We start from the raw sequence: 57,671 nt of genomic DNA on the forward strand, positions 1-57,671 counted from the left end.
CCTTGTCCTGTAGATCCTTCTAAAATTCGATTTTTACAATTTTTCGTAAATCCTGGAACAAATGGAGGACAATATAATGGGACTTTAACTATCGATTGGATATCTTTTGGTGCTCCTCTAGAAGCAATTCCTCCAGCTTCTGCTTTTGATATTCGTTACAACCAAGTTTCTTATTTAAAAGGAAGAAATAAGACCATTAGTATCGCTGCTCAAAGTAGTTTCAGCAATCAAGCCTATACGGTTTTAGACAACTCTGATAATGTTGTTTTATCAGGCACAACAGGATCATCATCTTTATGGAGCGATTCAGGTGAACATATTGCCAATGTAGATATTACTTCAGTTGATGATGAAGGAACCTATCGTTTTCAATTAGATCAGGAACAAATTACATTTAAAGTTAGTCAAGACGGATACGCGGATCTTAGAGAAGAAGCTTTTAAATATTATTACTATAACCGTTCATCTACAGCTTTGGAAGCTACTCATGCCGGAGTTTACGCTAGACAAGCTGGAACGCCGGATACTCAAGTAAAAATACATTCATCCGCTGTTTCACCAGGTAGACCTGAAAATTTTGTTATCTCATCACCAAAAGGATGGTATGATGCAGGAGACTATAACAAGTATGTTGTAAACAGTGGAATAAGCACTTATACTTTACTAGCAGCTTTTGAACATTACAAAACAGAATGGGAAAATTTACAATATAACATTCCTGAGCAAGGAGGAAATCTTCCTGATATTTTAGATGAAGTATTATGGAACTTAGATTGGATGTTAACTATGCAGGACCCTCATGATGGAGGAGTTTACCATAAGTTAACTGCTAAGAATTTTTCTGGAAGAATTATGCCAGCTCAATATAACCTTGATAGATACGTCGTTCAAAAATCTACTGCTGCCGCTTTAAACTTTGCTGCAGTGACTGCAGTTGCCTCCAGAGTATTCTCGAGTTACGAAAGTGTACGTCCAGGATTTAGTGCTCAACTAGAACAAGCTGCTAAAGATGCATATGATTGGGCTCAAGCAAATCCAGCAGTCTATTATAGACAAGGATCCGGAACACCCGTATCCGATATTAATACTGGAGAATATGGGGATTCTAATGTAACAGACGAGTTTCAATGGGCTGCTGTAGAATTATTCATCACAACACGAGAAAACACATATAGAGACGATATCAATGTTAGTTCAATCGGAGGAGGAACTCCAAGCTGGCCATATAGCGATCCTCTTGCTCTAATTTCTATTGCACAATACACAACAAGCTTAGCAAGTTCTATAAATGTAACCGCAGCAAACAATACTTTATTAGAAACTGCAGATGAATTAAAAAACCGTGTTAATTCTTCTCCCATGAAGATCACCATGGACACAAATGATTACTCTTGGGGAAGTAATGGAGCTGTAGGTAATCAATTAATGTTATTGATTAGAGCGTATGAACTTTCTAAAGATGAATCTTACTTAGATGCTGCTTATACCGCTATGGATTACATTTTTGGAAGAAACGGAACCGGATACTCATATGTTACTGGTTTTGGAGACAGACAAGTATTCGAACCTCATCATAGAATATCTGATGCGGATGGTATCTCTGCTCCAGTACCTGGAATGATTGTAGGAGGACCGCAAAATGAAAATAATCCAGATACAGGAGATTGTTCTGGTTCTGGTGTTAGCTTCCCTACTAATTTTCCAGCATCAAAATATGTAGATCATTGGTGTTCTTATTCCACAAATGAAATTACTATTAACTGGAATGCTCCGTTAGTTTATGCGATGCATGCTTTGAACTTTTACCAAAATGAAAATGTTACATTATCCGTTGGAGAAAATGAAATAAATCAAAACACCATTAAAGTTTTTCCAAACCCAATAAGTGATGTTTTAAATATTCAATCATCATTAGCTAATACTATTTCTAAAGTAGAATTATATTCTATTCAAGGAAAGAAAATACTTTCTAAAGAAATAGATAACACCACAGCTAGTTTAAACATTAGCAACATCACCTCTGGATTATACTTAGTAAAGATCATTTCAGAAGGACAAAGCCATACCTCTAAAATAATTAAACAATAAAGTTATCTTAGATTTTCAAAAGGAATAAAAAAAACCACTACAATTGTAGTGGTTTTTTTATCGAAAAAGATTCTTATATCTAAAGCTCTAACGCTCGATTAATATCATTATCCATTAATAATTCCACTGGATTTTCTAAAGCTTCCTTAACAGCTACTAAAAACCCTACAGATTCCTTACCATCAATGATTCTATGATCATATGATAAAGCAACATACATGATTGGAGCTACTACAATTTGTCCATCTCTTACTATAGGTCTTTCTACTATATTATGCATTCCTAAAATAGCACTCTGAGGAGGATTGATAATTGGTGTAGATAACATACTTCCAAATACACCTCCATTAGTTATAGTAAAAGTTCCTCCTGTCATTTCATCAACAGTGATCTGACCATCTCTAGCTCTGATAGCCAATCTTTTAACCTCAGATTCAACACCTCTGAAACTTAAATTCTCGGCATTTCTAATTACAGGAACCATTAATCCCTTAGGGCCAGATACTGCAATACTGATATCTTGAAAATCAAAAGAAATCATTTCTTTACCATCAATCATGGAGTTTACAGCAGGATACATTTTAAGTGCTCTCACACAAGCAAGTGTAAAAAACGACATAAATCCAAGACTTACGCCATGCTTTGTTTTAAAAGTCTCTTTATATTGTTTTCTTAAATCAAAAATAGGTTGCATATCTACTTCGTTAAAAGTAGTTAGCATAGCTGTTTCATTTTTTACAGAAACTAATCTCTCCGCTACTTTTCGGCGAAGCATCGATAATTTTTTTCGAGACTCTCCTCTGCTTCCTAATCCTGGTGTTCCCATTGAAGGTTTAGCATCAATTGCATCCGCTTTGGTAATACGACCGTCACGACCAGTACCTTTTACTTGAGAAGCATCAATACCTTTTTCTGCTAGTACTTTTTTAGCAGCTGGAGAAGCAGTTCCCGTTGCGTAAGTAGCCGCTTTTTGTGGAGCGGGAGCCTCAGTTTTAACTGGAGCAGCAGGTTCTTCTTTTTTCTCTTCAGCTTTAGGTGCTTCAGAAGATGCAGATGCACCATCTGGTTTAGGAGCATCAGTATCTATTAAACATACTACTTCACCAACAGCTACAGCATCTCCCTCTTCAGCTTTTAGTGTTATAACACCACTTGCTTCTGCAGGAAGTTCTAATGTTGCTTTATCACTATCTACTTCGGCAATAGCTTGATCTTTTTCTACATAATCGCCATTTTCTACAAGCCATTGAGCAATTTCTACTTCTGTAATGGATTCTCCCGGAGAAGGGACTTTCATTTCTAAAGCCATAATTCTTAATTTATACTTTATATCGCGTGAGCGAAAAATTTTCGATTTTTAGTTTACTTTAACCTTTACTATTTCTTTTTCTTCTTTGATTGTCTTTTGTTTTATCAAATACGAAATCAATTACTTCTTGATGTCTTCTTTTAGATCTTGTTGCACTTCCCGCAGCTGGAGCTCCGTATGGTCTTCTGCTCGCAAATCTAAAGGAACTCGCTCCATCATAATGCATTAAAATATGACTCAATGCTCCCATATTACGCGGTTCTTCTTGAGCCCAAACAATATCATCTGCTTTATACTTTTTAATTATAGCATCCATTTCTTTAGTTGGAAGCGGGAATAACTGCTCTAATCTCACTAAAGCAACATCATTCCTTTCCTGCTTTTCTTTTGCATCTAAAAGGTCATAATAAAATTTACCCGTACAGAACACTAATGTTTTGGTATCTTTTGCTTTAGCTTCTGAATCATCAATAACTGTTTGGAAACTTCCGTTTGCCAATTCTTCAGCAGAAGAAACTACTTTAGGATGACGTAATAAACTTTTTGGAGTAAAAATAATTAAAGGTTTACGGTAATCCGCTTTCATTTGTCTTCTTAGCAAATGAAACATATTCGCTGGTGTAGTAACATCTGCAACAAACATATTATCTTTTGCACATAATTGTAGATAACGCTCCATTCTGGCAGAAGAATGTTCTGCTCCTTGACCCTCATACCCATGTGGCAACAACATCACAAGACCATTCTGAAGCTTCCATTTATCCTCCGCAGAAGAGATGTATTGATCAATCATAATCTGAGCGCCATTACTAAAATCTCCAAATTGCGCTTCCCATATGGTTAAGGATTTTGGACTTGCCATTGCATATCCATAATCGAATCCAACTACTCCATATTCAGAAAGTAAAGAGTTATAGATATAGAAATCTCCTTGATCTCCTTTTAAATTATTTAGCAATAATACTTCCTCTTCACTATCTTCCACTTTAATTACTGCATGACGATGAGAAAAAGTTCCTCTTTCCACATCTTGCCCACTCATTCGAACATCATATCCTTCTTTCAGCAATGACCCATAAGCTAATAGTTCCCCCATAGCCCAATCTAACTGATCTTTTTCAAAAAACATTTTATGTCTCTGATCAATCAATCTTTCTATTTTACGAAGAAATTTCTTATCAGATGGTAATTTCGTTATTACTTCAGCAATCTCAGTAAGACCTTCTTTAGAATAGGTAGTATCCACATCTTCCATCATCTCATCTTCTTGGACTCTTGTAAAACCAGCCCACTCATCTTGCATAAATGGAGTAATAATCGTCTTTTCTTGTTTACGTGAATCTTCTAATTCCTCTTCTAGAGATGCTTTATACTCTTTCTCTAATTGCGTAACATATTCTCTATTGATAATTCCTTCCGAAATCAATTTTTCGGCATAAATATCTCTTGGGTTTTTATGCTTAGCAATTGCTTTATAAAGTTTAGGTTGCGTAAAACGAGGTTCATCACCTTCATTATGACCATATTTACGATATCCTAATAAATCAATAAATACATCACGTCCAAAAGTCATTCTAAAATCTAATGCAAAATTAGTTGCATGTACTACTGCTTCAGCGTCATCAGAATTAACGTGAAGTACCGGAGATAAAGTAACCTTACCTACATCGGTACAATAGGTAGATGAACGTGCATCTAAATAATTGGTAGTAAATCCTATTTGGTTGTTCACCACAATATGAATAGTACCTCCAGTTTTATATCCATCTAATTGTGCCATTTGAACAATTTCATAAACCAAACCTTGTCCAGCAATAGCGGCATCTCCATGAACTACAATTGGTAATACCTGAGATATATTCTCTTTATAATGTCTGTCTTGTTTTGCTCTTGTTATTCCTTCTACTACAGCCCCTACTGTTTCCAAATGAGAAGGATTTGGCGCAATATTCATATTAATTGCTTTACCAGAATCAGTTTCTCTTTTAGAGGTCCAACCCAAATGATATTTTACATCTCCGTCAAAAATAGCTTCTTCGTAGTCCTTACCATCAAACTCACTAAAAATATCCTTCGGACTTTTTCCAAAAATATTAGTTAGTGTACTAAGACGACCTCTATGAGCCATCCCCATAACAAACTCTTTCACTCCCATATCGGCAGCTTTCTCAACCAAAGCGTCTAAAGCAGGAATCAGAGATTCTCCTCCTTCGAGTGAAAAACGTTTTTGACCAACATATTTGGTATGCAAAAAACTCTCGAAAGACACAGCTTGATTTAACTTTTTAAGGATATGTTTTTTCTGATCTCCAGTAAATTTAGTCCTGTTGGTATTGAAATTTACACGGCTTTGTATCCAAGCTCTTTCCTCTGGATTTCGAATATACATATACTCAATACCAATAGCATCACAATAAATTTGTTCTAAATGAACGATAATATTGCTCAGTGTATTAGGGCCAATTCCAATAATCTCACCAGCATTAAAAGTAGTATTAAGATCTGCTTGACTTAAACCAAAGTTTTCTAGTGCTAAAGTAGGTGTATATTTTCTACGTTCCCTAACCGGATTGGTTTTAGTAAAAAGATGTCCTCTTGTTCGGTAGCCATCAATCAATCTAATTACCTGAAATTCTTTTTGAACATTTTGAGGAACAGCAACCGTATCTCCAGATTCTTTTTCTACATAAATTGTTTCTCCGGAATCTTCGGCACTTTCCATACCAAAATCAAACCCTTGAAAAAATGCTCTCCAGCTTGGCTCAACGCTATCTGGGCTTTGCAAATATTGATCGTATAAATCTGCAAAAAATGCGGTATTAGCCGCATTCAAAAATGAATATTTATCCATATGTAGGTATTCAACCGTTTTTTTATTATAAAACATCACAAAAATACAACAATTACAATATATTGAGCATGGAATTATATATATTTATTGTAACATTTTTTTACAATTTTAACAATGAAAGTGATTCTTATTCAGAAAATGAAAATCTTCCTATTAGTTTTCTCAATTTTGTTTTCCTTACAACAAATGTATTCTCAAGATGAAAATTTTTGGTCTCATGTAAGATTTGGTGGTAATATAGGGATTGGTTTTACGAATGACACTTTTAATGCTATCATAGCCCCATCAGCCATTTATGACTTCAATAACCAGTTCAGTATGGGATTTGGGCTTAATTTTGGATATTCTAATTCAGAAAATTTCACTGCGACTAATTATGGAGCTAGCCTTATTACTTTGTACAATCCTTTTCCTTCTTTACAACTTTCTTCTGAGTTTGAACAAATGGGGGTAAGCAGAAGTATTGAAATTAATGGTGATGATTTTAATGATGATTATTGGTATCCTGCACTCTTTCTTGGGGCTGGATATAGAATTGGTTTTGTGAGTGTTGGACTTAGATATGACGTCTTATATGATGAGGATAAAAGTATCTATGCGAGTCCGTATGCTCCCTTTGTACGTGTATTTTTCTGAAAAAATCCCACAATCTAAAGCAAAAACACTGTTGTTTATCTAGAAAAACGACTTGTTGTCTAATAATAAGGGTTATAAGATTAAAACTGCGTTTCTTTTAGTAATTTTATAATTATTAAAATTATAAGACCCCAAAAACATCATGAAACATCTTACACTCACGCTATTATTCGCAATAGCACTCTCGTCTTGCTCTAGTAATAAACAAGTTACCACCAACAATTTTGATCCTTCTAATAATCCTTACTTTGTAAAAAAGGAAAAAAGTAAAGTAGCGACTGCTAATGAGGTAAACGATCCTAAAATTCAGAAGAAAATAAATAGTATTATCGAAAACCATCTTGGCATTTCAATTTCTTCCATCGCTATATCTCCAATTACTAAGAAAAACAATGGATATTATTGGAAATTTTTAAACGTTAGAAACGGTAGTAGTTTTACTGGATTCTCCGATTTAAAATTTAATGCAGTCAAAATAAAAAAGAACAACAAGAAAGCTAATACACAAGTCTCTGATTTTTAACACATTTTTTACCACATGTGAAAAATACAATTTGGCTTTCGATTAGAATAGCTTTCTAATTTCTTTTCGGCCTTTCGAAGCAAACGGTATTTATATTTAACATCTTCATTATCCTCCATGCATTCTCCTGGCTGAAAAGTTAATGAGTTAAAATATTCTTGATCCCATTCCGAGAGCTTTGCCCCATGTTTTCTTTCATAACAAACTGGAGCATTATTACTTTCGAAGAGCATTCTTTGCTCTGTAACTTCAGCTACTTTTTCAACACTGGTAGAAGATACTCCTTGACTGCTTTGCTTATAAAGAGTATTCATAAACATTTCTTCAGAAATCATAGTCTTAAGCTGTAATTTATCTTCTTGAATAAAATAATTTTCTAAAAAAGAATTATTTCCAAAACCTTGTTTGTATATATGCATGATGAGTTTCAAATTTCCCTGATCATAATAATATTCAATTCTTCCCGATATATCTTCAGCACATTTATAATATTTGGTTCTGTTATTTAATACAGTATCCTTTTGATGAATTCTTTCTAACAAGATTTCATATGAATTATTAATCTCATCAAAAGCTTCTTGACTACTACTTATAAAAGTGACAAATATTAACAAAATACTACCTAATAATCTCATGTCGATCTAATTTGCGTCCTACTTTTTTCAACAATTTAGTTCACAATATCTGTATTTCGTCGAAAAAACCAACTAATCATCTAATTTTCTTTTATAATCAAAGCTAAAACCATATATTTTATGCGGTTTTGAAGTATTTTTGAAAAGCACACAAACTCATTATGAAATCAAAATTACTCATTACTCTTTTAGGACATTTGCAATGAGTTGTTTAAGTTCTAAAAAACTTTAAACCAAACAAAACTAATGTAATCTCTGAAAATCTAGAACAAAAAGAATTTTCTGAAAAACATTATTACTAACTAATTAAATATTAGGATCAACAGTATTATTCAAGATTATCTTGGAATACTTCTTCTATTTCTCGATTTGCTAGAAAAGAAGCAAAAAGGGTATGAGCGGGAGTTTATGAATGTAAAAAACTGGAGAGAATTATTTAACCAACTCAGATTTTGATTTTAATTGTGTTAAGATCATCAACAACAAAAGAAGTTAGTAAAATTAGACAATTTTGCTAACCCTGACACGTAGTGTTTTTTTGCCTCAACTAAGCGAAGGTCTGATTTAAAAAAATCAGACCTTTTATTTAAACACTTCTATTCATTAATTGCTTTCCAAATACTCGAAGAATATTCTTTTTATCTTCAGATATAGATAAATCTTCCAGAACTTCAAAAGCCATTTTAGTATACTTTTCTATTTCCAACCTTGTTTGATCTTTAGCACCAGTATCTTCAAATATTCCTTTTACCGTTTGTACCTTATCCGAAGGATCCTCCGGATGTAATGTGAATAATCCTTCCAGCTGTTTTTTCAGGTTTTCATCAGCATATTCGATAGCTTTGAGATATAAAAATGTCTTCTTATTTTCGATAATATCGCCTCCTACTTGCTTCCCAAAAGTCGCAGGATCTCCAAAAGCATCTAAATAATCATCTTGTAATTGAAAAGCAATCCCTAATAATCTTCCAAAATCATAAATTGCAGATTTGCAAACATCAGATGCATCAGCAATGATAGCCCCCATTTTCATGGCAGCAGCAACTAAAACTGCTGTCTTATATTCGATCATTTTCAAATATTCTGGAATAGTTACATCATCGCGTGTTTCAAAATCAATATCATACTGCTGCCCTTCGCAAACCTCCATTGCAGTTTTTGTGAACAGTTTCGCTAATTGCCTAAACGTTTCTCCTTCGTAATTTTCAAAAAGCTGATAAGCATTAATCAACATAGCATCTCCTGAAAGAATCCCTGTATTGATATCCCACTTTTCATGAACCGTTTCTTTTCCTCTTCTCAGCGGCGCATCGTCCATAATATCATCATGCACTAATGAAAAATTATGAAAAACCTCAACAGCCAACGCAGCGTCCAAAGCCTTTTCATAGGAACTTCCGAATATTTCTGATGTCATTAGCACTAAAACGGGTCTTAACCTTTTACCTCCTAATGTTAAAATATATGAAATAGGTTGATAAAGGTTTTTGGGTTCTTTTTCTAAAGTATTCTTGGATAAATATTCTAAAAAATATTTCTGATAATCTGAAATGGTATGCACTATTGAATTTTTGTGCTAAGGTATGATAAAAATTAAAAAAACAGTTCCTATCCATCAAATTGAATATGCATAGAATGTGTCCTAATTTTTTGAAACTAAAAGTTTTCGGACATCTAAAAACTCAACCAAAAATAGCTTTGTCATTACTAATATAAACTATTTACACATGAAAAAAATCACTTTTAAAACTTTAGCCTTTTTACTCACCATCATTTTATTTTACGCTTGTGAGAAACCAACATCAGAGTCCAATGAGATCTTAGAACAACAATCAAATGAAGATATACTTCCAAAATCCAGAGTAATTGCTCACATTCAAAAAGATGGATTGGACGTTACATTCTTTGAAATTGGTGATGAAAACGATAATGAATACGAAATATTCCGACTTAGTAAATTGTATGATTACAACCTTTTAAAAAATGAAGAGTGGATGATAGAAATGGAAAATCAATCTCCTTTTCAATTATTTCTAAAACTTACGGAAGATCATATTGCTATTCCTGAACCTCTAGCTAAAGCTGCTGGTTATGATGCCTTCATAGCTTCTGGAAGAAGTATGGACTCTTCATTTGAAAAGATAGAAATTTTAGATAAAAACTATGAAGAGATATTTCAGAAAAGTAGTAGTTGCTACAATGAATCTGAGAATACTTTTAGAAATCTACGCTGTCAAGTTCCATTAAATTCTAATCCGGATTATATCGAATTTTGTGATTCTCAAACTTGGACAGACCATACAAGACAATCAGTATTTGGAGGCAATTGGAGAAAGCTGAATGAAGCGTTTACTTGGACCAATGTGATCTGCGGACGAACAACCGTAAAATTTTATCGTTATATTAATTCATGGCAATTACGAAAAGAAGTAGTTCTTGATAACGGTATATGGAGTTCAGATTACTGGACTGTACACATTGTTGATCCAAGCTGGCCTCCTTTTAGTCCAGAAAAAAGATACGGAAGAAGGTTACGAGTAGAACGTGATCAATCATCAACTGGAAGTTTTAGAGCGTATACAAGATTCCGAAAAAAACCATATAACTAGCATTTAGCGCTAAAATATGATCAAAAGGCTGTCCAAATTGGACAGCCTTTTTCGTTTTACTAAAAAAATAGTAAGTATTAACAATTCAACCATCTAAAATGACGGTTCACAATTTAGCTGTGTTAAAAAATTGTAAAACTTAGGAAACTTTTAATGTTTTTAAAGTTTCCTCTTGTACATTTGCACGGTAATTAAGTAACCCCATATGAAGGAAAAAATAATAGAAAAAGCAAACGACATGTTCTTAAACCTTGGTTTTAAGAGCGTTACAATGGATGATCTTGCTTCGGAAATGGGAATCTCAAAGAAAACAATCTATGCTCATTTTCAGAATAAAACCAAGTTAGTTGAGGCCACAACTGATCATTTATTCTGTACTGTTAGCGATGGAATCGATGCTATTTTAGAAGAAAATAAAGAACCAATTGAAGAGTTATATGCCATTAAAGCTTTTGTAATGCATCATCTAAAAGGTGAAAAGACATCTCCTCAATATCAACTTCAAAAATATTATCCAAAAATTCACAGTAGTCTTAAAGTTAGACAATTTGAGACTATGCAGGAATGTGTCATCGAAAATTTGGAAAGAGGTATACAAAAAGGTGTATTTAGAGAAAACATTGATGTAGAAACTATTTCTAGATTATACTTTATGGGAATGACAGGAATAAAAGATCAAGAAATGTTTCCTATCCATACATTTCCTGTTGCTAAGTTAATGACCGATTACTTAGAATATCATGTGCGTGGTATCGCCACAGAAAAAGGGTTAAAAATTTTAAACAATCTATTAAAACAACAATAAATTATGAGAAACAACCTTTGGTCCTTATGTTTCTTTAGCTTATTCATAACATTTTCTTTTGCGCAGGAAACTCCTGCTTCATCCCAATATTCTTTTACCTTAGATGAAGCTATTGAATTTGCATTGGAAAACAGTTATCAATCCATCAATGCTAGACGTGATGTAGCTAAAGCGCTAAAACAGAAATGGGAAACAACCGCAACCGGTTTACCGCAAATAAACGCTGCTATTGATTATCAAAATCAATTAAAGCAACCGGTTTCTTTATTACCAGCTTCGGCTTTTGATAACAGAGAAAGTACCATTAATACTGTAGAAGAATTCTTTGATTTAACCGCTAATGGTTCGCCAGATCCTCTAGAAGGTTTTATACCCGTAGTTTTTGGAACCAAACAACAGCTTACCGCGAGTGCAACCTTATCTCAATTGCTTTTCGACGGATCTTACCTTGTTGGTTTAGAAGCCGCTAAAAGTTTTTTACAATTTAGTAATGATTCGCAAGAAAAAACGCAGCTTACTGTTAAAGAGAGTGTAATTAACGCGTATGGAAGTGTGCTGGTATCTAATGAGAGTGTAAAAATTCTTCAAAATAACAAGGCTGCATTAGAAAAGAATTATGAAGAACGAAAGAAAATTTTTGAAAACGGATTAGCTGAAGAAGAAGATGTAGAACAACTTCAGATCACGTTACTGCAAATTACCAATCAACTAAACAATGCAGAAAGATTAGCAAAAATAGCATTACAAATGTTTAATCTTACCATTGGAGTTGATGTGGATTCAAACACGGTTTTGTCTGATAATTTAGATAATTTAACCACTAAAAACATTGATAATTCTGTTGGTTTGAAGCCGTTTGTAATAGAAAACAACATAGATTATCGATTAGGGTATTTATTAACTGAACAAAGAAGGTTAGAACTTAAATTAGAAAAAAGTAGAGCGTTGCCAACTTTATCGGCTTTTGTGAATTATGGCACACAAGCTAACAGTGATTCTTTCACATTTTTAGAAAATGATCAACGATGGTTTCAATCTTCTATACTGGGAGTTAGTCTAAATATTCCTATTTTTAGTTCTTTAGGTCGAAGTGCCAAAACACAGCGAGCAAGAATCGCTTTTGAACAGGCAAACACATCCTTTATTGAGCAACAGCAACAAATTCAGCTTCAGTATAATTCTACATTAAGTGATTACCAGCTTTCGTTAGAAACTTATGAAACATCAAAACAAAACCTTTCGCTAGCCGAAAGAATAGAAAATAAAAATCAAATTAAATATACAGAAGGATTGGCTTCGAGTTTCGAACTGAGACAAGCACAATTACAATTATATAGTGTACAGCAAGAAGTACTACAAGCTATGCTTACCATTATAAATAACAAAGCCAAACTAGAAACAATACTTAATACACCAAATAACTAGACATACTCATGAAAAAATTAGTATTCATATTCTCCATGTTACTTATTCTTGCTTCTTGCGGACAAAAAGATGGCAAGTCTATTGAAAAAGTAATTGAAAAAGGAGATCTAACCGCAATCAGAGCAAAAAGAAGTGAAATAGTAGCAGAACAACAAGCTATTGCTGATAAGCTAAAGCAATTGGATGAAGCTATCGCCTCTTTGGATAGTATTAAAAAATTACCTTTAGTAACTACAATTACGGCAAAAGATACTTTGTTTAATCATTATCTAGAACTGCAAGGAAGCGTAGAAACCAAAAAGAATATCGTTTTATATCCAGAAACAGCAGGAACATTAGTTAGAGTATTAGTTAAGGAAGGCCAAAAAGTTTCTAAAGGTCAGGTTCTAGCAAGAATAGATGACGGAGGTTTGAGTCAACAAGTAGCACAAATGGAGGTGCAAGCAGAATTGGCTAAAACAACTTATGAGCGTCAGAAAAAACTATGGGAACAAAAAATTGGTTCAGAAATTCAGTACTTACAATCTAAAACGAGTTATGAGTCTGCAAAAAACGGTGTAGAACAAATGAAGCGCCAACTGGCAAGAGCAACCGTAACTGCACCATTCTCTGGAATTGTAGATGATGTAATTACTGAACAAGGAAGTGTTGTTGCGCCTGGACAATCAMAATTGATACGTATTGTAAACCTAGACGATATGTATATAGAAGTAGAAGTTCCTGAAAGCTATATTTCGAGTATTGTTAAAGGAAAAGAAACTAAAGTATATTTTCCTGTACTGGGAAAAACAATTGATACCAAAATTCGTCAGGTAGGAAACTATATCAATCCTAATAATCGATCTTTTACGGTTGAAGTCGCAGTTCCAAATAAAGATGGAATTATCAAACCTAATCTGACAGCTAAAGTTCAAATCAACGATTATACCAGTGAAAAAGCAATCCTTATTCCACAAAGTATTATTTCAGAAAATGCCGAAGGAGATCAATATGCATATGTAACTTCTGGAAAAAATGGTACTAACATAGCAGAAGCAAAACGTACAATTGTAAAAACTGGGAAAACCCAAGGAGATTATATTGAAATTTTAGAAGGAATCACTAATGGAGATGATATCATTAGTGAAGGAGCAAGAAGTGTGAAAGACGGCCAGAAAGTAGAAATTATAAACTAACATCTTATGGAAGTGAATAAGAAAAAAGTAGATAAAGAATTTAGATTAGCGTCCTGGGCAATAGACAGCCCAACAACCATCTATGTGATGATGGCGATTTTCTTCGTTCTTGGTTTATCGGCATATTTCTCTATGCCAAGAGAGAATTTTCCTGAAATTAATGAAACTAAGATATACATCAGTGTTCCATACCCAGGAAATACCTCAGAAGATATAGAGCGATTAATTATTGATCCTCTTGAAGATAAGTTGAAAAACCTGGGAGGTGTAGTAGAAATTGTATCTACATCTCAAGAAGATTATGGAATCATTACTGTAGAATTTGAAGAAAAATTCACCGTTGCAGAAGCTAAACAAAAAGTAAAAGATGAAGTAGATTCTGAAAAATCTAATGAAGATTGGCCTACTTTTAACGGAGCTAAAGTAGAACCGAATGTTTTTGATCTAAGTATCTCAGAAGAAACTCCAATTATGAATATCAACATCACTGGAGATTATCCAGTTGATAAGTTAAAACAGTTTGGAGAATATCTCGAAGATGAGATTGAAGATCTAAAAGAAATCAAAGGAGTAGATATCCGAGGAGCACAGGAAAAAGAAGTAGAAGTAGCGGTAGACATCTATAAAATGATGGCTGCCAAAGTAAGCTTTGACGATGTACTAAATACCATAAGAAATGGTAACATCACCATGTCTGCTGGAAATATGATTACTAGCGGACAACGAAGAACCATTAGAATTCTTGGAGAGATTGATCGCCCATCAGAGTTAGATAATTTTGTGGTAAAATCTCAAGATGGTGCTGTTTACCTTAGAGATATTGCAAAAGTTACTTTTAAAGAGGAAGATAAAACTACCTATGCGCGAGAATTTGGTGATAACGTGGTGATGTTGGAGGTTAAAAAACGTTCTGGAAAGAACATGGTAGAAGCTGCCGATCAGATTAGAGTTATTGTAGCAGACGCGCAGGAAAATGTATTCCCAACTGACCTAAACATCAGCATTGCTAATGATCAGTCTACCAAAACCATCAATCAAGTAGATGATTTGGTAAATAATATCATTTTCGGGATTATCCTGGTTGTGGGTGTATTGATGTTTTTCTTAGGATTTAGAAATGCCTTATTCGTTGGTTTCGCGATACCAATGTCTATGTTTATTTCTTTTATGATTCTATCATTATTAGGATACACAATGAATACAATGATCCTTTTTGCCTTAATCATGGGATTAGGAATGCTTGTAGATAATGGTATCGTGGTAGTAGAAAATGTATATCGTTTGATGGAAGAAGAAGGGATGTCGCGTATTGAAGCTGCTAAAAAAGGAATTGGAGAAATAGCATTTCCTATCATTGTTTCAACGTTGACTACCGTTGCGGCTTTCGTACCGCTTGGAATGTGGCCAGGTGTAATGGGGCAGTTTATGATTTATTTCCCAATAACGCTATCTGTAGTATTAGGATCATCTCTTTTTGTAGCAATATTTTTTAACTCTATGCTTGTTTCCAAATTTATGGATATTGGCGAAAGAGAATTGACCGTAAAACAACTAATTCGCTTAAGCTTGATTCTTGGTGGATTTGGAATATTCATTATGATCGTTGGCGGACCTGCAAGAGGTTTAGGTACGCTAATGATCTTTACAGCTATGATGTTCTGGATTTATAAGTATCTTTTAAAAAGAATGGCTACGTTTTTCCAAACTCGGATTTTGACTTGGTTAGAAAACACCTACCAACGTTTTCTTTCGTTTGCCCTAAGAGGATGGAGAACTTATGCCTTTGTCATTGGAACATTTTTGTTACTATTTGTAGTATTCGGAGCATTTGGTGCTTCAGTTGGAAGTCAACGAACAAAAGTAGAATTCTTCCCAGATAATACGCCAAATCAAATCATTGTCTATATCGAATATCCTCAAGGAACAGATATTGAAAAAACGAATAAAATCACCAAAGAAATCGAGAATCGCGTATATGCGATTATAAATGATCAAGAATATATTGAAGGTGAAGATCATAACTTTTTGGTAGAAGCTGCGGTATCACAAGTTGGTGAAGGAGCTGGGAATCCTCAAACGGATGGTGGTAGCAGTGCGGAAATGCCACATCGTGGAAAGATTATTGCTGCCATGAGAGAATTTAAATTCAGAAAAGGAAAAGATTCTGAAGAACTACGATTCAAAGTGCAAAAAGCATTAAAAGGAATTTATCCTGGTGTTGCTATTTCTGTAGAAAAAGATGCTGTTGGTCCTCCTGCTGGATATCCTATCAATATTGAAATCGAAGGAAATGATTATGATGAGTTGATCAACGTTGCAGAACGCATGAGAAACTTCATCAATGAAAAGAATATTCCTGGTATCGAAGAATTAAAGATTGATGTAAATAAAGGAAAGCCAGCTATGCAGGTGGTAGTTGATCGTCAAAAAGCTGGTGAGTTAGGAGTTGCTGCAGGACAAGTTGGAAATCAATTACGTCGTTCTATTTTTGGCGAAAAGGCTGGTGTTTACAAAAAAGAAGGAGAAGATTATGATATCTATGTTCGTTTTGATAAAAATGATCGCTATAACACCAGTGCATTATTTAATCAAAATATTACATTTAGAGATCAAGCAACAGGTAGATTAAAAGAGATTCCTGTTTCTGCAGTTGCTTCCAAAAAGAACACCTCTTCGTTTAGTGCGATCAAGCATCGTGATACGAAAAGAGTTGTTACTGTATATTCTGGATTACAACCTGGTTATACCGATGCCGGTGCTATTGTAGCACAAATAGAAACTGAGATGGCTAGTTTTACAGGTAAACCAAACAGTGTTAAAATCAACTATACGGGTCAGATTGAAGAGCAAAACAAGCAGATGCAGTTTTTAATGGGAGCCTTTTTTGCTGGATTAGGACTTATCATGTTAATTCTTATTTTCCAATTTAGTTCTATATCCAAACCTACCATTATTATGATTGCTATCTTTTTAAGTTTTATTGGAGTATTTGGAGGGATTCTAATAACAGGAGCAGCGTTTGTAATTATGATGACCATGATGGGAATCATTTCACTTGCAGGAATTGTAGTTAATAATGGAGTAGTACTGCTTGACTATACACAATTATTAATCGATCGTAAAAAGGTAGAATTAAATATTCCTGAAAAGGAACACCTGGCTAATGATGAGGTAATGAAGCTGATTGTAAAAGGAGGAAGAGCACGTTTAAGACCTGTAATCCTTACTGCAATTACTACGGTATTAGGTTTGATACCTTTAGCTGTAGGATTTAATATTGATTTCTTCTCCTTATTCGCCAATTTTGATCCTAAGATTTATATTGGAGGTGATAATGTAATTTTCTGGGGACCTCTCGCTTGGGCAGTTATTTATGGACTGATCATAGCGACCTTCCTTACTCTAATCATTGTACCTTGTTTATTCTTTATAGTTCATAAGGTAAAGGTTTGGTTCAGTGGAAAAAGAAGTCCAAAACCTATAATCGCTGATGAGGAAGAATTAGAAAGTGAAGAAGGCAGTGAAATACCAATACCGTCAGCAACCTAATTTATAACTTAATTGTACAAAAAACGCCGCAAATTTGCGGCGTTTTGTTATTTAACAAGTACTGTATAATTAAATTAAGACTAGAAACTAAAAGTTAGTCCTCCTTGAATAAAAGTTCCGTTGAATCCAAACTGATTTACTTCCCAAGGATATCTAAATCTTCCTCCTAAGTCTGTACCGAAATCTCCAAATGTTTCGATTTCATCTGGAAATACATTCAGAATATTATTTCCTGTTACTTTAGCTGTTACCCAACTTGCAAATTCATATGAAATAGATAAGTCTGTAAGAACTTTACCTGCAAAAGTCTGATCAAAATCAGGATTTGTAGGGTGTTGCCAAGTAACTTCTCCGAAATATGTATTATTTAATACAAAACTAAATTTAGATATATTATACGTGAATCCTAAAACACCTTTTAGATTAGGTCTTGCTGTAGTAATTCTTGATTGTTCTTCTCGATTAAAAATGTCCGTATATCCAGCGTTCAATATTTTATCCGGAACACTAATAGTACCATCAATATCTGTTTCATTCCAGTTAAATGCTGCATTCACATCTAAAGTACCTTTCCCTAATGACAAACCTCTATAATTAGCCACTAAATCCACCCCTTGTGTTTTGGTATCTACTGCATTTACAAAAAAGGTAACATTACCAATCGAATTATCTATCAAAACCTGTTCTACAGCATTCACGGTAGTATCATCACCATCAAAACCAAGAGGGTTTGTTAATAATACTCGATCTTCCACTTTAATATTATAGTAATCCACAGCAACCGAAAACTTAGGAGAAAACCTATATGTGATACCTCCAGCAATGTTAAAAGATTCTTCTGCATCTAATTGAGGAACTCCTAATCCATTGACAGGATCAATAATTACAGGATCTACATTATTAAAAGTTCCTTGCTGACCAATACTCCCATCAGCCAACTGAAGTGTTTGAATATTACTTAGATAGATCTGATGTAAAGAAGGAGCTCTAAAACCAGTATTTACAGAAGCTCTTATCGCTCCCTTTTTATCGTTTAATAAATATCTAGCAGCAACTTTCCAGGATACATTTTCTCCAAAATCACTATAATCTTCATAACGCCCTGCTGCACTGATTAAAAACGCATCAGTAATATCCCAATCAATTCCACCATATACTCCAATATTAGATCTGGTTTCATTTAAAGCATTTTCAGGTCGTAATCCAGGAAAAGATTGTACTCCACCATCAATATAAGAAGCAACTTCACCTGCTCTAGTAATGAATCTTTCCTGTCTAACTTCTGATCCTAAAGTAACACTTACGTCTCCAAAACTTTTAGCTATATCTAAATTTCCTATTTGATTACTAAAACTATATCCTCCAGGATTAAAACTAGTAGGGCTATTTGCTCCTAATGAAGGGTTTAATGAGTTGTTCACCTCATATCCAACTGCATTTCTTCCAAAAGTATAGCTGATATCAAAGTTCCATCCGCCAAACATTTGCCATTTATTACCTAAAGTAAAAGAGTTGTCTCTAATGTCTGTTTCAAAAGTTGGTTGAAAACCTTGATATTCTGTTCCTACAGGATGTAATAAGTTAAAAGGATCTGGAACCCAATATGGAGTTCTATAGAGTGCAAAACTTTTTCCATCTCTTTTTTGAAAACTTCCAAATGCATAAAATTCTGCAGTATTATCAGCATAAGGGAAACCAGCATTAACTGCTAATCCTAATCTATCATATTCTGGTTGCCCAACAATCATTCCTAAATCAGGGTTTGCTTGTATCCAAGGATCTGTTCCATCAATTAGGGTCTGATCTCCAAAGATATTACCAAAAAGCAGGTCATTTCCTGGCTCTCCTGCTCTATTGGTATAATCCTGATGATAAAAATCAGCAGTAAGGTTTATATAACCACCAAAATCAGGGTTGATCGTCGTATTTAAACTTCCGCTATAAGTAAAACCATCTCCTTCGGTTGTAACACCTGTACCCAAATTAACTGTAGTTTTTGACGGACTTTCCTTAAGAATAATATTGATTACACCTGCAATGGCGTCAGATCCATATTGGGCAGCTGCTCCATCTCTTAACACCTCTACTCTTTCTATCGCTGCGGCCGGAATACTTTTCATATCTACTCCTACTTCTCCTCGACCAGGTGTTTCATTCACATATACTAACGCACTTTGATTTTTTCTCTTCCCATTTACCAAAACCAACGTTCTACTAGGTCCTAAGTTTCTCAATTCAGAAGGATCAAAATGAGCTGTAGCATCCGATATTGTTTGTTGGGTAGAATTGTAAGATGGAACTCTAAATGCAATCATTTTATCTACTTCTGGTTGAGCGCTAATTGCCAATTCCTCAGAACTTATATTATCAATTGCCACTGGAGATTCAATAACTGTTCTTGGCTTCGCTCTATTTCCTACGATTACGATTTCATCTAAAACAGCACCTTCCTCTAAAGTAATTGTAACTGGTGCACTGGACGTCACACTTACTTCTTTAGCACCAAATCCAACAGCAGAAACGATTAAAGTAACAGGAAGTGATTTCACTTCCATTGAAAAATTTCCATCAAAATCAGAGGTAGTACCATTGGAGGTACCTTTTTCAAGAATATTGACAAACGGAACCACATCTCCATTTGTACTATTCGTGATAGTACCCGAAATTATTTCCTGTGCAAAAAATGTCAAAGGAAAGAAAAACAAGAATAGCAAAAGCCCCTTGCTAATTTGTGTTTGTTTTTTCATAATGATTTGTTTATAAGTTTTGTTAAAGCTATTAAAACATTCTTATAAAAAAAAGCCAAAACTAACATATGTTAGCTTAAAACTATTCTGATTATCAAATATTTATGCGTAATATCCGTAAAAAAAGTACACTAAAAACGTAATCGCAATAATCACTAAAAACATTTAAAATACTATTTTTCATTTTCCGAAAAACTAGATATAATTAATCTTAAACTTCTTATTTTTGCAGCCTTAACAAATAGCTATGTACAGAAGTCATTCTTGCGGTGAATTACGCACCTCAGACATTAATAAAGAAGTTACCTTATCAGGTTGGGTTCAAAAGACTAGAGACAAAGGATTCATGATATGGGTAGATCTCAGAGATCGATTTGGCATTACGCAACTGATTTTCGATGAACAACGTACATCTTCTGATGTCATGGAAAACGCTAGAACTCTTGGACGAGAATTTGTAATTCAAGTAAAGGGAACTGTTATCGAACGAGAGTCTAAGAATCCTAATATGGTTACTGGTGATATTGAGATTTTAGTAAATGACTTACAAATTTTGAATGACGCATTAGTTCCTCCTTTTACTATTGAAGATGAAACTGATGGTGGTGAGGACATTCGAATGAAATATCGATATTTGGATATCAGACGTAACCCTGTTAAAAACAGCTTATTGTTTCGACACCAAGTAGCAATGAAAGTGCGTAACTATCTTTCTGAAGAAGGTTTTGTTGAAGTAGAAACACCATATCTTATTAAATCTACTCCCGAAGGAGCAAGAGATTTTGTAGTACCTTCTCGAATGAACGAAGGCCAATTTTATGCATTACCACAGTCGCCTCAAACATTTAAGCAATTGCTAATGGTAGGTGGAATGGATAAGTATTTTCAGATTGTAAAGTGTTTCAGAGATGAAGATTTGAGAGCAGATCGACAACCTGAATTTACTCAAATAGACTGCGAAATGGCATTTGTAGAACAAGAAGACATTCTAAACATTTTTGAAGGTCTTACTCGCCATTTAATTAAAGATATTAAAGGTCAAGATATTAGTGAATTTCCAAGAATGACTTATGATGAAGCGATTCGTACTTATGGAAATGACAAACCTGACATCCGTTTTGGAATGAAGTTCGGAGAGCTTAATGAAGTCACTCAACACAAAGAATTTAAAGTATTCAATGATGCGGAATTAGTTGTTGGTATTGCTGTTCCTGGAGGAGCTTCTTACACTAGAAAAGAAATAGACAAGCTAATTGATTGGGTAAAACGTCCGCAAGTAGGTGCTTTAGGAATGGTATATGTAAAATGCAATGAAGATGGTAGTTTTAAATCATCTGTAGATAAGTTTTATGACCAAGAAGACCTTACCAAATGGGCAGAAATTACAGGTGCAAAAGCTGGAGACTTAATTTGTATACTTTCTGGGCAAACCAACAAAGTAAGAGGTCAATTGAGCGCACTAAGAATGGAACTTGCAGAAAGATTGGGATTGAGAAATCCTGAAGAGTTTGCTCCACTATGGGTAATAGATTTTCCATTATTAGAATGGGATGAAGAAACTGAACGCTATCATGCAATGCATCACCCTTTTACTTCACCAAAACCAGAGGACATTCCTCTTTTAGACACGAAACCTGGAGATGTGAGAGCAAATGCATATGACTTAGTATTAAATGGAAATGAAATTGGTGGTGGTTCCATCCGTATTCATAATAAAGAAACTCAAGCGCTTATGTTTGACCATTTAGGATTCACACCAGAAGAAGCAAAAGCTCAGTTTGGATTCTTGATGGATGCATTTCAATATGGAGCTCCACCACATGGAGGAATCGCATTTGGATTTGACAGATTAGTGGCCATACTTGGAGGTCAGGAAACTATTAGAGATTTTATTGCCTTCCCAAAAAACAACAGTGGTAGAGATGTAATGATAGATGCGCCTGCAAATATTGATCAAGAACAATTAAAAGAATTACACATCAAACTCGATATGTAATCCTTATCAAGGTATAGAGAAAAGATCCCGCTCCAAGCGGGATTTTTTGTTACCTTTAATCTAACCAAGATATAACCTATACAATGCCAACCAAAAAAAAGACACTTTTACATAGGTTTTTGATCTGGAGATATCGTCATATTTCTACTAAAAACTTTGTGCTAATTTTGAGCATATTAGTAGGGTTTTGTGCTGGTTTAATTTCCCTTTTACTTAAAAACATCACGCATCTAATACAAGTCGTTTTGGAAAGTGATATTATTTCCTGGCAAACATCTTTTTATTTTATCATACCGATTATTGGACTTCTTATTGTATATATTCTAACCAAGTTCTTATTCAAAAAAGATGTAAAATCTGCCATTCCATTAATTCTATATGCGCTCTCTAAAAAAGACGGTAAAATAAAGCCCTTAAATGGATATCTCCCACTACTTTTAGCTCCTATAACCGTTGGTTTTGGAGGATCAGTAGGATTGCTTGGTCCAGCTGTAGGATCAGGATCTACATTGAGTTCTAGTATTAGCCGTGTATTTAAATTGGATACCAAAACTCGGTTTTTACTAATTGGTTGTGCTGCTGCTGGTGCCATATCTGCAGTTTTTAAATCTCCGCTAGCAGGTTTAGTTTTTGCTGTAGAAATATTTAGTCTGGACTTAACATTAACCTCGTTACTCCCTTTGTTATTTGCATCAGTATCCTCTATAATAACATCCTATTTTTTTCTTGGAGATGAAGTACTATTTAGATTTGAAGTACTGGAAAAATTCGATATTTATGATACTCCTTTCTACATCATTCTTGGAGTTGGTACTGCTATCGCTTCGATCTATTTTACCAAAATGTATTTTAGCATACTTTCTTTTTTTGATCGTTTTCCAAAAAAAATTCACCGTTTACTTATAGGTGGAATTGCTATAGGAGTTATGTTATATTTTATCCCTCCACTCTATGGTGAAGGATTAGGTTTTATCAACGATCTTCTCAGTGGTAATCATCTAGCTGCTATAGGAAATACTCCTTTTGACAACATGACAAACAACATATGGATGATTATCGCTTTACTAACTGGAATTACCATTTTTAAAGCGATCGCTATGACTGCAACCTTTGGAGCTGGAGGATCAGGAGGTATTATTATCCCTACACTGGTTATGGGAAGTGCATTAGGGAATGTGGTCTCTAAAATTATTAATAATATTGGCATGGGGTTTCAGGTTTCTGAAGCAAATTTCACATTATTAGGCATGGCGGGATTAATTGCGGGTGTATTACATGCTCCCTTAACTTCTATATTTTTAATCGCTGAAATCACAACAAGCTATGAGTTGTTTGTACCATTAATGATTACGACATCAATATCATTTATTATTTCCAAAAATAGTATTGAGCATAATATTTATACCCGATCTCTTGCCGAACGAGGATTATTACTTACTCATGACAAAGATCAGACGGTTTTAACATTGATGAAATTGGATGATTGCATTGAGACTAATTTTATTTCAGTTCATCCTCACTACACCTTAAAACAATTGCTTAGTGAAGCGGTAGCTAAGTCCAATAGAAATTTATTCCCTGTAATTGATGAATCCAATACTTTATTAGGGATTGTAACTCTTGATAATATTAGAGATATTATGTTTGATGTTTCTTTATATCATAAAACTACCGTAGAGATGTTAATGATACAAGTGGAAACAGCTATTATGTATGAAAATGATGATGCAAAAAAGGCAATGCGAAAGTTTCAAGATACAGGTGCTTGGAATCTTCCTGTGATTAAAGAAGGGAAATACTATGGGTTTATCTCCAAATCAAAATTATTGACTGCTTACAGAAGAAAATTAATCCATTTCACTAGATAAAAAAACCCGTTGAGATGGATTTCTCAACAGGTTTTTACACACTTAACAATTCAAACTACTTTTTTATTAATTGAACCACTTGAGTTCTATCATTAAATTCTATTTTCATTAAATACATTCCATTCATCAAATGAGGTGTATTAATACTGAAACTATTGTCTTGAATGTCTATCTTTTTATTTTCTAAAACTTTCTTACCTGAAAGATCATACATTTCTATATTGATATCATTGACAGAAAGATTTGTTACAGGAAATGTTACTTGCAACGAATTTGTAAAAGGGTTGGGCCAAGCTTTTGCAAAATTTGTATCAGCGAGATTAATCTCATCTAAACTTAAAGTTCGAGATGTAGGTTCCCCTATCAATACCAATCCAAATGAAGCTCCAAAGGTGACAGTACCATTAGTGACAATAGCTAAACTACCAGAAAAATAATCTTGTAATTCTGTACCATCAGGCCACATTCCGAAAACATCCAATGCTCCCACAAAATCATTATCATTACCAGTATATACTAATGCTTTATCATCAATGCCACTCTGATCATATTCTCTTTTAAATGTATATGGTGCATCTTGAAGTTTAGTATGCTTTCCTGCTCCTACCGAAACATGTTCTCTTCTAAATTTTCCAATTTTTTGATAATGAAGTAATGTTAAGGATGCAATAGAATTTGGGTTATTCAAATCGTCAAAGTTCATATTTGATCTAAGAGTAGCATCTCCCGTAGCTCCTCCTCCAGGAGTAAGTGTTCTAGCTGTTTCATCTCCATAATAAATCTGCGCTGGTCCAGGAGTAAGTAATAACTTAGTTCCTGCTTCAAATGTTTTTTGACGATTTCTATCAAAAACTTCTTCTGTATCATGGTTCGTTAAAAAGTTCATAGCACTTTTTCCTTGTCCCAATTGATTTTGCAAAAGATTATCATATCGACTAAAAATACTCTCTAATCCTTCATCTGCATTAAATCGAAATTCGAAGTTTATTAAGTTAGCAAATCCATTATTGTAATAATCTACATTAAATCCATCTCCTGTAAAGGTTCTTCCCATGCTAGGAGCATTGTAGTTAAACACTTCTCCTGTCATCCAAAAATCTAAATCATCTATTTTTTTTGTTGGATTATTTGTTTTCCATTCTCTTAACGCTATTATGCCTTCTTCTTCTAATTCTTTCCATACAGCTTCTTCAACATGTTTTACTGTATCTACTCTAAATCCATCAACTCCATACTTTCTTATGTAGTCCGTTAACCACTTGATGATATAATTTCTCGGTGATCTGGATTTACCAGTTCTTGTAAAAAAGTCATTCAGTTCATTTTCTTCCTGATCTCTTCTTCCTTCTTGATTCCATTTTTCTAGTAGCCAATTTGGGAGGCTTACATTATCATTAGAATCTGTTCTAATATCTGGCAAATTATCCACCAACTCACATGGTATTGTACCTCCTGGCCCTTGAAAATTACAAGTGGGATCTCTTCGTACCCATTCATCTGGCCAGGATTGACCTTGATCTCTACTGGAATCCGGACCAACATGATTTAGTACCACATCCATTAATACTCGTATTCCATGTTCATGTGCAGTATCTACAAAAGATCCAAAAAGTTCGTTAGTTCCTAAATTAGCATCGATATTTGTCCAATCTTTTGCCCAATATCCATGAAAACCATATCCAGCTCCAGGAACAGAGCCATAAATATTTTCAATTGGTGGAGTAATCCATATCGCGTTTACTCCTAAATCGTCAAAATATCCTTCTTCTATTTTATTAATTAATCCTTGTAAATCTCCTCCTTCAAAGTTTCGTAATGGTGGTCCATCTTGAGGTCTACCATAAGAAATATCATTAGATGTATCTCCATTTTCAAAACGATCCGTAAGAACAAAATATACTGTGGCATTTTCCCAAACGAAAGGTAAACTTCTTTCAGATTGTGTGTAACCTAATTTTGATAAACAAAGAATTAAGATTACAGCAATTAGTAACTTCTTTCTCATTGTGTGAATTTTTTAGTTTTTGTTTGTGTTTGATATACGTATAAGTTTAATTTGTCAAGGATATCTCGTATCACTAGCTAGTACAAAACCTTGATTATAAGCAAACGCATCTTTTATCAATCTATTAAATGCTGATTTTACGAAAACCTTTGAGTGTTAATAAATTGTATTAAATTCATCAAAAAATCAATTCTATTATGAAATATGTAATTAGAATATTATTTGTAGCAGTTGTTATTTTAGTAGCTGTAGGCTATTACTATAAGAATTCTGGAGATCATCTTACAGGAGATAAATGGGTTGGAATTGGAATACTTGGTGCTTCTTTTATATTAATGCCTTTATTTATCTATCATAGGTGGAAAGATAAAAAGGTAAAAGACTATATGTTAACAGAAGAAAACATTCAGAAAATGAAAAATTTCACCAAAGAAGAAAAAACTGACAAAAACTAAAATTATGCAAATATTTACATTTTGATAACAACTGGTGTTGTATTAAAAGCTACCTTTAGGATTCATAATATTATCTTATTACAATGGAAGGAACAGTAAAATTTTTCAATGAATCCAAAGGTTACGGGTTTATTACCAACGACGAAACAGGAAAGGACATCTTCGTGCATGCTACGGGATTAAACGGCGAAGCTCTTAATGAAGGAGACAAAGTAGAGTATCAAGAACAAGAAGGAAGAAAAGGAATTATTGCGGCACAGGTTCGTGTAATTCACGATTAAGATAAATTCGTTAAGTTTCAAAAGGCGCTGTTTTAGCGCCTTTTTCATTCTTCAATATTGTATTTTTCCTTAAATACTATACTTTCCGCAATTAGAAACTCTAGTAGTTTTAATCCATCTCGTGTACTTAAAATAGCATTGATATTCGTTTCTTGGTCCAAAAAGTCCATAAAATTGTACAACTCCGTTTCAGGTATTTTCAACTCTTTTATAAAAAACTCTTCTCTATAATATTGCGTTAACTTTATTTCAATATTTCCTTTTTTACTACTTTTTTTAAATATCCCAGATATAGCCTGAATCAAACCGGCTAAATCTACAGAAATTCCCGCTTGGTTATTACCTGACGGCAACACTGTATTTTCTACTGGTGATTGTTCATCATTTGGTCTAGAAACTCCCATTTGCTTCAATTGCTCAGCATTCCAAAAAGGCAGATTTTTCTCATAAGTAGGAATCTCTTCAATATCTTTATAAACATCTCCTGTTAAAGAATACTGAGATATATGAACCTCATCCAAGGTATTAATTTCAGACTCCAAAAACACTCTATAACTCTTTGATTTTAATTGTTCTTTTGTGATTGTAAGTTTTTTCGTTTTGAACTGAACAGAAGAAAAAATAATAACATCTCCTATATTAGCTGGAATTTCAAAATATCCTGATTTATTATTAACGACACCTATTTCTTTAGTAAGGTTTACAATATTCACAGCTTCTAGCTCTAATTCGTTTACAACAATTTGGCCTCTAAACCAAGAAGTTTGTTGTCCGAAACCTGAAAAAGTGAAGAATAAAAAGAGGATTAAAGCATTTATTTTCATCAGAAATAAAGAAGCAAATCGATACATATTATTTTCTTTGACGATTCTTATCATTAAATACTTTACTCTGATGGATGAGATATTCCAGAATTCTTAATTCATCACCAGTTTTTAACACCTTCTTTGTTTCCTCTTTCTCATTTACATAATCTAAGAAATCATACAATTCAGTTTCAGGTATTTTTAGTTCTTCAACTATAAATTCTCCCTGATAAAAATCTGCTACTTGTGGAATTCTAACATTCTTAGATTTGCGCGTATCTTTTTTCTTAAACAAGCTTGCAACCATTCTACCTGCAGCTATGAAATTGAAGGCAGTTGCATTTTTTCGATGATCAACTGTTGTATTTCTAACCGTTTTTGCTCCTTTCTCGTGTACAAAAGGAGTTTCATCCAACCTTTTGGCGTTAAACATGGGTAGATTATCTTCAAACGTTTCTATTTTCTTAATATCTTCTTTTGCCTCTCCAGAAAGGTCATATTGAGAAACTTTTACCTCATCCAATTCATTAACCTTAGTTTCTAGTTGTATTGCTAAATTTGCTTTTTTCAGATCCTTTTTAGTTACGATATGCGCTTTCTGATAATGTTGAATAGAGGAAAAAATGATAGTATCCCCCTCGGTAGCTCTTATCTGAAAATAACCTACTTCATCATTAATAGTTCCTACTCCTTTAGTAAGATTAATAATATTTATTGCTTGTGCTTGTAGCGTATCTGTAACGATTTTTCCTCTTAAAACATCATTTTCTTGAGAAAAACCAGAAAGACTTAGTAAAGAAATGGTAACATATAGTCCTTTTTTCATTTTGATTGATTCTATCAAAAAGACGAAAAACTATGACTACAGTTGCAATACTAATAGGCCCTAGAAAAGTATTGAGGAACTATCTGTTCTTTTTATTTGTAGTTTTGGAATGATTTTTAAAAATGCCAAAGCCGTAATAAAAGCATCTCCGGAGGCTGTATGCCGATCACTTTTGGATATCTTCATATCATCACACAACTCATCAAGAGTGTAGTGGTTATATTTTCTTTCTCTGCTATAGATGATATGTTTTGTTTTTCCAAATAAGATACCTGTATCCAAAAATCTATTCTTTAAATTTCCTAAACCATTTCTCTGCAACGCGCTATTGATCATTCTCCTATCAAAATCCGCATGATGTGCAATCAACACAGCATTCCCAATATATTTTAGAAATAGTTCAATTGCTTCTCCTTCTGAAACTCTGGTAAAGTCATGATTTTTCCGAATTCCATGGATCTCTACGGTTTCAGAATTAAAAACATCTTGTTCCAGATATAATTCTAATTGATCAGATACATCTATTGCCATATCTTTAATAGCAATTGCTCCGATCGAAAGAACCCTATCATTTTTATAATCAAAACCTGTTGTTTCTGTATCAAAAGCTATAAATCTAACCGATTCAATTGCTTTTTTCCTTTGTTTGTTCTCAAAGCAATTGATATACTCTTTCCAAAAATCAGGAAGGTCATTTTTATTGTTATTTGAAAACCAAAAATTCATTTACATGAATGTTTTAAGTTGAAAGCGTATTCTTAGTACTTCTTGTATATCTCGAATAGGTTTAAAACATCTTTTGAGTTTTAACTTATCATTTTTACTAAGTGTATTTAATTGAATAAATCTTCCCGAGTCCTTATGCAATATTCCTTGTCTTGCTCTAAATTTCAGCAACACTCTGAAAGCTTTGGCACAACTTTCAAAAAGTTCTTTATTATTTGGTTCTAATGAGGCCAGCTTCTCATACCTAAGTAATGTATTATTTATTCCTTTTAAATTATGATATAATGCCAAAATTCTTGCGCCATCGATTAATACCATCATGGCTCTGGTTTTGATATCAAAAGTATCTTTATGCTCTCCATTTTGTTCGACTAAAAACTGTTTAAAAAAGCCTAATGGTGATGGTTTTTGCAATGCACTAACTCCTAATAGCCCCAAAAATCGTTTACTTTTATTTACACCATCAAAAACTACATCAGACAATTGATTCGACATGTCTGCATCCCCATAAACCGATTGAAAATCAAAAAATATAGATGATAATAAAGTACTTTCTTCTGATGGAGTTGTCATCCAGGTTCTGAACTGTTCTTCCCATTTGGAAAGCGACATACACCATCTTGGGTTACTTGCCATCATTTCGGCAGGACAGTATTCAAAACCAATCGCATGCAAATTCTTGGTTACTATTCTTGCCAGTTCCAAAAAGTAAGTCTGCGTTTCGTCATACATAGCTTCCTCTACATCTTCGAATACAATTGCATTATCCTGATCTGTCATCAACAATTGTTCTCGTCTACCTTGACTTCCTAATACCAAAAAATTAAAAGCAACAGTAGGTTGCGAAGGCATTTCTTCTAAAGACAATTCAATAGTTCGAATGACCAATGCGTCATTTATCTCCGAAATTAGATTCAAAATATGCATTGTAGGTATATCTTGTTCTAGATATGTAGTTAGTAATCGTTCTACTTGCTTTCTGATATACCGTAATCGTTGGATTTTTTTTACTCTTTTAATTTCCTTTATTAGAATTGAAGGATTGTTTCCAAACGACACTAATAAATCATGATTCGAGAAAACACCGACTGTTTTGGAATTACGGGTACCATCTTTTGTAATACATAGATGGCTAATATTATTTTTAATTAAGGCTATTTGTGCTTCTGCAACTGTTATTTTTTTAGCATATGTTTTTACAGGAGCGGTCATTACTTCTGTCACTACTGCTGTAGCAGAAAACAAACCTGTAGCAACTTTAGCTCTAAGATCGCTATCTGTAAGAATTCCTATTGGAAATTTTTGCTCATCCACAACGATTATAGCATCTGCTTTTCTAGCATTCATCTCCATAGCTATATCTTTAACAATAGCATCAGCAGTGCAGGTAAGTGGTTTTTTCCTATATGAAATAGTTCGCAATGTAGACAGATCCTTTGCCGTATCAATAGAGATTGTATTATCTATCCTTTTTCCTTTTTCCGTTTCGGTATAATAGTTTCTCGCGTGCGTAGCAAAAGTTTCTAATAAAAATGTATTTACTTCTTTATTTTCATCAATAAAGGGCTTAAAAACTGAAGAAGGAATAGCATATACGATAGACTCTTGACTCGCCAAAGCCGCCATGCGATAATTCTTTTTAATAATCATAATTCGCAATCCAAAAAGATCTCCAGCATCACATATATCCACTAGATTTTGACTGTTTTCTGAATTCCTATATAAACCTACAGCTCCTTCTCGAACAATATAAAATTCATCATGACATTTTTCATCTTGTTCGAACACATATGCTCCCTTTTCTAAATACAATACTCTAATTTGACCGGCAACCTTTAATAGTTCTTCTTTTGAAAGCATACTAAAAGGCGGAAACTGTTTTAAAAAATCTTGGATCCGTTCTGCGATTGTATTCTTCATGTAGCTATTTTAATATCAGTTCAAATTCCGTTTCTGAACAAAAAAGCGTTTTAGAATCTCACCACATTCTTCTTCCAATACACCACCTACCATTTTTGTTTTAGGATGTAATTTGGTTCCCATAGTAATAAATCCCCGTTGCTCATCTCTAGCGCCATATACTAACTTTCCTATTTGACTCCAATATAATGCACCTGCACACATTTGACAAGGCTCTAGTGTTACGTATAAGGTACACTCTTTAAGATATTTTCCTCCTAAAAAATTTGCAGCAGCTGTGATGGCTTGCATTTCTGCATGTGCCGTAACATCATTTAATAATTCTGTAAGATTGTGTGCTCTAGCAATAATCCTATCAGCGACAACTACAATCGCTCCAATAGGTACTTCTCCTTTTTCATAGGCCGCTTCAGCTTCCTGAAGCGCTTTTCTCATAAAATGTGAATCGTCATAAGGATCAAACATAACATATAGCTTAAAGTATCTAACAAATATAATTGTTCTTATTTCATTGTAGTTGATATTCTACCAAACTATTATATTTAATTACAAAATGAGATACTACAGCTCATCTCAAAATAGTACTTTTGCTTCATGAAAGAAACACTCCTTTCACATATTAAATACCCAAAAGATCTTAGAAAACTTTCTACCGATCAACTACCAGTATTGGCCAAAGAATTACGAGAATTTGTGATCAATATTGTTGCCACAAAAGAAGGTCATTTAGGTGCTAGTTTGGGCGTTATAGAACTTACCATAGCATTGCATTATATTTTTGACACGCCAAACGATTTATTAATTTGGGATGTAGGCCATCAAGCCTATCCACATAAGATTCTTACAGGACGAAAAGATCTGTTTCACACCAATCGTCAATTAAACGGTATAAGTGGATTTCCTAAACGAAGTGAAAGTGAATACGACACTTTTGGTGTTGGGCATTCCTCTACCTCCATTTCTGCTATTTTAGGAATGGCAATCGCTTCTAAACTAAAAGGAAATGTAACAAAACAACATATTGCAGTCATTGGAGATGCTTCTATAGCTAGCGGTATGGCTTTCGAAGGTTTAAATCATGCAGGAGTTACCGACACTAATATGCTTATTATTCTTAATGATAATTCTATAGGAATTGATCCTAGTGTTGGAGCTTTAAAAGAATATTTAACTAAAGCTAGAGTTGGTTATAAACCTAAAACGGACAATATTATTGAAGCGCTTAATTTCTCTTATTTTGGTCCTATTGATGGTCATGATTTACCTAGTTTATTAAGAACCCTTGAAAAACTAAAAAACATAACTGGTCCTAAACTTTTACATATCATTACCACAAAAGGTAAAGGATTAAAACAAGCAGAAGAAAATCAGGTAAAATACCACGCTCCAGGTAAATTTGATGCTACTACTGGAGAACTAGTACCAAAGAACAACACACAAGAACCTCCTAAATTCCAAGATGTATTCGGTTATACCATATTAGAACTTGCAAGAGAAAACAAAGATATTATAGGTATTACTCCAGCTATGCCAACAGGGAGTTCTTTAAAATATATGATGGAAGAAATGCCGGATAGAGCATTTGATGTAGGTATTGCAGAGCAACATGCTGTTACGTTGGCAGCAGGAATGGCAACTCAAGGATTAGTTCCATTTTGCACCATATATTCTACCTTCTTACAACGCGCTTATGATCAACTTATTCATGATGTGGCTTTACAGAACTTACCAGTGATTTTCTGTATTGATAGGGCTGGATTGGTTGGAGCTGATGGTGCAACTCATCATGGGGTATTTGATATTGCTTATCTAAATTGTATTCCAAATATGATCGTAGCGGCTCCAAAAGATGAAATTGAGTTTCGAAATCTTCTGTTTACTGCTTCTTTGAAGTTAAATAATCCAATAGCGATTAGATATCCAAGAGGTAGAGGTACTATTTTAGATTGGAAACTAAAGATGACTAAAGTACCTATTGGGAAAGGGGAGTGTATTTTGAATAGCAATTCTGATATTGCGATTTTATCAACTGGTACGATTGCAAATAATGTAACGAATGCTATAGAAATGCTTACAGAAAAAGTGAGTCATTATCATTTTTGTTTTATAAAACCATTGGATTTAGATTTAATATTAGAACTATTACAAAAACACAAAACGATTATAACTATTGAGGATGGTGTCATAAATGGTGGATTTGGAAGTTCAATTATAAGTGTTGCCAATCAACATAATTTTAACAATAACATATTAAACTTAGGAGTTCCCGATAATTTTATACATCATGGAACTACGAAAGAATTACAAGAAATATGCGGTATTTCTTCTGAAAAAATAAAAGAAGTTATTTTAAGAAATCAATAGCTTAAAACTTTACTATTCAAACATTCTAAGATTAAACGTACTGAAATAACATAATAAAAAAAGGGCTATTGTTATGAACAATAGCCCTTTTTAATAATTATTGTATTATAAATTATTCTACTATAATCTTAGTAGTCTTTATTGCTGATCCATTTTCAGCTTCAATTCTCAATAAGTAAATTCCAGTATCTAAATTGGTAGTTATTCTATGAGTGGTATTTAATTGTTTACTTTCTTTGTATACAACTCTTCCATTCATATCAAACACTGAAATTGTAGAAACTCCAAGGCTTTGAGCCACTTGAATGTCGAACGTACCTTTAGAAGGGTTTGGATAAATTTCGAATACACCTCCGTTGAAATCATCCACACCTAAAACATTACTACAATCTAATTCTGATGTTGGAGGAAGGTCAAAAGCTTCTGTTTGATCTGTTCTACTACTCGAGAATCCTTGATCCGCGCTATATCCTACTCCTCTAGCAGCAAATACATTCCAAATAATACATTTATTAGCTGTACTATTCGGTAATAAATCTGCAGCCGCTAGTATACCATCCCTTCCATCTACAAAACCAGGATTACACGCTTGTAATTTTAATCCATCAATGACTAATTGCATAGCTAAATTATTACCGCCGGTACCATTGTATAAGTCTGGATCATATCCATCTCTTTCAATAAATGCCCAAGTCATATCCCATAAAATAGCTGCCCATACAGACCCTACTCCATGAGGAACAGAAAATCTAGTAGCATCGCTTATACTTGCATAGGTAACAGGGTTAGTCGTTGTATTTGTACTGTATGGAAATGGTCTGATTCCTCCTCCTGTTGTTGGTTGTCCTATCGCATATGTTCCAATTCCTCTAGCATCTTCTCCTGTATCTCCAGGTTCGATTGTCATCATTAAAGCGAACCAATCTGACCAACCTTCACCCATTTGCTCAGCACCTGATAAACAACCAGAGTTAGATGCTCCACCTGTTAAACGAGTGGAAATTCCGTGTCCATACTCATGAACTACTATTCCATTATCAAAAGATCCATCGGCTCCTACTATCCAATCTTCTCTTAATTCAGAAGCTAATGTAGCATTCACTGATCCTGACGCCATTTGTGTTATAAGCGCTTCTCCATCGGCTTGATTGATACTAAAAGCAGGTATGTTAATAAAAACACTTCCATCTCCACCCATAGTAACATCACCAGCCACATTATTTACAACAATTACCGCTGTAGCTCCAGCTCTTTGAGCCTCAATAACTTTGACACTAAAATTACACTCTCCTCTTCTAACAACGGCAATATTTCCATTCATTTCCGCTGTATTTGTAATAAGACTACAAGCATCACTAGAATCAGGTGTAGCATTATCATCTACTGCCAATATTAAATCACCTGTAATTCCAGCTGGTAAAAAAGGTGGTTCTATTGAACCATCCCTAAAAGCATTGTTAACGACATTATATGTCCCTGCAAGTGATGTATTATTCACAGTAAATACGAATCTATTTTCAGGATTCCATAAAAACATAGACATCCTTGGATTTGCTCCATCTGGAGGCGTTCCAAAAGTAGCATTATTTGTTCCTGAACCATCTTGACCATCTGCAAAAACCTCATCTCCATCAACTCCTCCTTTACCGTAATTATTGAACTGAAAATTCCCAGATGCTTCATCAAAGCCATACTGATACCATACATCATGTATAACATTACTTACGTAAAATAAGTTTGTTAAAGAAGCATTTTGATAATCTGCAATTCGGGTAGCAGGATCATATGGAAAATCAAATATTAAGTTTGCTCCTCCATCAGGCTGATTACCTGGTAGATTATCTCCATCTAAATCTTCAGCTGCTAAAACGTTATTCCCTTGTGTAGTTGTAAATTCAGCACCAGCTACTCCATCGGTATCATGCCAACCGAAAGGTGATGCAACTGCGTTTACTGGATTGGTTACAATTGTTCTATTTCCATGATTCGGGCTTTCGATACTTGGTACCGCAAAAACGTTATAACTTCCATCCATTAGAAATGGCTTTGCCAAGGATTTTGACTTAAACCCAAAATCACTTATTTTTTTATGATTGTGATCAGAATGTTTATTATTAGATAAACTGTGGTCAAAAGTACAACTCGTCATCCAGTTATTTTCACTGGTTAATTCTCCAGTAGTAGCATCCACTCTAACACTATACCAGTTATTACCATCCAATGCATGTATACTTAAATCCCAAGCTAACACTAATTTGTCATCTATATATTCATAAACTAATTCAACAGGAATTTCATCAAATGAAATATTCGATCTCGAAACTATAAACTTATTTTGGCTTAACTCATCAACTATACTAACATTACTAATATTTGGTAATTGTAAAGCTGCTGCCGCTTTAATAACCGCAGTTCTAGGATTTAAATCAGCATTTGAGGTGATTACTTTAGATTCTAAATTGTTAATGAGTTTTCCAGAATAATGAACAACTTTACCGTTTCTAATCGCAAAATTACCAACAACGTTTTTGATAGCAATCCCTCTGTATTGTTGATTCACATATACATTGGCTACATTCATGCTATTAGAAAAGGATTCTGATTGTACCTTAAGATCACTAACATCATCCCTGTTCATACCGGATGAAATTAAATAATCTTTAACGATATCAACATTACTCTGATCTTGAGCAATACCAATATTTATTCCTAACAAAAAGATGAGGAATTTAAAATAGTTTTTATTCATAACAAAAGCAATTAAATTTTCGTGACTACAAAAACTAAGGCAAAACCATAAGCTCATACCTTAATTATGTTAAAATTTTAGTGCGCTAAAATATACAATTAACATCCGATCTACTAGCTGAAATAATATTTTTTTCAGTAAAACGCTCAAAAATCCATAAAAATTAACATATGTTCAATGAAAATATTTGTTTTTTAAGATTTTTGCACCTTTTCTACAAATCTCAAAAAAAGCAAAAAAAGGTAGCTCTAAATGTTAAAACTAGGAAAAATTGAACTTCGCAATTAATGAATTCTAAAAATATTCAAATGGAAATCATTTGCCCTCATTTTCAAAAATCATTCTTATTGCATTTGATATGCATAAATCGATTATTGAATATCTTAACCTATACTAATTTCTATAGTAACAAAACCTAAAATAGAAAAAGGGTTAAGTTAAACTTGCAATCCTCTAATTTTTTGAAATTTCAATAATGCATTGCCGTCTGTAAGACTTGCTACATAATTACTTATACTAATTAATCGGGTATATACATCATCATTAGTATAATCAAAATTGTTTCCTTCAGCTTTTAATATTAATTTATCGTAATTGGAGGCCTCTTGATTATTATAATTAGTTGTTGCCGTACAATAACGATCTAATAATGTGGCTAAAATCTCATATCCAGCTATTTCTTTTTCCACCACTTCTGTGCTTTGGTATATTTTAGCAACACTAATTTTGATAATATCATTTATTTGAGCTTGATATTTACTTTTATCAATGAGCGCTATATCAAAATTACCGGATAAAATTTCTTCCTCATTCTCAATAAAAGTAGTTGCCGCTTCTTGAATTAATGTATTAATAGCTAATGCTCTAAGATAACTCAAACGATCTGCTGTCGTTGTTAAGCTATTATACTTTGATGTATTGATGGTATCTTTTACAAGCTTTATGAGATATTCTAATGCATACTCTTCTTGTATTAGTCCTAAGTTAATCCCATCTTCAAAATCAATGATTGTATAGCAGATATCATCTGCCGCTTCTACCAGAAATGTAAGTGGATGACGACTATAGGTAATTTCATTTCCTATTTGCTGTGGAAGCAAACCAACTTCTTCAGCAACTTCTTTAAAAAAAGCACTTTCATTCTGAAAATATCCAAACTTCTTATGCGCAATATGAGAGGTAGGTTTTTTAGGTAACGACTGCTTTGGATATTTCATAAAAGCACCTAAGGTAGCATACGATAATCGCAATCCTCCTTCGATACCTTGTCTAGACTCGGTTAGAATCTTAAATCCATTAGCATTTCCTTCAAAATCAATTAGATCTTGATATTGTTTTGGTGTTAGAAATTCTTTATACTTCTTGCCTTTACCTGTAGCAAAATATTCTCCTATTGCTTTTTCTCCAGAATGACCAAAAGGTGGATTCCCGATATCATGAGACAAAGCAGCAGCAGCCACAATAGCTCCAAAATCATTAAATTGATATCCATGAATTGTAGAAAGATGTGGATGCTTTTCAAGAACCTTTTTTCCAACAACGCGGCCTAGAGAACGCCCAACTACAGATACCTCTAAACTATGAGTGAGTCTCGTATGTACAAAACTTGTTTTGGATAGTGGAATTACCTGTGTCTTATCTTGCAAACTTCTAAAAGCCGAAGAGAATATAATTCTATCATAGTCTACTTCAAATCCTAATCTGGTTTCGTCTTGTTCTTTTCGTAATCTTTTATTCGTATCTCCTTGTCTTTTTAAAGACAGAAGCTGTTCCCAGTTCATCATACTGTCAAAATTCTAGCAATGCGCTATCAAAATAATAATAGTCCAAATATAACACTATGAAATTATGTATAAAATGAATTATCATTCCAATCCATAAAGTATTATATCTATGCCTCAAATAACCTAGTAATAGTCCAAATGGGAAGATCCACAATATTGATATTACCGAAAAATGAACAATAGCAAAAATAAATGCAGTAAGAATTATAGTTACTCGCGTATTCGTAATTTTCTTTAATTGGTTATACAAAAAACCTCTAAAGCCTAATTCTTCAAAAACTGGAGGAAAAATTGCTACAAAAAGAATCGCCCAAAACATAGGATTAGGATAATCTACATACGTAAAATAGTAACTATAACTTTCTTCAAACACTTTCGTATTAATAAATTCAACTAGATAATATACTATAAAAGCAGAAGCAAAGGGTATTGCAAGATATCCTAAAAGATAGAGCGGTTTGATCTTAGGAAATTGATATAATTTCATAATATTCTTGAAATCAAAGAAGGTAAAACCAACAATTATTAACGCAAAAATACTTTCAGTAGCAATTTCTTGAATTAATGAGGTATCTTCTTGAAACAAAAAATAATTCATTATTAAAAACACCAACATGGCGATGTAAAATGCGATCACCAGATTAAGATGCTCCCTGCTCTTTTTCTTTGAAACTTTCTTTTTAATGGAAACTCCGCAATTAGGGCAGTAATTCACTGCATTTTCTAAAGATGCTCCACAATTTTGACAATTCATATTCATAATTATTGTCCTTTAGTACTTTGTGATGCAGAATACATTCCTTTTATCAAAAAGCTTAGAATGATTATTTTTAGAAGAATTCCTTTGAACAAACTAGAAGGTTCATCGATCACATTAACTACAATTACCATCAAATACAGCAATAATGCCGATAAAATTGCAGCAAATGGCTTTTTCTGAGACCAATAAGCCAAAATAAGATAAATAATAGCTAAGATAGAACTTGCAATAAGCACAGCGATATCATTCAGACTAAAAAACAAAAACAATCCTGAAACAAAGAAAATTCCGGCCATCCAATACAAAGTATTCCTTGCAGAATTAATCCTTTGATTATTTTCTTTTGCTTGACTTTTTTTCATCACTCTTTGAGCATGAAACTGAGCCTTTTCACTTTCATCTCCATTTTCAGGAAAGCCACAATACGTACAAAACTTTGCATCGTTTAGCATTTCCTGATTACATTGAGAACAATGTTGTAGTTCTACATTAATTTCTTCCATAAAGTAGGTTGTATTAGACAAGGGATTTTAAAGATACTAAAAAAGTCCTTTTTTAAGATATAATTAACATTTTAAAAACCTTTACATATCTAAGTGCCTAAAACATCCTATTTGTTACTATAGATTGTGTTTTTTTCTGTTTTGAAAGCATAAAAAAGGGAAGCTTTTTGCTTCCCTTTCTTGCCCTATATAAATGGTCTTAATAATTTAAGACCCACACATTAAACAGTCATCTCCTTCAGCTTCTTTAGATTGCGCTATTAACGCTCTCAATTCTTCAGGAGTTAAGGAAGTTCCTTCTGCAGAAACTTGCACTTGTTCAGCTTGCGGTTGTGTTTTTGGAGCAGCTTGTGCTTCCATTACTTGTGCCGCAGCTACTGCTACTTTTTCAGCTTGTGGCTGTTCTTTCTTTTCAGTTTTCAGTGTAAACTTAATTGCATCTACAGCAGACTTCGTTCTTAAGTAGTACATTCCTGTTTTTAATCCGCTTTTCCAAGCATAGAAATGCATAGACGTAAGTTTTGCCATCGTTGCACCTTCCATAAATAAGTTCAGTGACTGAGATTGATCAATAAAGTATCCTCTATGACGAGACATATCAATAATATCTTTCATACTCAATTCCCAAACTGTTTTATACAACTCTTTAAGATCTTGAGGGATGATATCTATATTCTGAATAGATCCATTAGCTCTCATAATTGCATCCTTAAGATCATCGCTCCATAGATTCAGCTTTACAAGGTCTTCTAAAAGATGTTTATTTACTACGATAAACTCTCCAGAAAGTACTCGTCTTGTATAGATATTACTGGTGTATGGTTCGAATGCTTCATTATTTCCTAAAATCTGAGAAGTAGATGCTGTAGGCATCGGAGCTACTAACAATGAGTTACGAACTCCATGTTCTAATACTTCCTTACGAAGTGCTGCCCAATCCCAACGACCACTTAATTCTTCGTCTTTAATTCCCCATAAATTATGCTGGAATTCTCCTTTAGAAATTGGAGAACCTTCATATGTTTGATAAGGTCCGTCTGCTGTAGCTTCTTCCATAGAAGCCGTTACTGCAGCAAAATATAAAGTCTCGAAAATCTCTTGATTCAGTTTTTTAGCCTCATCACTAGTAAATGGCATGCGTAACTGAATAAAGGTATCCGCTAACCCTTGCACTCCCAATCCAATCGGACGATGACGCATATTAGAATTTTCTGCTTCTTTTACTGGATAGTAATTTCTATCAATTACTTTATTTAAGTTTTTAGTAACACGTTTTGTAATTCTAAAAAGTTCCTCATGATCGAATGCTCCATTTTTAACGAACATCGGTAAAGCAATAGAAGCTAAATTACATACTGCTACTTCATCTGGACTTGTATATTCTAAAATCTCAGTACATAAATTAGACGAACGAATTGTTCCTAAATTTTGTTGATTTGATTTTCTATTTGCCGCATCTTTATAGAGCATATAAGGAGTTCCTGTTTCAATCTGTGATTCTAGAATTTTCTCCCAAAGTTCGCGTGCTTTAATAGTTCTGCGTCCTTTTCCTTCAGCTTCATAACGCATATATGTTTCTTCGAACTCCTCACTATGCATATCGAATAGACCAGGACATTCATTAGGACACATTAATGTCCACTCAGCATCTTCCTGTACACGCTTCATAAATAAATCAGGAATCCACATTGCATAGAATAAATCTCTAGCACGCATTTCCTCTTTACCGTGATTCTTTTTCAGATCCAAGAAGTCAAAAATATCAGCATGCCATGGTTCTACGTAGATAGCAAAAGAACCTTTTCTTTTTCCTCCACCTTGATCCACATAACGTGCTGTATCATTAAACACACGTAGCATAGGAACAATACCATTTGACGTACCATTAGTACCAGCAATATAAGATCCTGTCGCTCTTACATTATGAATAGATAATCCAATTCCTCCTGCAGATTGAGAAATCTTTGCTGTTTGTTTTAAGGTATCATAAATACCATCAATACTATCTTCTTTTGTTGCTAATAAGAAGCAAGAAGACATTTGAGGTTTTGGTGTACCTGAATTAAATAACGTAGGTGTAGCGTGTGTAAAATACTTTTTAGACATTAATTCATACGTTTCAATAGCTGCATCTAAATCATTTAGATGAATCCCTATTGAAACTCTCATTAACATATGCTGCGGACGTTCTGCAATCTTACCATTTAACTTCAGTAAGTAAGAACGTTCTAATGTTTTAAAACCAAAATAATCGTATCCAAAATCTCTGTTGTAAATAATCGTAGAGTCTAATTTTTCTTTATTAGCCATGATCACTTCATACACCTCATCAGAGATTAATGGAGCTTCTTTCTCTGTTCTTGGGTTTACATATTCATATAAATCCTTCACTACTTCAGAGAATGTCTTTTTCGTGTTTTTATGTAAATTAGAGACTGATATACGCGCTGCAAGTTTTGCATAGTCAGGATGCGCAATGGTCATAGTAGCCGCAATTTCAGCTGCAAGATTATCTAGCTCACTTGTAGTTACTCCATCATATAATCCTTCAATAACCCTCATGGCAACTTTTACTGGATCAACTAGTGCGTTTAATCCATAACACAGCTTTCTTACCCTTGCGGTAATTTTGTCAAACATAATTGGCTCCTTGTGACCGTCTCTTTTTACTACATACATACGTTTTTGGTTTTTATAAAATTCTTCTTTTGAAGAACTGCGATATTAATTTGTGTTTATATTCCTCTCCTTTACTCTATGAAAGTCCATAATTATTAATGATTTCCCCCGAAATCAGATACTAAAAAGAAACCTCTGCATTTAAATAATCAGAGTATTTTTATAAGTAAAATATAATAATGTGACTTCCGCCTTTTTTGTTTTATTGGGTAAGCTTTTAGAAAGCTTTATCAAACTGAGCTAATCTTGATTCAATAGCTACGCTACTTTAATTAGCTCAGAATGAATATATGATCATTTTGAAATAATTTTTAAAGATTAAAAATCAGCATCAAAACTTATTTTATTATCCTCGGTATCTTTATTAAGAACTCCTGCTTTTTGGTATTCCGAAACTCTCTTTTCAAAGAAATTAGTTTTTCCCTGTAAAGAGATCATATCCATAAAATCGAATGGATTAGCAGTACCATACTCTTTCTCACACTGTAACTCTAACAATAATCTGTCGGTAACAAATTCTAAGTATTGTGTCATCAGGTTTGCATTCATTCCTATCAAACTTACAGGAAGAGATTCTGTGATAAACTCTCTTTCTATAGTAAGGGCATCTACGATAATTTCACGAATTCTTTCTTTTGGCACTTTATTAATTAGGTGATTATTATGAAGATGCACCGCAAAATCACAATGTACTCCTTCATCTCTTGAAATCAATTCATTTGAAAAAGTAAGACCTGGCATTAAACCACGTTTCTTTAACCAAAATATAGAACAAAACGCTCCTGAAAAGAAAATTCCTTCTACTGCTGCAAAAGCTATCAATCGTTCTGCAAAAGAATCCGACTCGATCCATTTCAACGCCCAATCTGCTTTTTTCTTAATCGCAGGAAAGTTCTCTATTGCTTTGAATAAAATATCTTTCTCTTTTTCATCCTTTACATACGTATCAATTAACAAAGAGTATGTTTCAGAATGAATATTCTCCATCATAATTTGAAATCCATAGAAGAATTTTGCTTCACTATATTGAACTTCATTTACGAAATTTTCTGCTAGATTTTCATTAACGATACCATCTGAAGCAGCAAAAAATGCCAAAATGTGCTTAATAAAGTATCTTTCATCATTTGTTAATTTAGTACTCCAATCTGTAATATCTTGATGCAAGTCTATTTCTTCTGCAGTCCAGAAACTAGCTTCAGATTTTTTATACCAATCCCAAATATCATGATGTTTGATAGGGAAAATAACAAATCTGTCTTTATTTTCTTGTAAAATCGGCTCTACTGCATTCATCTTTTTTTTCTTTAAGCTAGTTATCTTTTTTTGTTTCCGCTACGGACTAACAAAGATCAAAAAATGCTCTAAATGTTTCACAAAAATTTGGCAAACGTTTTCAACAAAGTTTTCAACACAAAGGGAATTAACCGATAAAAATCAATATTTAGCAAAAACAATATAAATTCCTGATTTTCAATTATTTAAATATTAAAAAAAAGATATAAACAACACTGTTAGTAACCTCAAGAAACACCTATTTTTCACCTGTTACCGAGGTTTTTTAACACAAAAAATAAAACTAAAAAAAACCACTATTTTACGGCAAAACCACACGTTAATAAGTGGCTTAAAAAGTATCATTTTTAGATAAAAAAATATAAAAAAAGAAAAATCATACTTGATCTAACAAGTATGATTTTCTTAAAGTGTCAATTTTTAGATTCAGATTCTTATGGCCAAGAAAAAGTTTCTCCTGTAACGTGATTTGTATATACTCCTGTTCCATCACCTGACCAAACAAAACTTTCTGTCAATACTCCAGATTCGAATGCTTCTATAGATCCTGATCGATCTGTTTCATTATAAACCAATTCTATTCTATCGTTGTTATGATCTTCTATTGTAAACGTTATTACACTACCTGTTTTTCTATATGTGATCAATAGGAAACTACCATCTTCGCCATTAAATCTTACCTCATAGAAATTTCCATCTTTACTAATTCTACCTTCGTAAAAAGTTCTACGTACACCTCCTTCTTCGATATCATATGTAAAATAATCAAAAGCAGCATCAGAAGTAATCGTATAATATAATGTAACGCCTCCTGCACTCCAAACCCAAGTATCTGCCATACGACCACTCTTACCAATACTACTTTGTTGGTCTGCATCCGTTGGAATATTTATAAAAATTGTAGAATATGCCAATGCTTGCACTTGTAAAGAAGCTATAGTCCACAACGCATTTGATGCATACACATTATCTTGTGCATATCCTTCCATCGCATCAGGAGCTTCTATATTATTAATAGATTCTTCATATTGCACAAAGCGTTCCTGAATATTCTCTAATTGGTTCTCATTTACAACTACTGAACCATCATCATCACTTTTACAAGATTGAGACAATATCGCTAGCGCGATCATTATCATTGTACCTATTTTTTTAAATTTTGTGTTCATTGTTTTAATTTTTAATTATTATCAAGTTTACACTTTAGTGTGTCTCAAGAATAAGAGGTAAACATTTTTTTATATTTTTTTAAATTCAACCCTTCTATTCTTTGCTTTTGCTTCTGGTGTATTTCCTTCGGCGATAGGATCACTTTCTCCTTTTCCTTTGGTTTGCAATCGAGATGCTTCAATATCAAACTCATCTACAAGTACTTTTTTAACGGATGCCGCTCTTTGTTCTGAAAGTTTTTGATTAGAACTTTCATCACCATCCTTATCCGTGTGGCCAGTGATTAAGACTTTCACGGAAGGGTTTTCAGTAAGTACTCTTGCTATTTTCTTAATGGTGCCATAAGATTCAGATTTCATACTAGCTTTTCCTGTATCGAACGTGATTCCGTAGGTAACTAGCTTTCCCTCTGTAATCAACTTATTACGCATATCTGGTTTCCCAACTGCATATCTTATATTTCCGATATAATAGAACGTATTCTCTTCAGATATTTCTGAGAAGAACTTTACATTTTTAATGGTTGTGCTTTTTTCAAAGGCTCTCGGAATATCAAATACTTTTTGTTCATTTATATAAATGCGCATTCTTTGTTTTTGTTTCCAAATAGATATATGCATTTTTTGTCCTCGCCCTCTATTATCTTTATGAAGAAGCCCAATGCTTTTGTTGGAACGAAGATCTAGGTTTCTGTCTTTGTTGTATTTATAAATATCAATTTCTCCACCTCCACTGATACCTCCTTTTATAGCAAATGAGAAACCATTATCTCCAGGTGTTCCATCCTGCAAACTATATCCCGGATTCTTTAAATCAGAAAAAACAACCATTAGCGCTCTCTGATATGCGTATTGAGCCACATCAAAATCAAAGACAACATCATATTCTAATGTGAAATTTTCAGGAAACTCTTCTATAAATTCAGGCACATACGATCCTTTTCCTGTACCAATTTGGATAAATCGACCTTCTGCACTGTTTAATGTAACTACTTCTGCAGAGTTAGAAGAGTTCCATCTTGCTGGTAAATCTCCAATCTCATCTTGACTGAAATCTTCGTACGCTATAATAGTTTCTCCTGCTACAAAATCAAATTTTGAATACGCTGCAAATGCAGGTTTTTCGTTTATATTTTCATTTTCCTCTACACCGTTTTCTTTATCTGAAGAGATTACTGCCTCATCATTTTCTTTATTTCTTTTACTTTTTTTCTGCTTCTTTTTCTTTTTAGGTTTCCCATCTACTGTATCATCAATTGTTTTTCCAGTTTTTTTAGAAACCTTCTCTTCTGTTTTTTTCAAAATGGTCTTTTCAGCAGCTTTCTCAGCTGTTTTAGCTACTTTTTTCCAAAATTGTGCCTCTACGTGTTGGGGTGCAATCAGGAAAATAAAGAATACCGCGATTCCTAGTATTTGCTTTGTAGTTTTCATAATTCTATTGTTTGGTTTTATCTCTTTGTATGCTTTTTATAAAAAAGGTTAACTTTATCTTTGGAAAATAAGATGAACCTATTACCCTATTATCAGGTTACTACGTATGAAGGAAGAACTCTTAACGCTTAAAAAAGGGCGTAATCAAGCTTTAGAAAAAATCTATAATGAGTATCGAAATGCTTTTTTGCAGTTTGCTAAAAAGTATGATCTTGACCATGATGCTCTTATAGACATATATCAAGAGGCTTTTATCGCTTTACGAGAGCATGCTATAAATGGTAAATTGGATACTATTAAAAGCTCTATCAAAACTTACCTATTTAGTATCGGAAAATATATGATCTATGATCAGCTTAAAAAACAGAAGAAAACAATTTCTTATGAAAATAGTGTTGAATTCAAAGAAACATCCGAAACTGAAGAAATTTTTGAAGAACCTGAATTAAGTTCTGAACAGCAATTATTACGGCAACATTTTAAAAATTTAGGAAAACGTTGTCAAGAAATGTTAACCTTATTCTATTATCGGGGACTAACGATTGACGAGATTACCGAAAGTTTAGGCTACGAAAACAAAAACGTAGTAAAAAGTCAAAAATCCCGTTGTATAAAATCCCTTAAAGAATTAATTAAAACCCCCGCTTAAATGGAACGAGAAGAGTTAATAGACAAATATCTACATTCAGAACTGACTGCTGCGGAACAAGATCAGTTCGATGAACTACTTGTAAATGATATCTCATTTAAAGAAGATGTAGACCTGCTTTCAAACTTAAAAAATGTAGCTGGAGCAGAAGATAGAGATGATTTAAGAAAACAAATGGCTAATTTTGAAGCCAAAATTGCAGCTAATGACACGAAAGTAATCCCGCTTTTTAGTTACAAAAAACTATTAGTCGCTGCTTCGATATTATTATTGGTAGCGGTTGGTGTCATCTCGTTGTTGAATCCTTTTGGAGTTAATACCGAAAAATTATATGCTTCTAATTTTGAACCTTATAAAAATGTGGTAACTCCTATTGTAAGAGGTACTACAGATGATAATGAAGAAATAACTGCTTTTTCTTCCTATGAAAACAAAGAATTTATTGCTGCTGCAGAACAGTTTGGCAAATTATATGAGACTACCCAAAAACCTTATTTCTTATTATACCAGGCTAATGCTTTATTAGCTGCGGATCAAACTTCTGAAGCAATACCTTTATTAGAACAACACATTGCTTTAAAGGATGAACTAATAGAAAGAGGAAAGTGGTATTTATCGCTGGCTTATCTTAAAGAAAATCAGAAAGAGAAAGCTATTCAATTATTAGAAGATTTATCAAATAATGGAACCTTCAAAAAAGGAGATGTAAACAAACTTCTAGGTCAATTAAAATAAATCTAAGTACTGCTTTTTATTTTTCGAACTATTACAGCTATCACCGGAATAAAAAGTAGTAACAACCACCATAGATAAGATCCTTTACTTTCTAAGGGAGTTGTATCACCAGATATCATAAATCCAGACCAATAATAAGGATGCATCAGTAAATCATCTTCTGCATTAGAAAGATAGGTGAGTTTAGCTTCTCTCAATGCTTGATCTTTAGCTAAAGATTTATCTAAGTTTTTATAAAAGTCATGCATTATTTCTGAAGTAGTCTGATCATTAATTTTCCATAAGGTTGTTACTAATGATTTGGCACCTGCATAGCTAAAGCCTCTTGCCAGACTTAACATTCCTTCTCCTTTTTCCAATTTTCCTAATCCGGTTTGACAAGCACTTAAGGCTACTAAATCTGCGTTGATATTATATCCATAAAGATCCTTCACATATAACAAACCATTTTCACTACTATCATCTTTTGCAAATGCTAAATATGAATAATCAGGATATTCATCATTTGTCGCTGCATGCGTAGCAAAATGAAGCATATTATAGGTTTGCGAATTTTCAGAAAATGATGTCAAAGAGGCTTCATTTCCGGTAATAGCTTTTCCATCAAAAATCTTAGTAATCTGAGCTACCTCTTCTTTATTATAAAGTAGCGGACCAAAGTCTGGCCTATTTTGAGAGGCATCTCCGTCCCTTTTCTCAAAACTAGGTGCATATGCCAAAAGTTTATTCCGTTTAACCTCTAATTTATTTTGTTGTTCTCTAAGAAAAGTAGCCGAATTTGTATATGATATTTGATAATCTTTAATTAAATAATCCGCAGCATTCTCTGAGGTCGTTAACGCTTCAAATGGTAGATAGTTCAGAATATCATCTGGGATAATTATCAATTCTTTGGATGTTATTGTTTCTAGCGGTTTCTTTAGAATTTGTTGATAAATAGAGTTTCCAATTGTATAGATATTGGATAGTTCTTTGACATTTAAATTAGACAAGAGCGAATAAAAGCGTGTGATTCTTTCTCTTCCATCATTTCCTAGAGGTATTTTATAAAACTCTTTGTTTTGATTTTCTAAAGTAATGACATACAGATCCGTATTGGTAGCAAAATAACTTATCAACGCTTTAGCTTGCATAAGATTTGAAGCCATATCATCTAAACTAATCACATCTGCATTATACTTTAGATCGTAGTATTTTGGATATTTTTGCTCCATATCCGAAATAAAATTATAGTACTTGTTTTTCAGCTGGAAAAGAGAATCGAAAACTGCAATATTCGATCTTTGATTAAAGAATTTTTTTTCTAAATGAATAATATTTGCTCTAAATTGCTGCTCCTGATCTATAATTTCTTCTGGAACGCCACCGAAAGAACTTGCTTGTGTACTTCTAGTTGCTTCTAATAATATGACACTCTTACTTTTTTCTGAGAAATAAAATGCTGCGTCTATGTATTTAGGTTCATTTGTAGCTTTATATAAATCAAAAGAAACCGCTACCATGCTATGAAAAGCAGGATACATTTCAGTGATTAGAAATTGCTTATCAATTTTACTTTCGAATTCTGGTTTTAATAAATCTAAGGTTCTTATGATATCATTCGATGTTTTAAAAGCCACTTCCAGATCTTCTGTCTTACCATTTTTTTCAAACAATAGCTTTAAAGCTTCGAGCTTCTCCTTAAGTACTTTTACTAGTTCTAACTTTGACAGTACCTTTTTAGGATCCGGGTTAATTTTAATATCCTTATCAGTAAAATCAGGTGCTAATTGCATCAAAGCTTCCTGATAAAATTCTATGGCTCTTGAAGGGTCTCTTTTCAGCATATATAATTTTCCAAATCCGGTATACGCATCTGCAACATCCTGATGTTTCTGATTTTGTCTATATACTATCGTTTTATCTAAATACGATCGATAAAAAGTCTCTGCTTTTTCAAATTGTTTTTCAGAACTATATATATCCGCGTATAGCCTATCAGCAGATCGTTGAAAAGCATCATTTTCAGAATAATACTCTTCACTTTCCTTAAGTATATTCGTTGCTTTAAAAATACTATCTTGCAATAAATAATTCTTCACTAAACGTTGATAAGTAGACAACAAACTATTCTTTAATCTTGGATTTGTTCCAACTTGTGACACATAATCAGGAAGTACTTGATTTAATAAATTATTTGCTTCCAAATAATTACTTTCGTTTTCATAAACCCTTGCTAATCTCATTTTGGTATTAAGCACTTGTCTACTCCAATCTATACTCGAGTTATTTTCTGCAATCGATAGTGTTTTATTATGATACTCTTTTGACAAGCTATATTTACCAACTTTTTCATATACAGCTGCTAGAAATGAATATGCAGAGTACAATTCATTCAATTCATTAACATCAAGTTGCAACTTATTGGTTTCAGTATTAGTTATATCATTAACTAAATCATTAAAGTATTTGATAGCCGTTTGATAATTATTAATCTTATAAAAATACTGACCTTTTTCTAATAAGTAACGTCTTCTATATATGGTACCATACTCCAGAGAATCCACTGCTTCTTTATTTCTTAAATCATTCTCGAACCTTTTCAAGTTGAGACTAAGATTTTTTAAATCAAAATGATATCCATTTGCCTGTAATAAGTATGTCAACGTATTTAATTTACCGTCTAAATAATTACTATCCTTCGCGATTTTATAACTTTTAGATAAATAGGTATTCGCACTGTCTTTATTGGTATATAAAAAAGAACCTCCTTTACTAAGGAAGTATTCATATTCGGACAACTGTTCTTGTGTTTGGCAAAAACAGAAAAATCCAATAAACAGCAGTGCATAGGTTAGAATATTTTTCATAAAAAAAGCTCCCAAAATGATTGAGAGCTAATTTACTTATTATTTATGAAGGTTACTAAAGGTTAATATTCCCCCTTATTGAGTATGTTATAACATCATTTACTGGAGGGAAAAACTTTGTAATCTGCAAGATTACTTCTCCTTGAAAATCAATATTTCCTTCTATCGAAATACTTAGTAAACCTGTATCTTCAAACTCTTGAAGATTTCCAAATTCTGCAATCACCTCCTGATTTTCCGCGAAAACAGTTCCCGAAAAGACTTCCGCTTCTTCATTTCCTGCTAGCAGTAATTGCTGCAAAGTATTAAAATCTAAATTTGAAAGACAAGTACATGGAAGTGGTGGTGGTGGGACTGGAGGAAGCCTAGGAACTCTTGGTCTAATCGACACATCACTTAGAGCTTCATCAGTCTGAGCATTTAAAAAATTAATTCGCTCTGTATTGATCTCCCTATTTTCCTGTAATTGCTCAAGCTGAGCTTGCAAACCTTGATTATTTGGGTCATTGGCAAGCTCCTCTTCTAGAGAAGCAATTTCCTCAGCAATTAAATCATCTTGCCTACTAAGATGTAGTAAATGAAGATCTTGCTCTAAAAATATTCCCGTTTCTTCAGCATCAGGAATTTTAATATCGTCTATAGCATCATCATCACTACAGCCAAACGGAACTGCAGCAAGCATAATCATAGCGATACAAACTTGAATTGTTTTCATAAAATTATTGTTTTGGTTTTAATGTTAGTATTCCTTTTCCCTTTTAGGTAAACATTAACAACCATAAAAATAAAGAAAATTATTTTCTAAGCCCTTCAGCGACTTTTTCAAGCTCTAGATACCAATCCTCTCCGAATTTTCGAATTAGTGCTTGTTTTACAAATTTATAGATAGGAACTTGTAGTTCTTTCCCTAATGAACAGGCATCATCACATATGTCCCATTTATGATAGTTAACGGCAGAAAACTCAGTATAATCCTGTACTCGAATTGGATATAAGTGGCAAGATATTGGTTTTTTCCAATCTATTTCTCCTTGATTATAAGCTTCTTCAATAGCACAAAGAGCAGTACCTTTTTTATCAAAAATTACATAGGCGCAATCAGCACCATCTATTAATGGAGTTTCTAATTCTCCATCTTCTGTTTTGATAAAAGTTCCTTGTTTTTCAATTGCTTGAATTCCTTCTTCTCTCAAATAAGGTTTTACAATAGGATAGATTTCTTCTAGTTTTTGAGTTTCTGATTCGTCCAAAGGTGCTCCCGCTTCTCCATCAATGCAACAAGCTCCTTTGCAAGCAGAAAGATTACACACAAAATCTTTTTCTATGATATCTTCTGAAACTATGGTTTTCCCTAATTGAAACATAGTGCGAAGATAGTTTTTATGAGAGATAAATTTTACTGATTATTTATCTTTTTATGCTACTTTTATAATATCGACTATGTATAATTTTGTACCAACCTAAAAAACCTATTTAAAATGAACTTTGACTTCAGAGAAATACTTACAGCAAGTATGATATTATTTGCCGTAATAGATATTATTGGTAGCATTCCAATTATTATTGACTTACGAAAGAAAGTAGGACATATTCAAAGTGAAAAAGCATCAATCGTAGCAGCGATTCTGATGATACTGTTTCTTTTTGTAGGTAAGGAAATATTAAACCTAATTGGTATTGACGTTAATTCTTTTGCTGTTGCTGGTGCTTTTATCATATTCTTTTTGGCATTGGAAATGATTCTTGGAATTCAATTATACAAGGATGACGAACCTGAAACTGCTGCCGTTGTGCCATTAGCATTCCCTCTTATTGCGGGAGCTGGAACAATGACTTCTATTTTATCCCTTCGARCAGAATACCAACCTATTAATATCGTAATTGCAATACTTATCAACATCGTTTTTGTGTACATTGTGTTAAAGTCTTCTGGAAAAATTGAAAAAGTGTTAGGAAAGCAAGGAATTAACGTTATCAGAAAGATATTTGGTGTAATTTTGTTGGCTATAGCTGTAAAGTTATTCGCAACTAATATAAAAGGTCTATTCTAATGAAATATTTTATTTATACTTTAATTGTGGCAGCTGTTGCCTTAATTATTTATAATGCAACTGTTTTAGATTTCAGCAACTTACTGATAGGAGATAGTAAAACAGCACTTATGAGTATTATTGCTTCTGCTTGTGTGATTGTTTTACTATTCATTTTACTAATATCTAGAACGATACAGCAGAAGTACGGAAGAAAATAAATAGCTGTATTCTATATTCTTAGGCAATAAAGGTAATCAGGAAACAAGCTATAATTACTGGAGGTACTGATATCACAGCAAGAATCATAAAGAAATTATGCAGTTTTCTAAATACCAAAGAAGTTTTTAGTGCTTTGCGTAGTTTCATATCTTCGGTACTTTCTATATGCTCTCTTATTAGGTCTCCTGACACGTAAGAAGAATCTACCAAAATTTCATTATCCAGAAATAAAGAAGCACTATTATCTAGCAATCTAAACCCAACTGCTATAATAAAAAAGAAAACAGGTGAACAGAGTGCTATAGCCAATAAGTATTCTGATAATTCCGACATATTTTGGGGCGCTTTTTGTACTAAAAATACTACTAAAATGTTAATATTACCAAAGTTAAACTACATATTAACGAAAACAATTTGAAAATTACAAAAAATGAAGTCTTGTATTTGTTTTTTTACTAAAATGTTAACGCAGCTAGGATTATACCACAACCTAGAGAAAAATAACCAAAAAAGAGATGTAATCTTCGAAGTTTTAAAGCCTTTTTCAAGGCTTTCTTAAAAACCTCATCAGAAGTTTCTTGAAGATGTTTTTTGATTAAAGAAATTGGCGGATAGGAGGTTTCTACAAAAATCCCATGATTTAATAATACCGCCGAACTATTATTTAACAGTGTAATAATTACAGAGATTATAAAAAACCCGAAACAAAGAAAAGCGAGACAAATTTTAAATAATGCCATAATTATACAGTTTAAAACATTTATTGTGAAAGAGACAAAACTTTTTGAATCATTTTATCATCTTGATTGATAATTTTTTCAAATTCATTGGTGCCAAATAACTGTTGGGCCATGATGGCTTTGAGATATTTTTTTAATTGTTCTCTATAATTATGAAGCTTCAGGTCAACACCATTTCGTCTTGTATATGCTAAAAACCCTTCGGCAAAATCGTCATCGATTTGTACTTCTTCCTTAAATTGATCTTCGCTCAATTGATTATAATACTCCCTCTTTTTATCCAATTCTTCAAAAATATATCCGCCCATTCTTCCTGAACGCAACATATAATCCAAAGTTTCTCCTACTCTAGTAGTATCTTTACTCACAAAAATATCTGGTATAATTCCGCCACCACCATATACTGTCTTGCCTCCTGGGGTTTTAAATTTTAAGGAATCAGCAACCTGAATACTATCGGCATTTTGTAGCTCTCCATTTTTATATCTTTCCAAATATTCATTAAAATATTCCTTATTCCCATTGTCATAAGGCTTTTGGATAGATCTTCCTGTTGGTGTATAATATCTAGAAATTGTTAACCTAATCGCACTTCCATCACCTAATGCCATTTCTCTTTGCACTAAACCTTTTCCATAAGATCTCCTACCGACTATTGTTCCTCTATCATTATCTTGTATTGCTCCGGCAAAAATTTCACTTGCAGACGCTGAATTTTCATTAATTAATACATAAATATCTCCTTTTTCAAAACTTCCATTCTTAGTTGCATAGTTGTTTTCAATAGCTCCTTTCTTATTTTTAGTAAACATAATGAGTTCGTCATCTTTTAAGAACTCATCTGCCATTTTAAGAGCAGGTGCTATAAATCCACCTCCATTATCTCTAAGGTCTACAACTAAAGCTTTAGCTCCCATATCTTGTAAGGAATCCAAGGCTCTTTTGAACTCATCATATGTGGTTTCTGCAAACCGATTTACTTTGATATATCCTACTTTTTCCTGAAGCATATAACTAGCATCCACACTTTGCAAAGGAACTCTACCTCTTTTTACAACTACATCAAAGATACCTTTCCCTCTTCTGTACACCTTTAATTGCACTTGACTATTTAGCTCTCCTTTTAGTTTTTCGGCTAATCGATCTCTTCGTAACCTTTCTCCGTACAAGGTATCTTGATCTGCCATAAGAATACGATCACCAGCTAAAATCCCAGACTTTTCGCTAGGACCACCTTTAATAGTATTAATTACAGAAATTGTATCTCTATATGGATAATAACTCACACCAATTCCGATAAAGTCACCTTGCATACTTTCGGTAATACCTTCTAATTCTTCAGGTGGGATATAAACAGAATGTGGATCTAGATTTTCTAGAATTCTGTTTACCGTAACATCTACAATACTATCCGTATTAATATCATCAACATATTCATAATCGATATAATCGATAAGTCGATTCAATTTTTCCTTTTTTGGATTGTATGAAAATAGCTTAGCGGATGGATTGCTAAAATTGAGTTTACTTCCTAAAAAAACTCCTATTCCCATCGCTAAACCGATAAATAATGGTAAATATTTTTTTGAATAACCCATTAATCTTCTAAGTCCGTTATCTGTTCAATTACTACACCTGCTTTTTCTAAAAACACAAGCCCAGAATCATCTTTATACTTTGTATGGTATACAATTCTTTCAATTCCAGCCTGATGAATCAACTTACTACATTCTCTACAAGGAGATAAAGTAATATACAACGTAGCTCCTTTGCAAGATTGTGTAGAAGAAGCCACTTTTAAAATAGCATTTGCTTCTGCGTGTAACACATACCATTTGGTATATCCTTCTTCATCTTCACATGGATTTTCGAAACCTGTTGGAGTTCCATTAAATCCATCAGAAATAATCATTCTATCTTTTACAATAACCGCACCAACTTTTTTTCTTTCACAATGTGACAGTTTTCCCCACTCTCTTGCTATTCTAAGATAAGCTTTATCGTACTTCAGTTGTTTTGATTTGGGCATATAAAAAATTTRGATTGAATTATATATAATAAACTACGAATATATTATGACTATGTGTCAAATACAACCTTAAATTACAATTAATTACCATATTTTATTGGAGATAATCATTGGGATTACCATTCCAATAACAATAGATGAAACTACCAAAATCCAATCTCGTTTTGAAAATCTAAAAATGGTTTGAATAATAAAACTAATGATCAAAACTATAAACACCACAATTAATTGTGCAAGTTCTATTCCTAACCCAAACTCTATCAACGGCAAAATTTTAGAACTTACATTACTACTTACTGCATTAAAATAGCTTGAAAAGCCTAATCCATGTATCAAACCAAAAAATATAGTTGTAGCATATAAAACTCCTACACTGTTTTTATTACTAGATTTTCCTGCGGTCAACAGATTAAATATAGCCGCGGCCAAAATAGTCAAGGGAATTAAAAACTCTACTAGCTTAGAATTTACAGAAACCACATCATAAGCAGCCAAAAATAAGGATGTAGTATGTCCTAGTGTAAATAAGGTAACCAATACCAGAATCTTTTTCCAGTTATCGAAACTATATGAAACCGTAAGAACTATTAAAAAAAGAATATGATCATATGCATTCCAATCCAACACATGGTACAAACCTAATTTTACATACAGCAAAAACTCTGACATAATGTTACTTTTTTTGAGGTTGTGTAATGTACGATTAAAAAGAATAACCTAGAAGTTTTGTAGGAACTCTTATAAAAAATTTAGGATAATTAACCTTTTGAAGTATTGAATGGTTCTTTGTCGAATTTTCATTTTTCTTAAAAGAAATAAACTTGATGGAAATTATAAATTCTTAATTTTAAGAGTTCACAGATAATTAATTTAAAAACTCGCTCATGGATATTCAAAAATGGATCGATAAAGGATTAGATTTTATAGTAGATTTTGGACCAAAAGTTATTGGTGCAATCTTAATTTGGATTATTGGTTCCTGGATTATTAAAAAACTTATGAAAGGAATTTCTAAACTAATGTCGATACGAAATTATGATGAAAGCTTACAAAAATTCCTTACCAATTTACTTGGATGGGTCTTAAAAATAGTATTAATTCTGGCTGTCCTTGGAACAGTAGGCGTAGAAACCACCTCTTTTGCAGCCATTATCGCAGCTGCTGGTTTAGCTGTTGGTCTAGCATTACAAGGTTCTTTAGCAAATTTTGCAGGAGGTGTACTTATCATGATTTTTAAGCCTTTCAAAATTGGGGATTTAATTGAAGCTCAAGGTGTATTGGGAGTAGTTAAAGAAATAGAAATTTTTACAACAAAATTATCTACTCCAGAAAACAAAGAAGCTATTGTTCCTAATGGGACTTTATCCAACGGAAATATTATCAATTATACTTCACAAGGAACATTAAGAGTTGATCTAAATATAGGAATTGGTTATGGAGATGATATGAAAAAGGCAAAAGACGTTGTTATGAAAGCTCTAACCGATAACCCTAAAGTTTTAAAAGATCCTGCTCCTACTGTAGCGGTTAGTGAACTTGGAGATAATGCTGTTAATTTAGTTGTAAGACCATTTGCAAGCGTTGAAGATTACTGGGATGTTTATTTTGGTGCTCTGGAAGATTCTAAAAATGCATTAGATGCAGCTGGAATTTCGATACCATATCCTCAACGAGATGTTCATATTCATAATGTAAACTAGTTTATACAGAATACAAATTATTAAAAAGGCTTCAGAAATGAAGCCTTTTTTAATTCTAATATTGAAAAACAATATATTGAACAATACACTACCCTAAAACAAATCATTAGACACCTTTTCCTATTTATATTGCGACTATATTTAGAATAATTGCAAACGGAATGGGTACGCCTCCTTTTATACATGATGATTTTTTGTTACAAAATGAATTTTCAAAAATTCTTTATCATTCTTATGTCAAGAATTTACCTATAATCGATTATCATAATCATTTATCCCCAAAGGATATTTGCGAAAACCGAAATTTTAAAACTATCACTGAAGCTTGGCTAGAAGGTGATCATTACAAATGGCGTGCAATGCGAACATTTGGAATTTCTGAAGATTTCATTACCGGAAAATCAAATGACAAAGATAAGTTTTTAAAATGGGCAGAAACGGTACCTTATACAATAAGAAACCCGTTATTTCATTGGTCGCAAATGGAATTAATGAAACATTTTTCTATCACAGAAATCTTATCTCCAAATACTGCAGAAAAAATATACACATCGACCAATGAACAACTACAAGATTTAAATCATTCCACACAAGGGTTGTTACAAATGAATAAGGTTACTACTGTGTGCACCACAGATGACCCTATAGATGACTTACAATTTCATAGTCTTTATGCTTCTCAGAAGAATTCTATGAAATTGTTACCTACTTTTCGACCTGATAAGTCGTATGCTGTAGATAATCCAA

At 33.2% G+C, this 57,671-nt stretch carries 46 protein-coding genes (1 of these 46 running past the window's edge); 19 read left to right on the forward strand and 27 right to left on the reverse strand.

All coding sequences use genetic code 11. The annotated features are described in order from the left end of the window. Positions 1-2,088: glycoside hydrolase family 9 protein (locus GBO31_RS11635; protein ID WP_219008517.1), on the forward strand; the 2,088-nt coding region annotated here is incomplete at its 5' end. Between the two features lie 79 nt (positions 2,089-2,167). Here GBO31_RS11635 and odhB read toward each other — a convergent pair. Together odhB and GBO31_RS11645 are read right to left on the reverse strand one after the other, a co-directional pair. Continuing rightward, complete coding sequence (odhB, locus tag GBO31_RS11640; protein ID WP_219008518.1) at positions 2,168-3,397, reverse strand: 2-oxoglutarate dehydrogenase complex dihydrolipoyllysine-residue succinyltransferase; 1,230 nt, start codon at positions 3,395-3,397, stop codon at positions 2,168-2,170. A gap of 58 nt (positions 3,398-3,455) precedes the next feature. Beyond that, on the reverse strand, positions 3,456-6,248 hold the full coding sequence (locus tag GBO31_RS11645) for a 2-oxoglutarate dehydrogenase E1 component (protein WP_219008519.1): 2,793 nt from the start codon (positions 6,246-6,248) through the stop codon (positions 3,456-3,458). 114 nt (positions 6,249-6,362) lie between these two features. Here GBO31_RS11645 and GBO31_RS11650 point away from each other — a divergent pair, with 114 nt between their 5' ends. Next, on the forward strand, positions 6,363-6,884 hold the full coding sequence (locus tag GBO31_RS11650) for an alpha-ketoglutarate decarboxylase (RefSeq protein ID WP_246615849.1): 522 nt from the start codon (positions 6,363-6,365) through the stop codon (positions 6,882-6,884). 142 nt (positions 6,885-7,026) lie between these two features. Continuing rightward, the gene (locus tag GBO31_RS11655) at positions 7,027-7,407 is read left to right on the forward strand and encodes a hypothetical protein (RefSeq protein WP_219008520.1); all 381 of its coding nucleotides are present in this window, start codon (positions 7,027-7,029) and stop codon (positions 7,405-7,407) included. A gap of 8 nt (positions 7,408-7,415) precedes the next feature. Here the strand turns inward: GBO31_RS11655 and GBO31_RS11660 are convergent, their stop codons facing one another. Both GBO31_RS11660 and GBO31_RS11665 read right to left on the reverse strand, forming a co-directional pair. After that, complete coding sequence (locus GBO31_RS11660; protein WP_219008521.1) at positions 7,416-8,042, reverse strand: hypothetical protein; 627 nt, start codon at positions 8,040-8,042, stop codon at positions 7,416-7,418. Between the two features lie 586 nt (positions 8,043-8,628). Then, positions 8,629-9,603 carry a polyprenyl synthetase family protein gene (locus tag GBO31_RS11665; RefSeq protein WP_219008522.1) on the reverse strand — a complete coding sequence of 325 codons (975 nt, stop codon included), beginning with the start codon at positions 9,601-9,603 and terminating at the stop codon, positions 8,629-8,631. A gap of 166 nt (positions 9,604-9,769) precedes the next feature. On the opposite strand from GBO31_RS11665, the gene GBO31_RS11670 reads away from it, so the two are divergent. From GBO31_RS11670 to GBO31_RS11690, 5 genes are all read left to right on the forward strand, one after another. Beyond that, positions 9,770-10,651 carry a hypothetical protein gene (locus tag GBO31_RS11670; protein ID WP_219008523.1) on the forward strand — a complete coding sequence of 294 codons (882 nt, stop codon included), beginning with the start codon at positions 9,770-9,772 and terminating at the stop codon, positions 10,649-10,651. Between the two features lie 205 nt (positions 10,652-10,856). Continuing rightward, a complete protein-coding gene (locus tag GBO31_RS11675; protein WP_219008524.1) occupies positions 10,857-11,456 on the forward strand; it encodes a TetR/AcrR family transcriptional regulator in 600 nt (199 codons plus the stop codon). Between the two features lie 3 nt (positions 11,457-11,459). After that, entirely contained in the window at positions 11,460-12,881 is a 1,422-nt protein-coding gene (locus GBO31_RS11680; RefSeq protein ID WP_219008525.1) for a TolC family protein, read from the forward strand. Positions 12,882-12,889: 8 nt separating this feature from the next. Beyond that, complete coding sequence (locus tag GBO31_RS11685; protein WP_219008526.1) at positions 12,890-14,056, forward strand: efflux RND transporter periplasmic adaptor subunit; 1,167 nt, start codon at positions 12,890-12,892, stop codon at positions 14,054-14,056. Between the two features lie 6 nt (positions 14,057-14,062). After that, positions 14,063-17,605: an efflux RND transporter permease subunit gene (locus tag GBO31_RS11690; RefSeq protein ID WP_219008527.1), complete on the forward strand. Its 3,543-nt coding sequence runs from the start codon at positions 14,063-14,065 to the stop codon at positions 17,603-17,605. Between the two features lie 80 nt (positions 17,606-17,685). Here GBO31_RS11690 and GBO31_RS11695 read toward each other — a convergent pair whose 3' ends face one another. After that, a complete protein-coding gene (locus tag GBO31_RS11695) occupies positions 17,686-20,352 on the reverse strand; it encodes a TonB-dependent receptor (RefSeq protein ID WP_219008528.1) in 2,667 nt (888 codons plus the stop codon). A gap of 247 nt (positions 20,353-20,599) precedes the next feature. Between GBO31_RS11695 and aspS the strand changes: the two genes are divergently transcribed. Together aspS and GBO31_RS11705 are read left to right on the forward strand one after the other, a co-directional pair. Further along, positions 20,600-22,348 carry an aspartate--tRNA ligase gene (aspS, locus tag GBO31_RS11700; protein WP_219008529.1) on the forward strand — a complete coding sequence of 583 codons (1,749 nt, stop codon included), beginning with the start codon at positions 20,600-20,602 and terminating at the stop codon, positions 22,346-22,348. An 83-nt stretch (positions 22,349-22,431) separates the two neighbouring features. After that, the gene (locus tag GBO31_RS11705; RefSeq protein ID WP_219008530.1) at positions 22,432-24,216 is read left to right on the forward strand and encodes a chloride channel protein; all 1,785 of its coding nucleotides are present in this window, start codon (positions 22,432-22,434) and stop codon (positions 24,214-24,216) included. 55 nt (positions 24,217-24,271) lie between these two features. On the opposite strand, the gene GBO31_RS11710 is transcribed toward GBO31_RS11705, so the two are convergent. Continuing rightward, positions 24,272-26,221 carry an alpha-amylase family glycosyl hydrolase gene (locus tag GBO31_RS11710; protein ID WP_219008531.1) on the reverse strand — a complete coding sequence of 650 codons (1,950 nt, stop codon included), beginning with the start codon at positions 26,219-26,221 and terminating at the stop codon, positions 24,272-24,274. A 197-nt stretch (positions 26,222-26,418) separates the two neighbouring features. On the opposite strand from GBO31_RS11710, the gene GBO31_RS11715 reads away from it, so the two are divergent. Together GBO31_RS11715 and GBO31_RS11720 are read left to right on the forward strand one after the other, a co-directional pair. Further along, complete coding sequence (locus GBO31_RS11715; RefSeq protein ID WP_219008532.1) at positions 26,419-26,676, forward strand: hypothetical protein; 258 nt, start codon at positions 26,419-26,421, stop codon at positions 26,674-26,676. An 83-nt stretch (positions 26,677-26,759) separates the two neighbouring features. After that, positions 26,760-26,957 (forward strand): cold-shock protein, encoded by a 198-nt coding sequence (locus GBO31_RS11720; RefSeq protein ID WP_219008533.1) that lies wholly within the window; start codon positions 26,760-26,762, stop codon positions 26,955-26,957. Positions 26,958-27,001: 44 nt separating this feature from the next. Here GBO31_RS11720 and GBO31_RS11725 read toward each other — a convergent pair whose 3' ends face one another. From GBO31_RS11725 to GBO31_RS11745, 5 genes are read right to left on the reverse strand one after another with little or no spacing between them, the layout of a single operon-like run. Then, a complete protein-coding gene (locus tag GBO31_RS11725; protein ID WP_219008534.1) occupies positions 27,002-27,835 on the reverse strand; it encodes a carboxypeptidase-like regulatory domain-containing protein in 834 nt (277 codons plus the stop codon). Further along, positions 27,810-28,589 (reverse strand): hypothetical protein, encoded by a 780-nt coding sequence (locus tag GBO31_RS11730; protein WP_219008535.1) that lies wholly within the window; start codon positions 28,587-28,589, stop codon positions 27,810-27,812. Before GBO31_RS11730 ends, GBO31_RS11725 begins: the two co-directional genes overlap by 26 nt. Before the next feature lie 60 nt (positions 28,590-28,649). Further along, positions 28,650-29,315, reverse strand: a complete 666-nt coding sequence (locus tag GBO31_RS11735; protein ID WP_219008536.1) for a 3'-5' exonuclease — start codon at positions 29,313-29,315, stop codon at positions 28,650-28,652. Beyond that, positions 29,316-31,235 (reverse strand): DUF294 nucleotidyltransferase-like domain-containing protein, encoded by a 1,920-nt coding sequence (locus tag GBO31_RS11740; protein ID WP_219008537.1) that lies wholly within the window; start codon positions 31,233-31,235, stop codon positions 29,316-29,318. A 15-nt stretch (positions 31,236-31,250) separates the two neighbouring features. Beyond that, the gene (locus GBO31_RS11745; RefSeq protein ID WP_219008538.1) at positions 31,251-31,700 is read right to left on the reverse strand and encodes a nucleoside deaminase; all 450 of its coding nucleotides are present in this window, start codon (positions 31,698-31,700) and stop codon (positions 31,251-31,253) included. A gap of 129 nt (positions 31,701-31,829) precedes the next feature. Between GBO31_RS11745 and GBO31_RS11750 the strand changes: the two genes are divergently transcribed. Continuing rightward, positions 31,830-33,599, forward strand: a complete 1,770-nt coding sequence (locus GBO31_RS11750; RefSeq protein ID WP_219008539.1) for a 1-deoxy-D-xylulose-5-phosphate synthase — start codon at positions 31,830-31,832, stop codon at positions 33,597-33,599. 112 nt (positions 33,600-33,711) lie between these two features. On the opposite strand, the gene GBO31_RS11755 is transcribed toward GBO31_RS11750, so the two are convergent. The 8 genes from GBO31_RS11755 to GBO31_RS11790 form a co-directional block, all read right to left on the reverse strand. Then, positions 33,712-36,348 (reverse strand): T9SS-dependent M36 family metallopeptidase, encoded by a 2,637-nt coding sequence (locus GBO31_RS11755; RefSeq protein WP_219008540.1) that lies wholly within the window; start codon positions 36,346-36,348, stop codon positions 33,712-33,714. Positions 36,349-36,785: 437 nt separating this feature from the next. Further along, on the reverse strand, positions 36,786-38,129 hold the full coding sequence (locus GBO31_RS11760; protein ID WP_219008586.1) for a deoxyguanosinetriphosphate triphosphohydrolase: 1,344 nt from the start codon (positions 38,127-38,129) through the stop codon (positions 36,786-36,788). Positions 38,130-38,136: 7 nt separating this feature from the next. Further along, a complete protein-coding gene (locus tag GBO31_RS11765) occupies positions 38,137-38,892 on the reverse strand; it encodes a CPBP family intramembrane glutamic endopeptidase (protein ID WP_219008541.1) in 756 nt (251 codons plus the stop codon). 2 nt (positions 38,893-38,894) lie between these two features. Further along, on the reverse strand, positions 38,895-39,395 hold the full coding sequence (locus tag GBO31_RS11770; protein ID WP_219008542.1) for a zinc ribbon domain-containing protein: 501 nt from the start codon (positions 39,393-39,395) through the stop codon (positions 38,895-38,897). Between the two features lie 207 nt (positions 39,396-39,602). Beyond that, a complete protein-coding gene (locus GBO31_RS11775) occupies positions 39,603-42,074 on the reverse strand; it encodes a ribonucleoside-diphosphate reductase subunit alpha (protein ID WP_219008543.1) in 2,472 nt (823 codons plus the stop codon). Between the two features lie 318 nt (positions 42,075-42,392). Then, positions 42,393-43,370, reverse strand: coding sequence for a ribonucleotide-diphosphate reductase subunit beta (locus GBO31_RS11780; protein ID WP_219008544.1), 978 nt, complete (start codon positions 43,368-43,370; stop codon positions 42,393-42,395). Positions 43,371-43,804: 434 nt separating this feature from the next. Then, the gene (locus GBO31_RS11785; RefSeq protein ID WP_219008545.1) at positions 43,805-44,539 is read right to left on the reverse strand and encodes a hypothetical protein; all 735 of its coding nucleotides are present in this window, start codon (positions 44,537-44,539) and stop codon (positions 43,805-43,807) included. Positions 44,540-44,608: 69 nt separating this feature from the next. Beyond that, positions 44,609-45,970: an OmpA family protein gene (locus GBO31_RS11790; protein ID WP_219008546.1), complete on the reverse strand. Its 1,362-nt coding sequence runs from the start codon at positions 45,968-45,970 to the stop codon at positions 44,609-44,611. A 106-nt stretch (positions 45,971-46,076) separates the two neighbouring features. Between GBO31_RS11790 and GBO31_RS11795 the strand changes: the two genes are divergently transcribed. Then, positions 46,077-46,619, forward strand: a complete 543-nt coding sequence (locus GBO31_RS11795; protein WP_219008547.1) for an RNA polymerase sigma factor — start codon at positions 46,077-46,079, stop codon at positions 46,617-46,619. Further along, positions 46,620-47,354: a hypothetical protein gene (locus GBO31_RS11800; protein WP_219008548.1), complete on the forward strand. Its 735-nt coding sequence runs from the start codon at positions 46,620-46,622 to the stop codon at positions 47,352-47,354. Between the two features lie 2 nt (positions 47,355-47,356). On the opposite strand, the gene GBO31_RS11805 is transcribed toward GBO31_RS11800, so the two are convergent. The 3 genes from GBO31_RS11805 to GBO31_RS11815 all read right to left on the reverse strand — a co-directional run bounded on the left by GBO31_RS11805 (position 47,357) and on the right by GBO31_RS11815 (position 51,567). After that, positions 47,357-50,203, reverse strand: coding sequence for a CHAT domain-containing protein (locus GBO31_RS11805; RefSeq protein ID WP_219008549.1), 2,847 nt, complete (start codon positions 50,201-50,203; stop codon positions 47,357-47,359). A gap of 55 nt (positions 50,204-50,258) precedes the next feature. Beyond that, a complete protein-coding gene (locus tag GBO31_RS11810; protein ID WP_219008550.1) occupies positions 50,259-50,918 on the reverse strand; it encodes a hypothetical protein in 660 nt (219 codons plus the stop codon). A gap of 79 nt (positions 50,919-50,997) precedes the next feature. Next, a complete protein-coding gene (locus tag GBO31_RS11815; RefSeq protein WP_219008551.1) occupies positions 50,998-51,567 on the reverse strand; it encodes a DUF3109 family protein in 570 nt (189 codons plus the stop codon). A gap of 114 nt (positions 51,568-51,681) precedes the next feature. On the opposite strand from GBO31_RS11815, the gene GBO31_RS11820 reads away from it, so the two are divergent. Together GBO31_RS11820 and GBO31_RS11825 are read left to right on the forward strand one after the other, a co-directional pair. Continuing rightward, positions 51,682-52,254, forward strand: a complete 573-nt coding sequence (locus GBO31_RS11820; protein ID WP_219008552.1) for a MarC family protein — start codon at positions 51,682-51,684, stop codon at positions 52,252-52,254. Continuing rightward, positions 52,254-52,454: a hypothetical protein gene (locus tag GBO31_RS11825; RefSeq protein WP_219008553.1), complete on the forward strand. Its 201-nt coding sequence runs from the start codon at positions 52,254-52,256 to the stop codon at positions 52,452-52,454. The genes GBO31_RS11820 and GBO31_RS11825 overlap by 1 nt, the downstream gene beginning before the upstream one ends. Before the next feature lie 19 nt (positions 52,455-52,473). On the opposite strand, the gene GBO31_RS11830 is transcribed toward GBO31_RS11825, so the two are convergent. The 5 genes from GBO31_RS11830 to GBO31_RS11850 all read right to left on the reverse strand — a co-directional run bounded on the left by GBO31_RS11830 (position 52,474) and on the right by GBO31_RS11850 (position 55,893). Then, positions 52,474-52,788, reverse strand: a complete 315-nt coding sequence (locus GBO31_RS11830; protein ID WP_219008554.1) for a hypothetical protein — start codon at positions 52,786-52,788, stop codon at positions 52,474-52,476. A 122-nt stretch (positions 52,789-52,910) separates the two neighbouring features. After that, positions 52,911-53,195: a hypothetical protein gene (locus tag GBO31_RS11835; RefSeq protein WP_219008555.1), complete on the reverse strand. Its 285-nt coding sequence runs from the start codon at positions 53,193-53,195 to the stop codon at positions 52,911-52,913. A gap of 20 nt (positions 53,196-53,215) precedes the next feature. Then, positions 53,216-54,793: a S41 family peptidase gene (locus GBO31_RS11840; RefSeq protein WP_219008556.1), complete on the reverse strand. Its 1,578-nt coding sequence runs from the start codon at positions 54,791-54,793 to the stop codon at positions 53,216-53,218. Beyond that, positions 54,793-55,224, reverse strand: a complete 432-nt coding sequence (locus GBO31_RS11845; RefSeq protein ID WP_219008557.1) for a deoxycytidylate deaminase — start codon at positions 55,222-55,224, stop codon at positions 54,793-54,795. The genes GBO31_RS11840 and GBO31_RS11845 overlap by 1 nt, the downstream gene beginning before the upstream one ends. 84 nt (positions 55,225-55,308) lie before the next feature. Then, positions 55,309-55,893 (reverse strand): HupE/UreJ family protein, encoded by a 585-nt coding sequence (locus GBO31_RS11850; RefSeq protein ID WP_219008558.1) that lies wholly within the window; start codon positions 55,891-55,893, stop codon positions 55,309-55,311. A 215-nt stretch (positions 55,894-56,108) separates the two neighbouring features. On the opposite strand from GBO31_RS11850, the gene GBO31_RS11855 reads away from it, so the two are divergent. Beyond that, positions 56,109-56,924 (forward strand): mechanosensitive ion channel family protein, encoded by an 816-nt coding sequence (locus GBO31_RS11855; RefSeq protein ID WP_219008559.1) that lies wholly within the window; start codon positions 56,109-56,111, stop codon positions 56,922-56,924. A 161-nt stretch (positions 56,925-57,085) separates the two neighbouring features. Continuing rightward, positions 57,086-57,671 carry the beginning of a glucuronate isomerase gene (gene uxaC, locus GBO31_RS11860; RefSeq protein ID WP_219008560.1) on the forward strand. 821 nt of this gene lie beyond the right edge of the window, so 586 of the gene's 1,407 nt are visible here — the first part of the coding sequence; its start codon is at positions 57,086-57,088; its stop codon lies off the right edge, out of view.

It is taken from the genome of Aquimarina litoralis (genome assembly GCF_019295435.1).
Taxonomy (GTDB): domain Bacteria; phylum Bacteroidota; class Bacteroidia; order Flavobacteriales; family Flavobacteriaceae; genus Aquimarina; species Aquimarina litoralis_A.

Coding starts and splice junctions, on each gene's coding strand:
- odhB (WP_219008518.1), bottom strand. CDS start 3,397: ATGGCTTTAGAAATGAAAGTCCCTTCTCCGGGAGAATCCATTACAGAA.
- GBO31_RS11645 (WP_219008519.1), bottom strand. CDS start 6,248: ATGGATAAATATTCATTTTTGAATGCGGCTAATACCGCATTTTTTGCA.
- GBO31_RS11650 (WP_246615849.1), top strand. CDS start 6,363: ATGAAAGTGATTCTTATTCAGAAAATGAAAATCTTCCTATTAGTTTTC.
- GBO31_RS11655 (WP_219008520.1), top strand. CDS start 7,027: ATGAAACATCTTACACTCACGCTATTATTCGCAATAGCACTCTCGTCT.
- GBO31_RS11660 (WP_219008521.1), bottom strand. CDS start 8,042: ATGAGATTATTAGGTAGTATTTTGTTAATATTTGTCACTTTTATAAGT.
- GBO31_RS11670 (WP_219008523.1), top strand. CDS start 9,770: ATGAAAAAAATCACTTTTAAAACTTTAGCCTTTTTACTCACCATCATT.
- GBO31_RS11675 (WP_219008524.1), top strand. CDS start 10,857: ATGAAGGAAAAAATAATAGAAAAAGCAAACGACATGTTCTTAAACCTT.
- GBO31_RS11680 (WP_219008525.1), top strand. CDS start 11,460: ATGAGAAACAACCTTTGGTCCTTATGTTTCTTTAGCTTATTCATAACA.
- GBO31_RS11690 (WP_219008527.1), top strand. CDS start 14,063: ATGGAAGTGAATAAGAAAAAAGTAGATAAAGAATTTAGATTAGCGTCC.
- GBO31_RS11695 (WP_219008528.1), bottom strand. CDS start 20,352: ATGAAAAAACAAACACAAATTAGCAAGGGGCTTTTGCTATTCTTGTTT.
- aspS (WP_219008529.1), top strand. CDS start 20,600: ATGTACAGAAGTCATTCTTGCGGTGAATTACGCACCTCAGACATTAAT.
- GBO31_RS11705 (WP_219008530.1), top strand. CDS start 22,432: ATGCCAACCAAAAAAAAGACACTTTTACATAGGTTTTTGATCTGGAGA.
- GBO31_RS11710 (WP_219008531.1), bottom strand. CDS start 26,221: ATGAGAAAGAAGTTACTAATTGCTGTAATCTTAATTCTTTGTTTATCA.
- GBO31_RS11715 (WP_219008532.1), top strand. CDS start 26,419: ATGAAATATGTAATTAGAATATTATTTGTAGCAGTTGTTATTTTAGTA.
- GBO31_RS11720 (WP_219008533.1), top strand. CDS start 26,760: ATGGAAGGAACAGTAAAATTTTTCAATGAATCCAAAGGTTACGGGTTT.
- GBO31_RS11725 (WP_219008534.1), bottom strand. CDS start 27,835: ATGATAAGAATCGTCAAAGAAAATAATATGTATCGATTTGCTTCTTTA.
- GBO31_RS11730 (WP_219008535.1), bottom strand. CDS start 28,589: ATGAAAAAAGGACTATATGTTACCATTTCTTTACTAAGTCTTTCTGGT.
- GBO31_RS11735 (WP_219008536.1), bottom strand. CDS start 29,315: ATGAATTTTTGGTTTTCAAATAACAATAAAAATGACCTTCCTGATTTT.
- GBO31_RS11740 (WP_219008537.1), bottom strand. CDS start 31,235: ATGAAGAATACAATCGCAGAACGGATCCAAGATTTTTTAAAACAGTTT.
- GBO31_RS11745 (WP_219008538.1), bottom strand. CDS start 31,700: ATGTTTGATCCTTATGACGATTCACATTTTATGAGAAAAGCGCTTCAG.
- GBO31_RS11750 (WP_219008539.1), top strand. CDS start 31,830: ATGAAAGAAACACTCCTTTCACATATTAAATACCCAAAAGATCTTAGA.
- GBO31_RS11755 (WP_219008540.1), bottom strand. CDS start 36,348: ATGAATAAAAACTATTTTAAATTCCTCATCTTTTTGTTAGGAATAAAT.
- GBO31_RS11760 (WP_219008586.1), bottom strand. CDS start 38,129: ATGAACTGGGAACAGCTTCTGTCTTTAAAAAGACAAGGAGATACGAAT.
- GBO31_RS11765 (WP_219008541.1), bottom strand. CDS start 38,892: ATGAATATGAATTGTCAAAATTGTGGAGCATCTTTAGAAAATGCAGTG.
- GBO31_RS11770 (WP_219008542.1), bottom strand. CDS start 39,395: ATGGAAGAAATTAATGTAGAACTACAACATTGTTCTCAATGTAATCAG.
- GBO31_RS11775 (WP_219008543.1), bottom strand. CDS start 42,074: ATGTATGTAGTAAAAAGAGACGGTCACAAGGAGCCAATTATGTTTGAC.
- GBO31_RS11780 (WP_219008544.1), bottom strand. CDS start 43,370: ATGAATGCAGTAGAGCCGATTTTACAAGAAAATAAAGACAGATTTGTT.
- GBO31_RS11785 (WP_219008545.1), bottom strand. CDS start 44,539: ATGAACACAAAATTTAAAAAAATAGGTACAATGATAATGATCGCGCTA.
- GBO31_RS11790 (WP_219008546.1), bottom strand. CDS start 45,970: ATGAAAACTACAAAGCAAATACTAGGAATCGCGGTATTCTTTATTTTC.
- GBO31_RS11795 (WP_219008547.1), top strand. CDS start 46,077: ATGAAGGAAGAACTCTTAACGCTTAAAAAAGGGCGTAATCAAGCTTTA.
- GBO31_RS11800 (WP_219008548.1), top strand. CDS start 46,620: ATGGAACGAGAAGAGTTAATAGACAAATATCTACATTCAGAACTGACT.
- GBO31_RS11805 (WP_219008549.1), bottom strand. CDS start 50,203: ATGAAAAATATTCTAACCTATGCACTGCTGTTTATTGGATTTTTCTGT.
- GBO31_RS11810 (WP_219008550.1), bottom strand. CDS start 50,918: ATGAAAACAATTCAAGTTTGTATCGCTATGATTATGCTTGCTGCAGTT.
- GBO31_RS11815 (WP_219008551.1), bottom strand. CDS start 51,567: ATGTTTCAATTAGGGAAAACCATAGTTTCAGAAGATATCATAGAAAAA.
- GBO31_RS11825 (WP_219008553.1), top strand. CDS start 52,254: ATGAAATATTTTATTTATACTTTAATTGTGGCAGCTGTTGCCTTAATT.
- GBO31_RS11830 (WP_219008554.1), bottom strand. CDS start 52,788: ATGTCGGAATTATCAGAATACTTATTGGCTATAGCACTCTGTTCACCT.
- GBO31_RS11835 (WP_219008555.1), bottom strand. CDS start 53,195: ATGGCATTATTTAAAATTTGTCTCGCTTTTCTTTGTTTCGGGTTTTTT.
- GBO31_RS11840 (WP_219008556.1), bottom strand. CDS start 54,793: ATGGGTTATTCAAAAAAATATTTACCATTATTTATCGGTTTAGCGATG.
- GBO31_RS11845 (WP_219008557.1), bottom strand. CDS start 55,224: ATGCCCAAATCAAAACAACTGAAGTACGATAAAGCTTATCTTAGAATA.
- GBO31_RS11850 (WP_219008558.1), bottom strand. CDS start 55,893: ATGTCAGAGTTTTTGCTGTATGTAAAATTAGGTTTGTACCATGTGTTG.
- GBO31_RS11855 (WP_219008559.1), top strand. CDS start 56,109: ATGGATATTCAAAAATGGATCGATAAAGGATTAGATTTTATAGTAGAT.